Source organism: Alishewanella aestuarii B11 (assembly GCF_000280055.1).
GTDB lineage: Bacteria > Pseudomonadota > Gammaproteobacteria > Enterobacterales > Alteromonadaceae > Alishewanella > Alishewanella aestuarii.
The window spans coordinates 1-57671 of record NZ_ALAB01000021.1; the positions used below are offsets into that span (position 1 = coordinate 1).

The following is a 57671-nucleotide window of genomic DNA, read 5'->3' on the forward strand; positions in this document are numbered from 1 at the left end:
TAGAGCACCATATAGTTTAAAAACTAAGCAGCCATGGCCATGCTAATATGTAAATTGGTGATGGCTGCTGTGCGGTTGAGATCATATTCGTTTAATCTTAATCCAATGTATCTTGCCCTGTGTTTTTTCCGGTTACAAATAGATGCAAGTGCATGTTCTACTTTGGTTCTTTCCCTTGCTTGAGCACGACCTTCTGGTGTCTCAACGAACCTTCTTAGACCTTGTAACATCTCTTCATTGACATGTAATGTTAGTGTTTTGCCTGTTTTTGAATCTGTGCATTGTGGTTTCAACGCACATTTATCACAGCGCTCTTTACCAAATCGAATCTGAGTCGGCGTTGCACGACTAAATCCGGCACTATGCCCTGCGGGACAGACCGCACGGCGGTTAAGTAAATCTATTTCAAACTCCTTTTTACTGAACTTCCCTTTATTGGTCGACGTCCAGGGTTTAGCTATTACCTTATGACCAAGATGAAACAATTCCACTGTCCACGACGCGGCTAGATAACCACGGTCAATGCTGAGCTCCTTAACTTCTCCCACCTTTAGTACCTTAGGTTTGAGCCATTCTGCCGCTTTATGTTCCGGTTCATTAGCTGGCCGCACACAAGTGGCAAGTATCAGCTTCGTGTCTATATCAACGGCTATATGCTGTTTAAAACCATTGATTGTTCGGGAGCTGGACTTTTTACCATGTCGCATTGCTCCATCATGAAGCGATATAAGTCTGTCTTCTGCAACACCTTGCTTTATCCTGCTTCCACCATCAGGATCGGGCTCAATATTTTGAGATAGCACCGTGTCCAGCAAGGTCAAACAGGCTTGGAGCTCCTTATGCTCGGACACCAAGGGAGCCTGTGTACTAAGCCACTGCTGAAGCTGTAACACATCCTTGAGTAAGGTATTGATAGCGTTCTGTTTCTCCGCTGCAACTGACCAGTCAATGTCCAGCGCCGCTTTTATACTACTTTTCCCGACCAATTGTGTGCCGGCTTCAAGCTGGATTTGCTCTTCTGTCGTCATGCGGATCTTTGCTGCGCAACTGACCAAGAGTTCTAATGCGTGGCCCACCAGATTGAAGGTATCTTCAACACGCCCTGCGCCTTGTAATGGCGCGGAATCAAGGGCAATCCGAAGTTGTGTGTGACCAAAGCCCCCAAATTCTCTGGCGATATTCACCGTATGCTCTAATAGCACTTCATCCATATTGTGCCTGACCAGACGATGCCGGAAATCACACAATGTTCCTTGAGAAAAAGGGGCGATTTCATCATCAAGTGAGAGACAATTAAGAACCATGCGCCATCGCACATCAAACATGGCTTCAAGCGTGGCTGCCGCATCGGATTTTTGTTCATAACACTGCAGCAATGAGGCCATCGCAAGTAATGCCGCAGGCACAGGAGGTTTACCGATCGGATGGTCAGCATACAAGGTTAGCAATTGTTGCTCCATTTGAGCGTCAAAAATTCGATGGCGCTGCTCACGAAGAAACACAAATAATTTGCCGGAGTTCTTAAGTTTAGAGCAGATAAACTTCTCTTTTTTTGACAGTTCTACCGGGCAATCCCACTGACGTGATGAGGACATAATCAAATACTCTGAATGAAACAATTTGCGCATTTGATCATAGAGACGTTACAAAGTCGATCCCTGTATAATTTTTAAACTGATCGGTGTTCTAGTGTACTCGTTTGTTGGTTAAGTTCTACTTCTAATATTTCTAATTAGTCCGCTAAGTGCCTATTACAGTGACGACTTGCTAACAAAGAACCACTCTTATCTTGAACTTCGTTTCGTTCATGCTTAATTTTTATTTAGGATGATTTTTATTTGGAATATAGGCTTTAATCTATATAGGTTTTGAGCTATATTGGATGAGGCACTCTTATGTGGAACATAGAAACAACGGATCTGTTTGATAGCTGGTTTGAAAGTTTGGACGATACCGATCGTGGCAGCGTGCTTGCCGCAATGTTAGCGTTGAATGCGCGCGGTCCCATGTTGCCGAGGCCCTATGCAGATACGATTAAAGGTTCGAAGTATGCCAACATGAAAGAGCTTCGGGTACAGAGTAAAGGCGATCCTATTAGAGCATTTTTCGTCTTCGATCCCAGGCGACATGGCATAGTGCTGTGTGCCGGCCATAAAGCCGGCAACGAAAAACGTTTCTATCAGATTATGATACCGCTGGCTGATGAGGAATATCGTAAGCATTTACAGAAATTGCAGCAGGAGTAATGAGGATGGCAAAAACATTGGAACAAATTCTGGCACAGGAAAAACCTGAAGTGGTAGCTAGTGCTAAAGAACAGGCCGCCGAGATACTGTTGAATATTCACTTGGCTGAGCTACGTGAACGTATGAATCTGACCCAACAAGAGATTGCTACAGCACTTAATGTAAAACAGCCAACAGTGTCCGATATGGAAAAACCGGGTCGCGATCTGAAGCTATCATCGCTTAAACGCTATGTTGAAGCCTCTGGTGGTAAGTTACGGTTAGATATCGAATTACCGGATGGTACTCATTATGGTTTTACGGTATAGCATGGTTTAGCAGAACATAAATTGAACAAAGGTGACGTCTAACCGGGCTTGATTCGCCTTTGTCTGACACTCCTTGTATAATACGCGCCCTTGTAACACTCAGGTGCTTGTTTTATGTCCACTGCTACTGCTCCCTTATCACGTAAATCTGCTCCGGTAGCGCGGATGGCGCCTGAACGCGACCTGTTTTCCTATCCCAAATACTGGGCTGAATGCTTTGGTCCGGCACCTTTTTTACCGATGTCACGCGCCGAGATGGATAAGCTTGGTTGGGACAGCTGTGATGTGATCTTAGTGGTGGGCGATGCCTATGTTGATCACCCGAGCTTTGGTATGGCGGTAGTCGGCCGGATGCTGGAAGCCCAGGGCTACCGCGTAGGCCTGATTTGCCAGCCTGATTGGCACAGCAAAGATGATTTTATGCGCCTGGGTAAGCCGAACCTGTTTTTTGGTGTTTCGGCCGGCAATATGGACTCGATGATTAACCGTTATACCGCCGATAAAAAACTGCGGCACGACGATGCTTACACGCCGGGCGATATTGGCGGCAAGCGGCCGGATCGGGCGGTGACGGTGTATACCCAGCGTTGTAAAGAAGCCTACAAAGAAGTGCCGGTGATTATCGGCGGTATTGAGGCCAGTTTACGCCGCATTGCGCACTATGATTACTGGTCAGAAAAAGTACGGCGCTCGGTTATTTTTGATGCCAAGGCCGATATTTTAATCTACGGCAATGCCGAGCGGCCGCTGGTTGAAGTAGCACATCGTATTGCGTCGGGCATACCTGTTAGCGAAATTCAGGATGTACGTGGCACGGCGGTTATTCGCAAAGAGCCGTTGCCGGGCTGGCGCGGCGTCGATTCCACCGCCATTGATAAAGTCGGTAAAATTGACCCTATCCCGAATCCTTATGGCGCCGATGATGTTGGCTGTAGCAGCTATTCCGAATTTGCCAAAGCCGGTATTGATTTAACCAAGCCCGCTGAGGTCGAAGCGAAGCCAATTATGGTGCAGGCGCCGCGGCAAAAGCCGTGGGAGCAAACTTACGTTAAGTTACCCGCTTTTGAGCAGGTCAGTGTGAATAAGCCGCTGTATGCGCATGCGTCACGGATCTTACATCAGGAAACCAACCCCGGCTGTGCCCGTGCCATTATGCAGCGCCATGGCGATCGGCATATCTGGGTTAATCCGCCGGCCTTTCCACTCAGTACTGCGGAAATGGATCTGGTGTTTGGTTTGCCGTATCAGCGGGTGCCACATCCGGTGTATGGCAAGGCGAAAATTCCCGCCTATGAGATGATTAAAACCTCGGTCAATATTATGCGTGGCTGTTTTGGCGGTTGTTCGTTCTGTTCGATTACCGAGCACGAGGGACGAATTATCCAAAGTCGCTCGAAAGAGTCGATTATGCAGGAGATCAAGGATATTCGCGACAAAGTTCCCGGTTTTACCGGGGTGATCTCCGATCTGGGTGGCCCGACCGCCAATATGTACCGTTTAAACTGTAAAAACCCGAAAGCCGAGCAAACCTGTCGTCGCCCCAGCTGCGTCTATCCGACGATTTGCGAGCATATGGATACCGATCAGAGCCCAACGGTTGAACTGTATCGTGAGGCCCGTAATTTACCGGGCATTAAGAAAGTACTGGTCGCCTCGGGGGTTCGTTACGATTTGGCGGTAGAAGATCCGAATTATGTCAAAGAGTTAGTGCAGCACCATGTCGGGGGCTATTTAAAAATTGCCCCTGAGCATACTGAAGAGGGGCCTTTGTCGAAAATGATGAAGCCGGGCATGGGCGCCTACGATAAATTTAAAGAAATGTTCGACCGCTTTAGTAAAGAAGCCGGTAAAGAGCAGTATCTGATCCCGTATTTTATTGCCTCGCACCCGGGTACCACCGATCTGGATATGATTAATCTGGCGCTGTGGTTAAAGGCGCGCGATTTTAGGTTGGATCAGGTACAGAATTTCTACCCGAGCCCAATGGCCAATGCCACCACCATTTATCATACCGAAATGAATTCGCTGAAAAATATCAATAAAGCGAATACTGAAGTGGTGCCGGTGCCCAAGGGCGAGCGGCAGCGCCGGCTGCATAAAGCGATCCTGCGTTATCATGATCCCAAAGGTTGGCCGATCATTCGCGAAGCGCTGATCCGCTTGAAAATGCAGCACCTGATTGGCCGGGGTAAAGACTGTCTGGTGCCGCCAGAGACGAAAGATGAGCAGCAGCAAAGACCACAGCGCGGTGGTAAGCCGGCATTAACGCGGCACACTGGCTTAAATCCGGCTGCGCAGGCCACAGCAAGGTCAAAGCACAGCACCGCGAACGGCAAAGCAAACGGTAAAGCCAAAGCAGAGCAGGCTGCATCTAAGCCGGCCAGCCAGGCACCGGTAAAAGGTAAGCCTGCAGCCAAAGGTAAACCGGTAGTCAAAGGTAAACCGGCAGCAAAAACCGGCCGTGCCGGCAGCTGAGCAGTGGAAAGCCGGCGGCTGTTCTTTAGTTTGTGTTTTTCGGCGCAGCAGCAACAGCTATTAGCGCCTTATCAGCAGCTGGCGCTGCAAGCTTGTCCCGGCGCCAAAGCGGTAGCGGTGACAAACTTGCACCTGACGTTATTTTTTCTGGGGCAGGTGACGGCTGAGCAACAGCAGCTGTTATTGCAATCAGCAGCAAAGCTTCGTTCTGCTGCATTTGAGCTAGAGCTTGATTATCTGGCGGGTTTTAGGCAGCCAAAAATTCTGTATCTGGCGCCCTCATCGATACCACCAGCCTTGCTATTGCTGCAGCAACAGCTGGCGCAGTTTTGTCAGGTACAGGGCTTTACCGAGCCACATGCTGAGTATCGGCCGCATATTACGCTGGCGCGTCAGGCGCTGTTTGAGGGGCAACAGCGCGTCACGCCGCTCAGACTTAAGGTGCGGGAGTTTGCGCTCTATCAATCACGGCGAGAGGGCGAGGTTCTGGAGTACTTGCCATTGCAGCGCTTTAAATTAATCAGTTAAGCAAAGCCTGAGGCCGCTTTCGGTAAAGTGCCGGCAATAACCGGCAAAATGTCATGAAGCGGTCAACAAAAATCAGTACACTTAATGGTTTTCTGCCTGAGTTGCTAAGATCAGGCTAATTTCGATCCGGACCTGATACTTATGAAATTTTTTGTGTTTTTTATCAGCCTGTTGCTACTTGGCTGCCATCAGCCACCAGCCACACCTAATACTAGTGCTGCCAGCACAAATAGTCTGCTGATTATCTCAATTGACGGTCTGCGTCATGACTACCTGAGTTTGCATCAGGCGCCGATGTTAGCCGAACTGGCGGCAGGTGGTGTGCATGTCAAACAATTACAGCCGGTATTTCCAAGTAAAACCTTTCCCAATCATTATTCACTGGTCACCGGTTTACACCCGGAGCGGCACGGTATTGTTGATAACTCGATGTATGATCCTGAGCATCAACGGCATTTTGCGATGAGTATGGCGGATCAGGTAGCAGATGGTTTCTGGTGGCAGGGTGAGCCGATTTGGATCACGGCTGAATTGCAGGGCGTGAAGGCGGCCACTTATTTTTTCCCGGGCTCGGAAGCGGAAATTAAAGGTAAGCGGCCCAGCCACTGGTTTCCCTATGTGCATGAGACGCCAAACCGTGAGCGTACCGAGCAGGTGCTGGCCTGGCTGGCGCTGCCTGAAGCCGAGCGGCCAAGAGTGATCACCTTGTATTTTAGTGATGTGGATAGTGCTGGTCATAACTATGGCCCGCGCTCAAAGCAGGTGGCTCAGGCTCTGGCCGAGGTGGATGCCGAACTGGCTTATCTGGTGCACACGCTGCGTGAACGCGGTCAGGCGGAGCAGGTTAACCTGATCATCAGCTCCGACCATGGTATGGCAGAGGTCGATCAGCGCAAGTATATTATTGCTGATGAGTTGTTTGATGGCAGTTTAACGCAGAATGTTCGCTTTTCACGTGAAATTGTCAGCATTTTCCCGAAAGATGGCCAGGAAGAGTTACTGTATCAGCAAATTGCCGGGCGTTATAACCCAGAACAGATGCGCCTGTACCGCAAGCATGAGTTGCCAGAACGCTTTCAGCATCAACACCATGTCCGCATCGCGCCGATTATTTTGCTGGCGGAGCAGCCCTGGATCTTTGTCCGGCGCAGTTTACTACCCGGTTTAAAGGCTGACCCGTCTTTCCTCAGAGCACGTGGCAGCCATGGTTATGATAATACCGAGCCAGATATGCAGGGAATGCTGATTGCCTATGGACCGGCCTTTAAACAACAGGCGACGGTAGCGCAATTAAGCATGGTCGATTTTTACAATGTGATGGCCAGAGTAGTGGGCCTGACACCGGCGCCTAATCAGGGTGATCCGCGCGCGTTATCGCTGTTATTGCGGGACTAAGCCTGATGCATTGTGCGCACTTTGTTGCAGGCCGTTGTCAGTCCTGCCAATGGCTGGCGATGCCCTATGCCGAGCAGTTGGCATTAAAGCAGCAACAACTGTTGCAGTTAGTCTCTCCTTTGGCGCCGCTGGAGATCCTGGCGCCGGTGGCAAGTCAGCAACAGGCGTGTCGTTATAAAGCCAAGATGGTGGTGCAGGGCAGCTGTGAGGCGCCGCTACTGGGGATCATTAATCAACAGGGGCAGGCAGTTGATCTCGCCGATTGCCCCTTATATCCGCCAGCCTTTGCGGCCGTTTTTGCGGTGATTAAGCAATTGATTAGCCGCGCTCAGCTTACCCCGTACGATATTGCCGAGCGCCGCGGTGAGCTCAAGTATGTGCTGCTGCAGCAAAGTTATCACAGTGGTCACTTTATGCTGCGTCTGGTACTGCGTTCAAAGAACTGTCTGGCGGCGTTGCAAAAGCATTTACCCTGGTTATTGGCGAGCTTACCGGCGTTGTCGGTGGTCAGTGTTAATTTACAGCCCAAGCCGGCAGCGCTGCTGGAAGGGCCGGAAGAAATCCTGTTAACAGAGCAGGCTTTGCTGCGCGAGCAACTTAATCAGGTACCGCTGTATTTAAACCCGCAGAGTTTTTTTCAGATCAATCCTGAATTGGCTGCCCGGCTCTATGCCACTGCGGCAACCTGGACTGCGGAACTTACGCAACAAGGCGTGCCGATCCGGCACCTCTGGGATCTGTTCTGTGGCGTGGGCGGTTTTGGTTTACATTTGGCCAGCAATCAGATGACACTGACCGGGATTGAAATTGCGCCCTCCGCCATTGCCAGTGCCAAGCAGGCCGCGGCTGAGCTGGGGTTGACTCAGGTCGATTTTAGGGCGCTGGACTCCGCTGCTTTTGCCACGGCGGCGGTTAGCCCACCGGATCTCCTGGTCGTGAATCCACCCCGCCGCGGCTTAGGCGTCGAGCTGGTGACGGCGATTAAACAGCTGGCCCCCGCTTATATTATTTATTCCAGCTGCAATGCCAATAGTCTGGCAGCTGACTTGGCCCTGTTAGACAACTATCAGTTACTGCGGGTGCAACTTTTTGATTTATTTGCCCATAGTAGTCATTACGAAGTGCTTACCCTGTTACAGCAGCGGGCTAAAACCAGCTGATCCGCTTTTGTAAACCCGCTAACCACACACCTTTGCCCACAGCCGGCAGACTGTGGGTACTCTATGGGTGCTTGCATTTTTAACACCAGCAAATATACTGTATACATAAACAGTATATTGGTGGTCTATGCACAGCTTACTTGAACAACTGACGCAGCGGCAATGGCTCTGGCAAGGCTCAGCCTTACCCGCTGCCGGTCAGCAGCTAAGTTCCGGTTATGCCGAATTTGACCGGCAACTGGGTGGCTGGCCGGCGTCCGGTTTGCTGGTATTGCAAAGTCAGCCGGCAATTGGCGAGTTGCGTTTACTGTTACCCTTATTCAAACAACTGCAGCAGCAAGGCCTGCTGGGGCTGATCAATCCGCCGCAGTTACTCCAGGCTGAGCCGTTGGCGGCACAGGGGATTAACCCGTCACAGTTGCTCTTGCTTTCCGGTGTCAGTGAAACAGATGCACTCTGGGCTGCAGAGCAGTTATTACAAAGTGGTTTATGTAGCCTGGTCTTGCTCTGGCAGGGGACGCTGGCGCGCAAGGCGGCACGTCGTTTACAGCTGGCAGCTCAGGCGCAGCAGGCGTTAGTGCTGCAACTGACCACGCAACAGCCGGAATTAACACTGCCTTTAGCACTGGCGCTACAGCTACTGCCACAGCCTCAAGGTTTGCAGCTTAAAGTGTTAAAGCGCCGTGCCGGCTGGGCCGGGCAACAATTTTATCTTAACTGGCAACAGGAGTGGCCTGAGCTTTATCCGGTACTGACCCGCAGCCACGCGGCCTTGGCTGAGACCGCCTGAGGGCTTTGTCATGCGCTGGCTTTATCTGTATTTCCCCAGCCTGCAACTTGATCAACTGGCAGTACAATATCCGGCACAACCGATGGCGCTGGCATGTCCGAAACGACATCAATTGCTGGGGGTTAATGCACTGGCAGCGGCAGCCGGGGTCAAGGTCGGGCAAAGTGTGGCAACGGCCGTGTTACTGTGTCGTGAGTTACAGCTGTTTAGTCCTGAGCCGGCACGGGTAAAGCAGCAGCTGCAGCAGCTGGCGGAGCGGTTATATCAGGTGACAGCCGATCTGGCGCTGCAGCCGCCGGATGCCTTGTTGATTCGGGTGAGTAGCATGCTAAAACTCTACCCGGATCCTGCCCGTTACTGGCAGCACCTCCAACTGCAACTGGCAGACTGTCCCTATCAATATCTGGCCGCAGCGGGGCAAACTCCGCTGGCTGCAAAATTACTGGCCCGCTCCGGGCAGGCCGCGCTGTACTTAACGCCAGCGGCAGAGCAGGCCAAGCTGGCACTTTGTCCGTTAACTGCCAGCGATCTGCCGGCGGCTAGCATTGAGCAGTTAGCCCGGTTGGGGATCCGGCAGTTAGGTCCCTTACTGGCATTGCCGGCAGCAGAGCTGGCGCGGCGTTTTTCTCAGGACGTGCTGCAATATCTGGCGGCATTAACGGGCAGAGTACTGCAATTACCACAATTTTACCGACCCCGGCTGCAATTTAACCGTGAACTACAGCTGCATTATGAAATTACTGAAAGTCCACAGTTATTAAAGCCGTTACAGCCATTGTTACAGCAACTGCAGCAGTTTTTACGCCGGGCCAACTTACTGTGTCAGTGTTTGCAACTTACCCTGCAGTTTCGCCAGCACAGCCCCTTACCTCTGCAGATCCGCGCCCGGGCCGGTGAAGCCTGTGCCGCAAACTGGCAGCAATTACTGTCCCTGCACCTGGCGCAGCTGCAGCTGCCAGAGCCGGTGTATGCGCTGCAATTGGCGGCAACAGACTATGTACCCGATCAGCGCGCAAGTTGTAATTTACTGGCACAGCGCTCACAGCCGCTGAGCAAAGCACAACTGCTCAGTATGCTGGTGGCCCGCCTGGGGGAGAAGGCGGTGGTGACACCGGTGCTAAGCCTGAGTCACTGGCCGGAGGCAGAGTCATCGGTATCAGCTGTAGCGGCGCTGCCGGCATTGAATGCGGCGCTTTGTTATCAGCTCAGGCCTATTTTACAACTGCCCAAAGCCCTGCCTTTAACCGAGGCGGTGACGCTGTTAAGTGGTGCCGAGCGTTTGGAGCAACTGTGCTGGCAAAGTGGCACCTTACTGCAGCGGGATTATTATCTGGCCCGTACTGAGCAGGGGCAGCTGTGGTGGGTATACCGCACACCGCAGCAGCAATGGTATCTGCAAGGCTGGTTTAGCTAAGGGGGGCCGATGAGCGAAACGTCAGCGGCAGCGCCGCCATCCGAGGCCGTGGCCTACGCGGAGTTATTTTGCCGTTCGAACTTTAGTTTTTTACAAGGCGCTTCCTCGCCGGAGGAGTTAGTTAGCACGGCGGCAGCTTTGGGCTATCAGGCGCTGGCACTGACCGATGAATGTTCGGTCGCCGGGGTAGTGCGGGCACACCGGCAAATCAAGCGGCAGCAATTACCGTTAAAACTGATCATAGGCAGTTATTTTCAGCTGCCTGGCCTGTCCTTAGTGCTACTGTGTCCGGATCGGCAAGCCTATGCTGAGCTGTGCCGCATTATTACCAATGCCCGACGGCGCGCTGAAAAAGGCCATTACCAGCTGGAAGAATGGGATTTACGCAGCAGCAAGCATTGCCTGGCACTCTGGTTGCCGCAGGGGGAGGCGGAAGTGGACCAGTACTGGGGGCAATTGTTAAGCCGGCATTTTAGTGGTCGCCTGCACCTGGCGCTAGTGCGGCAATTGCGTTATCGCGAAGCGCGCTACCTGGCGTATTGCCAGACGCTGGCCCACGATTTTGCACTGCCACAGCTGGCGGTAGGTGCGGTATTAATGCATCAGCGTGAGCGACTGGCATTACAGCAAACCTTGACTGCCATTCGCCTGAAAACGCCGGTCCAGCAATTAGGCCGCCAGTTGCTTAGTAATGCTGAGGCCTGTTTAAGACCCCTGAGCAAACTGGCAAAGCTCTATCCCGCTGCTGCACTGGCGCAGAGCGTGACGCTGGCTGCGGCGTGCCAGTTCTCGCTGGATGAGCTGCGTTATGAATATCCATCTGAGCTGGTGCCGTCTGATCTTAGTGCCAGTCAGTATTTGCAGCAACTGGTGCAAGCCGGAGCCCGGCAGCGTTTTGGTACAGCAGGGCCGGCAGCGTCGATCCAGGCACTGATTAACAAGGAATTGGCGCTGATTGCCGAGCTGCGTTATGAGTACTTTTTTCTGACCATCTATGATTTGGTGCAGTTTGCAAAAGCGCGCGGCATTTTATATCAGGGCCGCGGCTCTGCCGCTAATTCGGTGGTCTGTTATTGCCTGGAAATTACCGCTGTCGATCCGCGGCAAATTAATGTGCTGTTTGAACGCTTTTTATCCCGCGAGCGGCAGGAGCCGCCGGATATAGACGTAGATTTTGAGCACGAAAGGCGCGAAGAAGTGATGCAGTATCTGTATCAGAAATATGGCCGCGAGCGGGCAGCGCTGGCGGCAACGGTGATCAGCTACCGCTTGAAAAGCGCGATCCGTGATGTTGGGAAGGCGCTGGGGATTAATGAAATGCAACTGGAGCATTTTATTAAAAACCTGAACCGCCGCCATGGTGTGGTCAGCTGGCAACAACAGCTTAGCCAGCTTGGACTGAATACCGAACAAGGTCTGGGGCAGCAGCTGGTGCAGCTGGTGGGGCAAATCCGCGGCTTTCCGCGGCACTTATCACAGCATGTCGGGGGCTTTGTGATCTCGGCCGGCCCTTTGTATGAGTTGGTACCGGTAGAAAATGCGGCCATGGCTGAGCGCACTGTGATCCAATGGGATAAAGATGATTTGGAAACACTTGGGCTGTTAAAGGTCGATGTGTTGGCTTTGGGCATGTTAACGGCAATCCGCCGCTGTTTTCAGTTGGTGCAGCAATACTATGGCTTGACGCTTAGTATTGCGGCAATTAATGGCTATGGTGATGACCCTCAGGTGTACCGGCAAATTCAACAGGCGGATACAGTGGGGGTGTTTCAGATTGAATCCCGCGCACAGATGAGCATGCTGCCAAGGCTCAGGCCAGCCTGCTATTACGACTTGGTGATTCAGATAGCGATAGTGCGGCCAGGACCGATCCAGGGGGATATGGTGCACCCATATTTGCTGCGCCGGCATGGCAAGGAGGCGGTAACCTATCCTTCCGACGCAGTCGCCGGCGTGTTATCCCGCACCCTGGGCGTACCGATTTTTCAGGAGCAGGTGATTCAGCTGGCAATGGTGGCCGCTGGTTTTAGCGGTGGCGAAGCGGATCAACTCAGACGCGCCATGGCCAGTTGGAAGAAAACCGGTGAGCTGTTGCAGTTTAAAGAAAAGCTGATCAATGGCATGCTCAGCCGCGGCTATCAACAAGACTTTGCCGAGCGGCTCTATCAGCAAATTTGTGGCTTTGGCGAGTACGGTTTTCCGGAGTCGCATTCCGCCAGCTTTGCAGTACTGGCCTATGTTTCTGCCTGGTTAAAACATTATTTTCCGGCGGCATTTTATACCGCCCTGTTAAACAGCTATCCCATGGGGTTTTATAGCCCGTCGCAACTTATTCAGGATGCCAGACGTCATCAGCTTAGGGTGCTGCCGGTCTGTATTAATGCCTCCGCTGCCGCTCACCAATTGGTCCTGCATCAGGGTGACTGGGCTATCCGGCTTGGTTTACAACAGGTTAAGGGCTTAAGCCCACAGACGCTGCAACAGCTATTACAGCAGCGGCCAGCGGCGGGCTTTTGTCATCCGGCACAGTTAAAGCAACTGGGATTAAATGCCCGCGAACTGGCGGCGCTGGCCAGTAGCAATGCCTTGCAGAGCTTAACTGGCGATCGCTATAACAGTCGCTGGCATTTGCTGGATCAGCAAACGCAGCTACCGTTATTTGCCGCTGTAGCTGAACCGGCGGCACCGCTGCTGCAGCCACCCGGCGAGCGCGAAGCGATGCTGGAAGATTATCAGGCGCTGGGGTTTAGTCTTGATTATCATCCACTGCACTATTTACGCCAGCGAGGGAAGCTGGCCGGTTGTACTTTGGCTAGCGACTTGGCGACAGTGCGGCAACAGGCGGTGGTTAAGGTCGCCGGCTTAGTGACTTGCCGGCAGTGCCCGGGGACTGCCGCCGGCGTCACTTTTTTAACGCTGGAGGATGAAAGCGGTAATATTAATGTTGTGGTATGGCAGGGGACGGCTCTGGCACAGCAGCAGCCCTATCTGACAGCGAAGATCCTGCAGGTAAATGGTATTTTAGAGCGCGAAGGCGAGGTCGTGCATGTGATTGCCGGACGCCTGACCGATCTGACGCCCTTACTGGAAGCTCTGCCGGCCGGGTCACGGGATTTTCACTAGCCAACAAGGCTGGCGGTTACGCGCTGAGGTTAGCGTTTAAAGCCAATCCGAAAGCCGCCCCAGTGCTTGCCATTAACATAGATAGGTACCGATAAGTCATGCACAATTTCGCCGGTATCTCTTTTATAGGTTTGCAGTAGCATCGGCTCAGTGTTGCTGCCACAGCGGCTACCGGTTCGGTCACTGAATATCCGTTTGGTACGATTTTGCAGCAAATCTTTATCGTAATTACCGGTCAGCGGCTGACTGAACTTTTTATTATGGGTCGGGAAGTAACCCTTGCGATCGACTGCGCCGGCATAGAGTACATTCTGATGCCGGCTTAAAATCGGCTCCTGGATCGGCGGGAACAGCTGATCCGTCAGTTTGTCATAAGCGGTACTGAACTTTTGTGGCTTGGTATTGGCAATTGGCTGATATTTTTCGGCAAAGAGTTCGCTTTGACTGACTTTACCTTCATTAATCAATTGTGTCAGCGCGGCGGCAATCGCTGTTGCCGCCTGTTTGGCCTCCGCCAGTATTGGCTGATAGAAGCTGTTCGTTGTCTGATCACTCAGTTCACGATAAATGGTTTCTGTCTCGGTTGACACCTCTACCGCCTGACCGGCGATGCGGGTGCCTTTTTGTTCAATATCAGACAGCGCCTGACTGATATTACCAATGGCGCCACTGATCTGGCTGCTGTTTTCCTGCAGGTTATCACTTAGCTGTTCAATCTCACGTAAGGCAGAAGAGGCTTGCTTAACCTCCTGACTAATATGGTTCACCCCGGCTGCAACCTGCTGTAATTCCTGCTGTACCGTTTGACTGGACAGCTCCAGCTGTTGCATCAACTCCGCTGTATGGCTGCTTTGACTACGGATCTCCTGCAACATCGCCGCAATATCCTGGGTGGCGCCGGCTGTTTTGCCTGCCAGTGCCCGTACCTCGTCGGCCACCACGGCAAAGCCACGGCCTTGTTCACCGGCGCGAGCGGCTTCAATGGCGGCATTTAACGCCAATAGATTAGTTTGCGCGGCGACGTTATTAATCACTTCGGTGATATGCTGAATTTTATCAGCGCTGCTGCGCAGGCTTTGTAATTCGGCTGCCGCATTGGCGACCGCTTGCGCCAATGCTTCAATCCGCACCACACCATTTTGCAGGTTTTTATCTGCCTGCTCTGAGGCGCTGGCGGTTTGATTTATCGTTTGATTAATGGTTTGCAGGTTATGATTTAAATCACTGCTGCCGGCTGCCACACTCTGGCTGGCATTGGCCAGTTGCTGGCTATCATCGCTGCTATGTTTAATATCTTTAATCAAGGCATCAATATAAAAGGACACTTCTGCCGCGCCTATTGCCATCTTCGACGTTGCTTCGGTGATATTGCGGACCATCCGATCTGAGGTTGGTTGAGTCTGAGCCTGAGCGGGATCTGACGCTGCCGTTTTCTGTGCTGGTAGCAAAAATAAAAAAGCAGCACTTAACAGCACTGTTATAAACACAGCCACCATTGGCTTGGTCAGCCACAACAGTAAGCTTAGCAGTGTCGTTAACATCACCAGAAATAAGATATTACGGATCAGCGGGGTAGACATAGACACTCCGGAAACACTAATACTTTTGGCAGGTTGGAGAATGCCGCAATCTTTGTAAATAGCTAACGGCGGCTTTTAGACTAAAGTCTATCGGAAAGCTTATTTTTTGCCAGTGACTTAGCCATGGTTTTACCTATGACAAACTTAAACAAAAGCCGACAGTTTTAGCTAAAATAGCCGTTAAAAATGCTAGACTTTGCCGCACCTGATTAGACAGAACTGTGTTGTGGCTTATTTTTCACTTTTTCTAACCGGCTTTATCGCCGCGACGCTATTCCCAGCCTCCTCCGAAGTGCTGCTACTGGCCTTACTGGCGCAGGGCTATCTGCCTGTTTGGTTGTGGTTGGCAGCGACCCTTGGTAATACCCTGGGATCCTGTGTTAACTGGTATCTTGGTCGGGAGTTGCTACGCTTTCAGCATAAAAGTTGGTTTCCCATTTCAGCCGCCGCACTGACGCGGGCGGCAACACAGCTTCAGCGTTATGGCCGCTGGAGTTTACTCTTTGCCTGGTTACCGGTGGTGGGTGATCCGCTGACCATGGTAGCCGGGGTACTCAGAGTACCCTTCCGGTTGTTTTTGTTGCTGGTGGCACTGGGTAAGGGGCTACGCTATGCGCTGTTGATTTGGCTGGGACATCAGCTCTGGTAACAGCGCGTTTTTCTGATAGCTTTTGCGCAGCGGATCCGTCATCATTAGCAGTATTTACTGGCAAAGAGAACACACTATGGATTATCAACTGACTGCTGAAGAACTGGCCCGGATCACCGCGCTGGATGCGGAACAGCGCTATGAGTATTTTATTAAGGCCGTCGCCGATCTGGAGCAGATCTGGATCCTGACCGATGACGAAGGCTTTGTGCTGGTCAGCGCCGAGGACGAGCGTTGCATTCCGGTATGGCCACATGCTGAGCTGGCAGAACAGTGGATCGAAGGCGAGTGGTCAAATTGTACCGCTCAGGCTGTTGCCATCGATACCTGGCTGGAAAAATGGACTGAAGGTTTAAACGGTGACGAATTAAGTATCGCTGTACTGCCGGATACGGACGGTCCTGGCGTGGTGGTAACGCCGGACGAATTAGCCGAAACCCTGGTAAACGAGCCGGAAGACGAAGCTTAAGCCAGCTGCAATACCAGAAGAAACGGCAGGGGAACCTGCCGTTTTTTTTATGAGGTAAATTCAACTATGAAGAGCATAAATCTTAGTTAACCAACTCATTACCATTACTTTGCCCCCCGGCAAAAGCCACCAGATTATCACTGGTGATCTGGCTGATTTGTTGCAGCGCTTCGCGGGTGAAAAACGCCTGATGGCCGGTGATCAGCACATTAGGGAAGGTGAGTAAGCGTTTAAAGACTTCATCTTCAATCATCTGCTCAGACAGATTCTCAAAAAAGATATCCGCTTCCTGTTCATAGACATCCAAACCCAGATAGCCGATTTTCCGGTTCTTCAGGCTATGGATCACGGCTTTAGTGTCAATCAGGCCGCCACGACTGGTATTAATCAGCATCACACCGTCTTTCATCTGTGCCAGACTATGTTGATTAATCAAATGCTTAGTTTGCGGGGTAAGCGGGCAATGTAAGCTGATAATATCGCTTTGCTGATACAGATTTTCCAACGTGGTGTAGTGCTCGGTTAGCTCAGCGTCTGGCTGAATATCGTAACAGAGCAACTTACAACCAAAGCCTTTCAAAATGCGGGCGGTCGCCAGACCGATGCGACCGGTACCAATCAAACCAACGGTTTTGCCGTGCATATTAAAGCCGAGCAAACCGTCCAGGGCAAAGTTATCATCCCGCACTCTGTTATAGGCCTTATGCAGTTTGCGATTTAAGGTCAGCATCATTGCGATAGTGTGTTCGGCTACCGCCTCTGGTGAATAGGCCGGCACCCGGGCTACTCTGATCCCTAACGCCTTGGCGGTATCCAGATCGACATTATTAAAGCCGGCGCAGCGCAGGGCGACCATTTCGATGCCCATTTCGGATAGCAGCTGCAGTACCGGAGCAGACAGATCATCGTTGACGAAAACACAGACGGCGTGACAGCCCGCGGCCATCTTCACCGTCTCAACATTCAGACGGCTGTCAAAGTATCGAAATTGCAAGCTGGCATCAGCCCACTGGCTAAAGCCGTCCTGATCGTATTTTTTCGCACTGAACACAGCGATTTTCATTGCTTCTCTCCCATCTTGATGACGGGAGAATACCGGATCCTGATTTTGCATATTTAGCGCCAGATCAAAGTTACAGTAATTCTTCGATGGCTTGCGCTATGCTGGCAGGTTTAGTGCGCGGGGCATAGCGTTTTACCACCACCCCCTCTTTGTTTACCAGAAATTTGGTAAAGTTCCACTTAATAGCACGGCTTTTTAGTAAACCGCGGGCATGATCTTTTAAATACTCAAATACCGGCGCGGCTTCCGGACCATTCACATTGACTTTTCCCATCAGCGGAAAGGTCACACCGTAATTCAGTTCACAAAACTGCATAATCTCAGCGTTAGAGCCTGGTTCCTGGCTGCCAAACTGGTTACAGGGAAAGGCCAGAATCACCAGACCACGCTGGTGATACTCTTTATGCAAGGCTTCAAGATCTTTATATTGCGGCGTAAAACCGCACTTACTGGCGGTATTGACAATTAAAACCACTTTACCGCGAAACTGGCTTAGCTCAAGCGGCTTACCGGCATTGTCCTGGACGGTAAAATCATAAAGTGTCGTCATGGTCATTCCTTTAGACTTTCAATTAGGCTGATAACTTTGTAAGCTCACACTCCACTATGTCACAGCTTTAAGTCATTTTTATGTCAAATATTAGCAATAAAAGCGTCGCCTTTATTGGTCTTGGGGTAATGGGCTATCCGATGGCCGGTTATCTGCAGCAAAAAGGCTATCAGGTTTGTGTGTATAACCGTACTACGGCCAAGGCTGAGGCCTGGGTCAGTCAGTATGGCGGCAAGTGCGCGCTAACGCCAGCAGCGGCGGCAGCGGGCGCCAGTCTGGTATTTATGTGTGTCGGTAATGATGATGATGTGCGCTCTGTAGTTTACGGCGAGCAGGGAGTACTGGCCACCATGGCCGCCGGCGCAGTGCTGGTCGATCATACTACGGCATCTGCCGAATTGGCGCGTGAACTGGCCGCAGCTTGCGCTAAACAGCAGTTGGGCTTTTTAGATGCGCCGGTATCCGGTGGCCAAGCAGGTGCTGAGAAGGGCATTTTAACGGTGATGGTCGGTGGCAGTGCAGCCGACTACAGTCTGGCTGAGGCGGCGATGCAGAGCTATGCCCGTTGCGTTAAGTTACTCGGGCCGGCCGGTTCTGGCCAGTTGGCGAAGATGGTGAATCAAATCTGTATTGCTGGTGTGGTGCAGGGGCTGGCTGAGGCCCTAAACTTTGCTAAAAATGCCGGATTAGACGGTGCCGCTGTGGTCGAGGTGATTTCGCAAGGTGCCGCATCCTCGTGGCAGATGCAGAACCGCTCACTGACGATGCTGGATGATAAATTTGATTTCGGTTTTGCGGTGGATTGGATGCGTAAGGATTTATCAATTGCGTTAAATGAAGCTCGCAAAAATGGCAGTGCTTTACCGCTGACGGCGCTGGTGGATCAGTTTTATGCTGAGGTGCAGCAGATGGGCGGCGGACGATGGGATACGTCGAGTTTAATTAAGCGGTTGAGCCGGTAAAAGATCATTTACTATCTAAGATTCGTGCATCCGGCGGCTAAACACGCCGTACAACTTTCCTGGGACTCGCCGCGAATACCTCACTGGGGGTTATAAACTTCATCCTGAAGTTTACCCAGCTAAGGTCGCAGCAATGGGCTCGACGCTTCAGAATCGTGATATAAGCATCCGGTGGCAAGCACACCGTACAACTTTGACGGGACACGCTGTGAATACATCCCTTACGGTTACAAACTTCATCCTTGAAGTTTGCCCTTCGGGCCAGCGTGCCGCTGTTCAAATTTGTTCCTGACAAATTTGTGCATTTTTCATCCATGAAAAATACATTCCCTTACAAAGTGTACGGAATGCTTACCACCTCGTTTTATATCTGCTGTGTTCTAAGATGTTTTTCGTGACGTCTAAGAGATTCTATTTAAGCCCTTGGCTGCGGTAGAATTTTCGTAACAGCAGCAGGGATGCTGCGGAGGCTGAAAGGGCACAGGGACGTGATCCTTGAAGCCGGTGGAGAAAATTACTACCCAGCTAAGGGCGTTGCGCTGGTCTGGACGCTGCAGAGTAGGGATATGAGCATCCGGCGGCTAAACACGCCGTACAACTTTCCTGGGGCACGCCGTAAACCCATCCCTGGGGGCTCCCCTTTCGCATCCATGCGAAAGACGTCCCCAGAAAAGTGTACTCTGCGTTTACCGCCTCGTTCACTCTTTTGTGAGTCGTCATGACTCACCGATATTCGTTAAGCCCTTAGCTGCGGTAGAATTTTCGTAACAGCAGCATGGATGCTGCGGAGGCTGAAAGGGCACAGGGACGTGATCCTTGAAGCCGGTGGAGAAAATTACTACCCGGCTAAGGGCGTTGCAATGGTCTTGACGCTTTAGAATCGTGCAAAGAGTGACAAGGCCGGCTAGCAGCTGAAGCCGCTAGCCGGTTCTATTTATGGATTACTCAGCGGTTAAAACCCACTCGGTTAACAAGCGCACACCATAGCCGGTGGCACCTTCAGTTTGTAAGCCACGATTACTGCTACTTAGGGCATTACCCGCGATGTCCAGATGTGCAAAAGGCGTGTCTTTAACAAACTGCTGCAGGAATAAGGCGGCAGTTGAAGCGCCGGTGCTGCTGCCGGTGTTGCGTAAATCGGCGATGCGGCTCTTTAACTCCGGTAACATCTCATCTGTCATCGGTAAACGCCATAATTTTTCCTGCGTTTTCTCCCCTGCCTGAGTTAATTGCGCAACCAGGTTATCATCCTTACTGAAAATACCGGCGTAGTAAGACCCCAGGGCGCCCACTTTAGAACCGGTTAGGGTCGCAATATCAACAATGGCGCGCGGTTTAAAGTTGGTCTCGGCGTAGAACAGCGCATCGGCCATCACCAGACGACCTTCGGCATCGGTATTGATAATTTCGATAGTTTTACCGTTACCGGCGGTAATCACATCACCTGGCAGGTAAGCGCGATCAGAAATCATATTCTCGGCCAGAGCCATCAATCCAACCACATTAACCGGCGCTTTCTGCTTCGCCAGCGTATGCATGGTACCCAGTACAGCGGCAGCACCCGCCATGTCACTGGTCATGCGCAGAATTGAATCGGCCTGGGTTTTCAGGTTGTAACCACCAGTATCAAAGGTGATACCTTTACCAATTAACGCCACAGGCGCTTGCTTGCTACCTTCCCAGTGCACAATCACCAGGCGCGGCGGGCGGGCACTGCCGCGGCCAACAGCAAGAATTGCGCCTAAACCGGCCTTTTCCAGCGCTTTTTCATCCATTACTGTCACTTTAGCGCCAAGTTTACGCAGCTCCAGTGCCTGTTTAGCGAAGGTCTCAGGATAAATTCCATTGGCTGGTTCATTGGTCAGATCTCGAGCCAGTGCTACGCCTTCACTTAGTGCTGTTAATTGGGCCAGACGTTGTTCAGTAGCCGCTTGCTCCGCACTCAGCAAATGCAGTTGGCGAACTTTTGAAGGTTGCTTATTGGTGTGGTAACGAGTGAAGGTGTAGCTTGCTAAATCAATACCATGACTGATTTGGGCTAATAATTCTGCCTGGCCAATCGGCGCCTTAATTAATGAGGCATCAAGCTGGATAGTATTGGCAGCGCTGCCTTTCAGGCTACGGGCGGCGGTGGCACCGAGCAGGCTGGCCTGATAAGGAGTCAACTTAGCACTGTCGCCGGTACCCAGTAGCAATACGCGCTGATACTGAGAATAGGGCGAAGCCGGTGCCAGCCAGTTCAGCGTTTTGCCATGCGCGGCGCTAAAATTCTCTTGTTTGCTGATCGCTTCCAGTTGCGGATTAGCATTGAGTTGGTCCGGGCTAACCAGCAACACCAGGGTATCAGCAGTGGCAGCAATACTGCTGCTGGCTTTTACCTGAAATTGGTCAGCAATAGCCGCAAAACTGCAGCTGGCGGCAAGGATGGCGGCGATAGCGCTTAAACGAAACATAGACAAGACTCCTGTTAATTCAGTTTGTCGCTATAGTGACGAAAAGGCTGCATTTATACAATAAAACGGCGGGTAATCTGTCGTGAATTTCTGCGGATACAACAAAAAGGCGCCATTGCGGCGCCTTGTCTGATAAGCATTACTGCTTAGTTAAACTGCATTTCCGGAATATCGCCGTTAATCACCAGCTTACCGGCGGTTTTCTGCTGAATTTCCTCAACCGAAATGCCCGGTGCGCGTTCCAGCAGGTGGAAGGCGCCGTCTTTGACTTCCAGCACCGCCAGATCGGTCACGATCTTCTTAACACAACCAACGCCGGTCAGTGGCAGGGTACAGTTTGGCAACAGTTTGCTGCTGCCGTATTTGTCGGCGTGGGTCATAGTCACAATAATATTCTGAGCGCCGGCCACTAAGTCCATCGCGCCGCCCATGCCCTTAACCAGTTTACCCGGGATCATCCAGCTGGCGATATTGCCGTTCTGGTCAACTTCAAAAGCCCCCAGTACTGTCAGATCAACATGACCGCCGCGGATCATGGCAAAGCTTTCCGCTGAGCTGAAAATCGCCGCGCCTTTAATCGCAGTGACGGTTTCTTTACCGGCGTTAATCATATCGGCATCAATTTCGGCTTCGGTTGGGTAGGGTCCCATACCCAGTAAACCGTTTTCCGATTGCAGCATCACTTCAATACCGGCGGGTACATAGTTTGCAACCAGGGTCGGGATGCCAATGCCGAGGTTAACGTAGTAACCGTCTTTTAATTCCTGCGCCACTCGCATGGCGACTTGTTCACGTGATAAAGCCATTGTTGTCTCCTTAACCCTGACGAACCATACGGCGCTCGATGCGTTTCTCAAAGTTGCCTTTGATCACGCGCTGCACATAGATACCCGGCGTATGAATTTGTGAGGGCTCTAATTCACCCGGCTCAACAATTTCTTCGACTTCGGCCACGGTAATTTTACCGGCGGTCGCCGCCATCGGGTTAAAGTTCATCGAGGTATGACGGAATACCAGGTTGCCGTAACGATCGGCTTTCCAGGCGCGTACTATGGCAAAATCACCGGTAATGGATTCTTCCAGTACATAGTGCCGGCCATTGATTTCGCGGGTTTCTTTGCCTTCAGCCACTGGCGTGCCGTAGCCGGTGGCAGTAAAGAATGCCGGTATACCGGCGCCGCCAGCGCGCATCTTTTCTGCCAGCGTGCCTTGTGGGGTTAATTCCACTTCCAACTCGCCGCTAAGCAGTTGTTTTTCAAACAGGGCGTTTTCGCCAACGTAGGAGGCAATCATTTTTTTAATTTGCCGATCTTCCAGCAGAATGCCTAAGCCAAAGCCGTCGACGCCGCAGTTGTTTGAAACCACTGTCAGATCTTTGGTGCCCATTTTTTTAATCTGGGCAATCAGGCCTTCCGGAATACCACATAAACCAAAGCCACCGGCAATAACGGTCATGCCGTCTGTCAGGCCGGCCATGGCGTCTTCGTAGCTATGTACGACTTTATTAAACCCTGCCATTTGTTGTCCTCTGTTTTTAACGTATATGTCAGATTCAGGTTCTGAGCATCCGATGACAAGCACACCGTACAACTTTGCCGGGACACGCTGTGAATACATCCCTTACGGTTACAAACTTCATCCTGAAGTTTGCCCTTCGGGCCAGCGTGCCGCTGTTCAAATTTGTTCCTGACAAATTTGTGCATTTTTCATCCCTGAAAAATACATTCCCTTGCAAAGTGCACGGAATGCTTATCATCTCGTTCGCAACCGCTATGTAAGTTAAGCCCTTAGCTGCGGTAGAATTTTCGTAACAGCAGCATGGATGCTGCGGAGGCTGAAAGGGCACAGGGATGTGATCCTTGAAGCCGGTGGAGAAAATTACTACCCAGCTAAGGGCGTTGCACCGATCTATAATCTGCTCAGCTAAGGGCATTACACCGATCTTTAAGCTGCCATCAGGCAATGCACTAAATTACTGACCAGTTTGGCTGCACTTGGCCTGTAACGCCAATCCTACTTTAGAACTAGGCTGCTTCCCCAGCTCGCGGGTGATAAACCAGCCGGCCTGCGCCAGCAGGGTTAAATCTACGCCATGTGCAATGCCAAGACCATTGAGTAAATACACCACATCTTCGGTAGCGACATTGCCCGAAGCGCCGTCAGCATAAGGACAGCCGCCTAAACCGGCGACTGCGCTGTCAATGACGGCGATACCGCGACTGAGCGCCACATAAATATTAGTCAGTGCCTGGCCATAGGTATCGTGAAAATGCACCGCCAGTTGTTCCTTCGGTACTACTGCCAGCACCGCATCCAGCATAGCATTGACTTTAGCTGGGGTGCCGACACCTATGGTATCACCCAGTGAAATTTCGTAGCAGCCCATGTCCAGTAGGGCTTTGGCGACGAAAGCTACGTCAGCTGGTGCAACCTCACCCTGATAAGGGCAGCCGACCACGCAAGAGACATAACCGCGCACTTTGATACCATCAGTTTTCGCCGCTTCGAGTACCGGCGCAAAGCGCTGCAGGCTTTCAGCCACCGAGCAGTTGATATTTTTCTGACTAAAGGCTTCCGAAGCAGCACCAAAGATCGCCACCTCTGTGGCGCCGGCGGCTTTGGCCGCTGCATAGCCTTGCAGATTTGGCGTGAGCGCGGCGTAAGTCACGCCGTGATGCCGCTTTATCCCGGCAAAAACTTGCGCTGAATCGGCCATTTGCGGCACCCACTTGGGTGAGACAAAGGCACCGGCTTCGATATACTGATGACCGGCTGCACTGAGCAGATTAATCAGCTGAATTTTTGCGCCGCTGCTCACGCTGCTTTCGTTTTGCAGGCCGTCGCGCGGCCCGACTTCGACCAGCCGGACCTGTTTGGGAAAACTCATGCTTCCTCCGGGCTAAAGTCCACCAGTTGGGCGCCATCTTTTACCAGATCGCCGGCAGCATAGAATACGGCATTGACGGTACCGGCTTTAGGGGCCTTAATCGCATATTCCATCTTCATCGCTTCCATAATCACCAGTGTTTCACCGGCTTGCACCTGTTGTTCTGGCTGACACAGCACGGCAACGATAGTGCCGTTCATCGGCGCGGTCAGGCTGCCGGCGTTATCGGCGGCATCGATAACCGTAGCGACTTCGGTCTGATAGACAATGTCGTAGCGCTGATGTTTGATAAAGACACTGATGGTGTCCTGATACTGGCTAACCCGCACTTTCATCCGGTGCCCGGCGAGGATAGCGCTCAGCTCATCGCCATTTAAACTGGCCTGACAATCCAGCGTCTGGCCGTTTAACGTCAGGCTATAGTGTTGTTGCTGCGCCGCTACGTTAATCAGCTGCTTGTCATCACCCAGCTTTAACTCCAGGTTTAAGCTTGGGGTTTCGTTTAGCCGCCAGCCATGGCTGAACTGCCAGGGGCTGCTGGCCGTTTGACAGCTGGGTGCCTGCTGCTTACTGACAATATAAAGTGCGGCCAGCAATAACGCCTGGCTTTGCTGGTTATGCGCCGGCGCAAACAGACTGGCCTGATGCTTATTGATAAAGTTGGTATCCAGCTCCGCTGCTTTAAAGGCCGGATGTTCCACCAAACTGGTTAAAAAGCCAAGGTTGGTAGTAACACCGGCAATGCGGTAATCATCCAGTGCCCGCAGCATGCGGCTGATGGCGCGATCGCGGCTTTCATCCCAGACAATCAGCTTGGCGATCATCGGATCGTAGTAGGGCGTGACTTCGTCGTGCTCGACCACACCGGTGTCCACCCGTACATGCCGGCTTTGCTCTGGCTGGCGCAGGTAGGTCAGCTTACCGGTAGCAGGCAGGAAGTCGTTATCCGGATCTTCGGCATAGACCCGCACTTCAATAGCATGGCCATCCAGCTGAATTTGCTGTTGCGATAGCGGCAGTTTTTCCCCGGCTGCGACCAGTAATTGCCATTGCACTAAATCCTGACCGGTGATCATCTCGGTGACCGGGTGTTCAACCTGTAACCGGGTATTCATTTCCATAAAATAGAAGGAGCCGTCTTCGTCAAACAGGAATTCGACGGTACCGGCACCACGATAATCAATCGCCTGAGCCGCCTTTACTGCCGCTTCACCCATCGCCTGACGCTGTGCCGGGGTAAAATTCGGCGCCGGTGCTTCTTCAATCACTTTTTGATGCCGACGCTGAATCGAGCAGTCACGCTCGGCCAGATAAACCGCATTGCCGTGGTTGTCGGCAAACACCTGAATTTCGACATGGCGTGGTTTGGTCAGGTAGCGCTCCAGCAACATTTTGTCGTTGCCAAAACTGGCCTTGGCTTCGCGGCGGGCGCTGGCCAGTGCCGGGGCAAATTCATCGGCGTTCCAGACCACGCGCATACCTTTACCGCCGCCACCATAGGCGGCTTTTAACAATTGCGGATAGCCAATTTTGGCAGACTCAGCAGCCAGGGTGGCATCACTTTGATCATCGCCATGATAGCCCGGTACTAACGGCACGCCGGCGTGCTGCATAATTTTCTTGGCCGCGCTTTTTGAACCCATGGCTGCAATAGCTGGCACCGGTGGGCCAATAAAGACCACACCGGCTTCAGCACAGGCGCGGGCAAAGTCTTCGTTCTCAGATAAAAAGCCGTAGCCAGGGTGAATCGCCTCGGCGCCGCTTTGTTTGGCAATAGCGAGGATTTTGTCCGCCCGCAGGTAAGAATCTTTACTGGCGGCAGGGCCAAGTAAAAAGGCTTCGTCGGCCAGACGCACATGGCGGGCGTTGGCATCGGCTTCTGAGTAAACTGCCACACAGCGAATACCCAGCTTGTGTGCGGTGTCGATCACCCGGCAAGCGATTTCGCCGCGGTTTGCTATCAGTATTTTACGGAACATACTTCCTTATCCTGCTGAGTTGGCCGGTATCATCTCCGGCTGGCGTTATTCGTGATAATGCTGTGCTTTACGTTTTTGCTGTTAATTCGTCAACCAGCCTGGCTTGCGCTTTTCTAAAAAGGCCGTTAAGCCTTCCTGGCCTTCTGCCGAAACCCGAATTGAGGCAATAGCTGCGGTGGTATCACCAATCAGTTCGGCATTAATCGGGCGCTGGTAGATATGCTGGATCAGCTGTTTGGCACTAGTCACTGCTGCAGGACTATTTTGCAGCAGGCTGTTGATCAGCGTTTCAGATTGAGATTCCAGTTCACCGGCAGCGACAACCTGATGCAATAAGCCCAGAGTTAAGGCGCTGTCTGAACTAAAGCGCTCGGCAGTTAAAAAGTAACGCCGGCACTGGCGCTCACCCAGCGCCCGCATGACATAGGGGCTGATTACCGCCGGGATCAGGCCGATTTTTACTTCGCTCAGGCAAAAACTGGCGCCTTGTTCGGCCAATGCCATATCACAGCATGCGACTAAACCCACAGCGCCACCAAAGGCGGCGCCCTGTACCAGCGCGATGGTAGGTTTAGGAAATTTATCCAGCTTATGCATCAGTGCGGCCAGTTCGTTGGCATCGTCCAGATTTTGCTGGTAGTTTTTTTGCGCCATTGAGCGCATCCAGTTGAGATCAGCACCGGCCGAGAAGTTTTTACCGCGGGCGCTTAGCGTTAATACTTTGACCTTATCGTCGGCAGCCAACTGGTCCAGTACCCTGATCAATTCTGCGATCATCTGGTCGTCGAAGGCGTTGTGGACTTCCGGGCGATTTAGGATCAGGTTAGCGACACCGCGGGAGTCAATGCTGATTTCGGTATAATGTTGGCTCATAATGATGTCGCTCCGTTATTCTTGCTGTGTTCTGAACTGGAATCTGCGGCCCCCGGTTCAGTGCATCCGATGACGAGCACACCGTACAACTTTGCCGGGACACGCTGTGAATACGTCCCTGTACGCTTGCATTTTTCATCCCTGAAAAATACAGTCCCTTGCAAAGTGCACGGAATGCTCATCATCTCGTTCGCAATCGCTTGTTAGTTAAGCCCTTGGCTGCGGTAGAATTTTCGTAACAGCAGCATGGATGCTGCGGAGGCTGAAAGGGCACAGGGATGTGATCCTTGAAGCCGGTGGAGAAAATTACTACCCAGTTAAGGGCGTTGCACCGATCTAAAATCTGTAAGTCAAAATCCGGTGCATCCGGCGGCTAAACACGCCGTACAACTTTGTCGGGGCACGCTGTAAATACCTCCCTGTACGCTCTTGTTTGGCATCCATGCCAAACAGGTCCCCGAGCAAAGTGTACTCTGCGTTTACCGCCTCGTTTACTTTTTGCGAGTCGTCATGACTCACTGATATTCGTTAAGCCCTTGGCTGCGGTAGAATTTTCGTAACAGCAGCATGGATGCTGCGGAGGCTGAAAGGGCACAGGGACGTGATCCTTGAAGCCGGTGGAGAAAATTACTACCCAGTTAAGGGCGTTGCACCGATCTAAAATCTGTAAATCAAAATCCGGTTCATCCGGCGGCTAAACACGCCGTACAACTTTGTCGGGGCTCGCTGTGGATACGTCCCTGTACGCTCTTGTTTGGCATCCATGCCAAACAGGTCCCCGAGCAAAGTGTACTCTGCGTTTACCGCCTCGTTTACTTTCTGCGAGTCGTCATGACTCACTGATATTCGTTAAGCCCTTGGCTGCGGTAGAATTTTCGTAACAGCAGCATGGATGCTGCGGAGGCTGAAAGGGCACAGGGACGTGATCCTTGAAGCCGGTGGAGAAAATTACTACCCAGTTAAGGGCGTTGCACCGATCTAAACTCTGCTATTTTCAAACACTCACAAGGTGTTTTATTTACATCCTGAACACGCCAAAGCGGCTCTCTTCAATCGGTGCATTTAACGCTGCAGCAAGCGCCAGTCCTACCGTCATGCGGGTTTGCGCCGGATCGATAATGCCATCATCCCACAGCCGCGCACTGGCATAATAAGGATGCCCCTGCTGCTCATACTGCTCAATAATCGGCTTTTTCAGCGCAGCTTCGGCTTCCGTTGATAAGGTTTCACCCTTACGTGCCAAACCGTCTTTCGTTACCTGCGCCATGACACCGGCAGCTTGCTCGCCGCCCATTACTGAAATGCGCGCGTTGGGCCACATCCACATCATGGTTGGATCATAAGCGCGGCCGCACATGCCGTAGTTACCGGCGCCGTAGCTGCCGCCAATCAGTACGGTAAATTTCGGTACTTTGGCACAGCTTACTGCCATCACCATCTTGGCGCCGTGCTTGGCAATACCCTCGGCTTCATACTTTTTGCCGACCATAAAGCCGGTGATATTTTGCAGGAACAACAGCGGGATCTTGCGCTGGGCACAGAGCTCGATAAAGTGCGCGCCTTTTTGCGCTGATTCTGAGAATAAAATCCCATTATTGGCGACAATGCCTACCGGATAGCCGAAGATGCGCGCAAAGCCACAGACCAGGGTCGCGCCATAGTATTGCTTAAACTCATCAAATTCTGAGCCATCGACAATCCGCGCTATCACTTCTTTCACATCAAACGGCTTACGCAAGTCGGTACCGACAATGCCGTACAGCTCTTTGGCATCGTACAGCGGTTCTGCTACCGGTTTCACGTCCAGCTGCGCTGGCGCAGGGCGGTTTAAGCGTGATACCGCATTGCGTGCCAGTTGCAGCGCGTGTTCGTCGTTTAGTGCGTAATGATCGGCGACGCCGGAAATTTTACAGTGCACATCGGCACCGCCCAGCTCTTCGGCGGAGACCTCTTCGCCCGTCGCTGCTTTAACCAGCGGTGGACCGGCCAGAAAGATGGTGCCTTGTTCTTTAACGATAATGCTTTCATCAGCCATTGCCGGCACGTAGGCGCCGCCGGCGGTACAAAGGCCCATTACCACTGCAATTTGCGGGATGCCTTTGGCAGACATATTCGCCTGATTAAAGAAGATGCGGCCAAAGTGCAGCTTGTCCGGGAAGACTTCATCCTGCCGTGGCAGGTTGGCACCACCGGAGTCAACCAGATAAATACAGGGCAGGTGACAACGCTCCGCAATTTCCTGGGCCCGCAGATGTTTTTTTACCGTCAGCGGATAATAGGTACCGCCTTTGACGGTGGCGTCATTGGCGACAATCATGCACTCGACGCCGCTGACGCGGCCGATGCCCGCGACGACACCGGCGGCAGGGACATAGTCGTCGTAGCATTCCCAGCCGGCAAACTGGCCGATTTCCAGAAAAGGTGAGCCTGGGTCCAGCAGCTTTTGCACGCGGTCGCGGGCAAAGAGTTTGCCGCGCGCCACATGGCGGGCGATCAGGCTTTCGCCACCGCCCAGTTTAATCTGCTGCACCTTGGTTTGCAGATCATCGACCACCGCCTGCATCGCTGCGGCGTTTTTCTGAAACTCGTCGCTACGCGGATTAATTTTACTGGTGATTTTTGCCATCTTAGTTCGACTCAGTAAACAGCTCACGACCGATCAGCATACGGCGGATTTCTGAGGTGCCGGCACCGATCTCGTATAACTTGGCATCACGCAGTAAGCGGCCTGTCGGGTATTCATTAATATAGCCATTACCGCCTAATAACTGGATGGCATCCAGTGCCATTTGCGTCGCCAATTCAGCCGCATACAGAATCACGCCAGCGGCATCTTTACGGGTGGTTTCGCCACGGTCACAGGCTTTAGCAACCATATAAACATAAGAGCGGGCGGCGTTCATTTTGGTGTACATATCGGCAACCTTGCCTTGTACCAGCTGGAATTCACCAATCGCCTGGCCAAACTGCTTCCGATCATGGATATAAGGCACGACCACATCCATACAGGCTTGCATTATGCCCAGTGGGCCTGCTGACAGTACCACGCGCTCGTAGTCCAGACCGCTCATCAGTACCTGCACGCCGCGGCCAACCTGACCCAGTACGTTTTCTTCCGGTACTTCGCAATCTTCAAATACCAGTTCACAGGTGTTGGAGCCACGCATCCCCAGTTTGTCGAGCTTTTGCGCCTGCGAGAAACCTTTAAAGCCGCGCTCAACGATAAAGGCGGTAATGCCTTTACTACCGGCGTTAACATCGGTTTTGGCGTAAATCACATAGGTATGGGCATCCGGACCATTGGTGATCCACATCTTGTTGCCATTCAGAATATATTTATCGCCTTTTTTGTCAGCGCGCAGTTTCATGCTGACGACATCAGAGCCGGCATTCGGCTCACTCATTGCCAGAGCGCCAATGTGCTCACCAGAGCAGAGTTTCGGTAGATATTTTTGTTTTTGTGCTTCGGTGCCGTTACGGAAGATTTGGTTTACGCACAGGTTGGAGTGCGCGCCGTAGGACAGCGCTACAGAGGCTGAGGCGCGGCTGATTTCTTCCATCGCAATCACGTGCTCTAAATAGCCCAGGCCTGAACCGCCGTATTGTTCGTCAACCGTGATGCCTAACAGGCCTAAATCGCCGAATTTACGCCATAAGTCATTGGGGAACGCATTATCATGGTCAATTTGTGCTGCACGCGGGGCAATTTCTTCGCGGGCAAAGCTATTTACCTGCTCGCGGATCATATCTACGGTTTCGCCCAGGTCGAAATTCAGGCCTTTATATGTACTAATCATCTTATTCCCCGTTTGCGTTCTTTTGCTGTTTGGCTTCGGCCAGCGTGTCGCGGCAACGTTTTTCTACCGTTACCAGCTCCATCAACACGACCTTAATGTCATCCATCTGCTGCTGCAGCTCGGATTTTTTATGTTCAATTAACTTCAGCATGGTATTGAGCTGGGTTACGCTGCTTTTATCGGCATCGTACAGCTCAAACAACTGGCCGGTTTCGGACAGACTAAAGCCCAGACGTTTACCGCGCAGGATCAGTTTCAGCCGCACCCGATCGCGTTTGCTATAAATGCGGGTTTGGCCGGCGCGGGTTGGTGATAACAGCCCCTGATCCTCATAAAAGCGGATACTGCGGGTGGTGATATCAAACTCTTTTGCCAGTTCACTGATACTGTAGGTTTTTTCGTCTTTTTCTTTCATTGCAGGCCTTCCCGAAAAGTGCAGGCAACTATAAGTGAAGTTTACGTAAAGGTAAAGCTGTGGGCGCGCGAATTAAGGCCTGTAGGCGGACGAAACGGCAAAAATGTAAAGATATGATGCCAAATAGCCGGCACTTTTCGGGACGAAAATCGCCGCTGCGTTTTCCGGCTACAACCATAGTGTTATGATGTTGACGTTGGCGTAAACGTAAATTTGGTGTAGGCTCTGTGCCAGAAAAAATGCCGTAACGGGAGAGAACCGCATGACTCAGCAGAATAGTATTGTGATTGTTGCCGCTAAGCGCACCGCCATGGGTGGCTTTATGGGCGGTCTGGCCGAGGTGGATGCGACCGTATTAGGGGCCACGGCAATTAAAGCGGCGCTAGCCGATGCCGGCATTGCAGCTGAGCAAGTTAGCGAAGTCATTATGGGTAACGTGCTGCCAGCCGGTTTAGGTCAGGCGCCAGCCCGTCAGGCAACCTTAAAAGCCGGGCTGCCACTGAGTGCCGGCGCGACTACTATTAATAAGGTATGCGGTTCCGGCTTAAAAGCGGTGATGTTGGCTGCTGACTTACTCAATGCCGGCAGTGCTGATGTTGTGGTAGCCGGTGGTATGGAGTCAATGAGCAACGCCCCGTATTTACTGGATAAAGCACGCAGCGGCTACCGCATGGGCCACGGTCAGATTAAAGATCATATGATGCTGGATGGGCTGGAAAATGCCTATGACGGCAAAGCCATGGGCTGTTTTGCCCAGGACACGGCGAACGAGAAAGGCATTAGCCGGGAGCAGATGGATGCCTATGCGGTGGAATCATTACGCCGTGCCCAGCACGCGATTAGCAGCGGTGCTTTTGCCGCTGAAATTACCCCGGTGGTGTTCCAAACCCGCAAAGGTGAGGTCAGCTTTAGTGTCGACGAGCAGCCGGGTAATGCCAAACCAGAGAAGATCCCTTCGTTAAAACCGGCTTTTGCTAAAGACGGTACCATCACTGCCGCCAACTCCAGCTCGATTTCAGACGGTGCTGCGGCGCTGGTATTAATGCGTGAAGCCGATGCCAAAGCTCAGGGTTTAACGCCACTGGCGCGGGTCGTGGCTCATGCTACGCACTCGATGGAGCCGGCGCTGTTTACGGTAGCACCGGTCGGTGCCATGCAAAAAGTATTGGCCAAAGCCGGCTGGCAAAAACAGCAGGTTGATCTGTGGGAAATTAATGAAGCCTTTGCCATGGTGACCATGCTGGCGATTAACGAGCTGGGCTTAGAGCACAGCAAGGTTAACGTCAATGGCGGTGCTTGTGCCCTGGGCCATCCGATCGGTGCCTCTGGTGCCCGGGTATTAGTGACTTTAATCCATGCCCTAAAACAGCGCGGTTTAAAAACCGGTATCGCGTCACTGTGTATTGGCGGTGGTGAGGCCGTTGCGCTGGCTGTGGAAGCGCTGTAATACAAATTGTCGGAAACACGAAATCAGTCTCACTATAACAGCAACACCATAACAAAAAGCGGTTGGGGAGAAGCGCCGCAAATTGCCTGAAAAATAATAGATCAAAAGATCAGCCAGGCACGCTTAACAGGGTAGGAACCGGCCAACAACACAAACACTAAAGCGCCGGCCGCCCGTTTACTAATAGCAGTTAAAAATCAAAGAGATACTAAAATGACACAACAGGTTAAGTTATTTATTGATGGTGAATTTGTGCACTCGAACAGTGACAAATTGATCCCGGTAACCAATCCGGCCACCCAGGAAGTGATTGCACAGGTACCTTGTGCCACTGCCGCCGAGATGCAGCAGGCGATCGACTCTGCCAAAGCCGCCTTTAAAACCTGGAAAGAAGTGCCAGTGTCTGAGCGCGCCCGTTTAATGATGCGCTACGCCCAGTTGTTAAAAGATCACCAGGGCGAAATCGCAGCCATTATCTGTGAAGAGCTGGGTAAAACCGTGGAAGATGCCAAGGGCGATGTCTGGCGCGGTATTGAAGTGGTGGAGCAGGCAGCGAATATTCCGTCGCTGATGATGGGTGAAACGGTGGAGAACGTCGCGCGCAGCATCGATACCTACAGCTATATTCAGCCATTAGGTGTCTGTGCCGGTATTACGCCGTTTAACTTCCCGGCGATGATCCCGCTGTGGATGTTCCCGATGGCGATTGCCTGCGGTAATACCTTTATTTTAAAACCGTCTGAACAGGATCCGATGACAGTAAACAAGCTGGCGGAACTGTTTGTCAAAGCCGGTGCCCCTAAGGGTGTATTGCAGGTCGTACACGGTGCCAAAGAGCAGGTCGATACCATTTTGCATCACCCGGATATTAAAGCGATTTCATTTGTCGGTTCGGTCAATGTCGGCCAGTATATTTACAAAACCGGCACGGACAATTTAAAGCGCGTACAAGCCTTTGCCGGTGCGAAAAACCATATGGTGATTATGCCGGATGCGAATAAGCAGCAGGTGATTAATGCGCTGGTTGGTGCCTCTGTTGGCGCGGCCGGTCAGCGTTGTATGGCGATCTCTGTGGCGGTGTTTGTTGGTAGCGCAGCCGAGTGGATCCCGGAAGTGGCGGCGGCCATTGGTAAGGTTGGTCCAGGTCATTACAGCAATGACAAAGCAGCCTATGGCCCGCAAATCAGCCCGCAAGCAAAAGCCCGTATTCTGTCGTTAATTGCCCAGGGTAAAAAAGAAGGCGCAACCTGTCTGCTGGATGGTTCTGATTGTCAGGTTGACGGTTATCCAAATGGTAACTGGGTTGGCCCAACGGTGTTTAGTAATGTGACCACCGAAATGGAAATCTACAAGCAAGAGATCTTCGGCCCGGTATTAACCACGATGACAGTGGCTAATCTGGATCAGGCACTTGAGCTGGTGAATAGCAGCCCGTACGGGAACGGCACCTCGATCTTTACCGCCAGCGGTGCCGCCGCCCGTAGGTATCAGCATAATGTTGAAGTGGGTCAGGTCGGTATCAACGTACCGATCCCGGTGCCAATGCCGTTCTTCTCGTTCACTGGCTGGAAAGGCTCTTTCTACGGTGATCAGCATGCCTACGGCAAGCAAGCCGTGCGGTTCTATACCGAAACCAAAACCATTACAGCGCGTTGGTTCGATGACGATATTCAGGTCAGTGGCCCGAATATGTCAATTAACCTGCGTTAACCGGTGACAGGAGCAGGCGTGGCGGCGTCTAAAGTAAAGACAAACTAAAAAAATTTGCAGCTTTAGCGTCGCCCGTTTTGCCTTTTACTGAGCACTTTTACTGTAATTAATCAGGTAGTACAGGACAGTAACGATGAATTTCAATCTGACTGAAGATCAACAGGCCTTTGTTGAGGTTGCCCGCCAGTTTGCTGAGCAAGAGTTAGCGCCGCATGCTGCGACCTGGGATCGCGAACACCATTTCCCGAAGGACGTGCTGCAAAAAGCCGGTGAGCTCGGCTTTTGCTCACTGTATACGCCGGAAGAGTCTGGCGGCATGGGCTTATCCCGGCTGGATTCCTCGATTATTTTTGAACAGCTGGCAATGGGCTGTACTGCGACCACAGCAATGCTGACGATTCATAATATGGCAACCTGGATGATTGCCAGCTTTGGTACCGAAGCAGTGAAAGCGTACTGGTTGCCGAAGCTGGTGACCGGTGAGCAATTGGCGTCCTATTGTTTAACCGAACCAAGTTCAGGCTCAGATGCCGCCAGTTTACGCACTAGTGCCCGCAAAGACGGTGAGCACTATGTATTAAACGGCTCAAAAATGTTTATCTCTGGCGCCGGCTCAACTGAAGTCTTAGTCGTGATGGCACGCACCGGCGAAGCCGGCCCGAAAGGGATTTCTGCCTTTGTGGTACCTGCTGATGCGAAGGGCGTGATCTACGGCAAAGCCGAAGAAAAAATGGGCTGGAATGCGCAGCCGACCCGACTGGTAACCTTTGAAGACGTGCGTATTCATCAGTCTGCGCTGTTGGGTAGTGAAGGGCAAGGCTTTAGTTTTGCGATGAAAGGCTTAGATGGTGGCCGGATTAATATTGCTACCTGTTCTATTGGTACTGCGCAGCAAGCCCTGAATACGGCCCGTAATTATATGCTGGAGCGGCAGCAATTTGGTAAGCCGCTGGCGGCGTTCCAGGCACTGCAGTTTAAACTGGCTGATATGGCGACCGAGCTGGTCGCCGCCCGTCAGTTAGTACGCTTAGCCGCCTTTAAACTGGATACTCAGGATCCGGAAGCAACTGCCTATTGTGCGATGGCCAAGCGTTTTGCTACTGACGTCGGTTTTAGTGTCTGTGATCAGGCACTGCAGCTGCATGGTGGTTATGGTTATATTAAAGAATATCCGCTGGAGCGGCACTTCCGTGATGTACGGGTACACCAGATCCTGGAAGGCACCAACGAAATCATGCGGCTGATTATTGGTCGTCGCCTGCTGGATGAAGCTGCCGGCGCTATCCTGTAATACAGCTAGGTTAAACTCGGGTAGGTTTGTTGCAAAGCCTAGCCGTGGCCGTCACCGCTTAGCCAGACGCTATGCGGTGACGGCAAGCGCTGCGCCTTACACCTGCAGCCAAACAGAAGGACTCATCATGCTTGAACACTCTGTTGCTCCGGTGCTCTATCAGGAGCTGACCGCAGTTAATGGCAAAAAAATTGCCGTCGCTACCCTTAATTCTGAAAAATCCTTAAACGCGCTTAGCCTGCCAATGGTGGAGTCATTGCTGCCACAAATGCTGCAGTGGAAGGCCGATCCGCAAGTGGCGCTGGTGGTATTACAAGGCGCTGGCGATAAAGCCTTTTGTGCCGGCGGCGATATCCGCGATCTGTACCAGGCGATGAAAGATCAGCCCGGCATTTATCAGCCCTATGTCGAAGATTTCTTTACCAAAGAATACCGGCTGGATTATTTAATTCATACCTTTGATAAACCGGTACTGGTTTGGGGCAACGGTATTGTGATGGGCGGTGGTCTGGGCTTAATGGCCGGTGCCTCGCATCGCGTAGTCACGGCGAGCAGCCGGATTGCAATGCCGGAGATGGCCATTGGCCTGTATCCGGATGTTGGTGCCAGCTGGTTTTTAAACCGTATGCCGGCGGGCTGCGGCCTGTTTTTAGGTTTGACCGGCGCTTCTATTAATGCTGCCGATGCGCGTTTTATAGGTTTGGCTGATGTCTTTATCTGCCACGAGCAAAAAGCCGAACTGCTGGACAAACTGTTGACGGTTAATTGGGGTAATACGGTGGCGCTTAATCATCAGAAGCTCTCTGATGTACTGCGCGCGCAGGAAGAAGGTTGTCGCACCCAGATGCCACTTAGTCAAATCCGGCTGCATCAGGATGCGATCAGCCGCTTACCCGGGCAAGCGGATCTGGCTGGCGTAATGGCGGCAATAGACGCCATGCAGGGTGAGGATAAATGGCTGCTAAAAGCCAAGGACTCACTGCGCTACGGTAGTCCAATCACGGCACATATTGTGTATCGCTTATTGCAACTGGGGCAAAGTTTAATTCTGGCCGACAGTTTCCGCTTGGAGCTTGGCTTAAGTGTGCAATGCGCCAAACTGGGCGAGTTTCAGGAAGGGGTGCGGGCACTGTTGATTGATAAAGATTTACAACCCAAGTGGCAGTATCCGAATGTGAGCGCTGTGCCGCAGGCGGTGATCGATGAGTTATTCCGTTCACCGTGGAGCGCCGGGCAACATCCGCTGCAGGATTTAGGCAAGCTAGAAAACTAATTTATTGCGCTGGCCGCAAGGCGGTCAAACCTGATAACAAGGATAAGACAATGGCAAAAGTAGCTTTTATTGGTTTAGGTAATATGGGCGGCCCGATGGCGGTCAATCTGGTTAAAGCCGGTCATCAGGTTACGGCTTTTGACTTATCGGTCAATGCATTGGCCCAGGTAAAAGCCGAAGGGGCAGCCGTGGCCAGCTCGGCAGCTGATGCCGTTGCCGGCGCTGACTTTGTGATTTCGATGCTGCCTGCGGCGAAACATGTACTGAGCTTGTATCTGGGGGAGCAGGGCATTGCTACCCACATCGATAAAAAAGCGCTGGTAATTGATTGCTCGACTATCGATGCGGACAGTGCCCGTAAACTTGGCGCAGCTTTGGCTGAGCAAGGTCTGGCCTTTATTGATGCGCCGGTTTCCGGTGGTGTCGGCGGTGCTAAAGCCGGTACCTTAACTTTTATCGTCGGCGGCAGTGACGCAGATTTTGAGCGGGCGAAAACCGTACTTGGCAATATGGGGAAAAACCTGTTTCATGCCGGCGCGGTTGGCGCCGGGCAGGTCGCAAAAATTTGCAACAATATGCTGCTCAGTATCCTGATGGTTGGTACCTCAGAAGCGCTACAAATGGGGATTGATAACGGTCTGGATCCGAAGGTCTTGTCGGAGATTATGCTAAAAAGCTCGGGCCGTAACTGGACCCTGGAATTATATAACCCTTGCCCGGATGTGCTGCCAAATGTGCCGTCATCTAATGGCTATCAGGGCGGCTTTATGGTCGATTTGATGGTAAAGGATCTGGGTCTGGCGCTGGAAGCGTCGCTGCAAAGTGGCAGCAGTACGCCGCTGGGGGCCCTGGCGCGTAGCTTGTATGTGGCGCATCAGCGGGCCGGCAATGGTAAGCTGGATTTTTCCAGTATCTTCACCGCCTTCGAAAAAGTTAAGAATTAACACTGAGAAAACTTTCTCCGAACCGCGGGATGACTGCGTACATTTTTTCTGAGACACGCCGTGAACCGTCCCTGGGGCTCGATTGTGAATATCATCCATGATATTCACCGGAGGCCAGCAGGGCTGTCCAAATTCGTTCCCGACGAATTTGTCCGGCCATCCATGGCCTCCAACGGTCTCAGAAAAAAGTACATCCGCCATCCCGCTTACTACGGATGTATCCTTAGATTTTCATCTGAGACAGATGCGGATGTACTTTTTTGACGGAACGTCTTTCGCATAGATGCGAAAGAGACAAATTCGTCGGGAACGAATTTGAACAGCGGCACGCTGACCCTAAGGGCAAACTTCAGGATGAAGTTTGTAACCCTACATGGATGTATTCACGGCGTGTCCGGCAAAAAATGTACGCAGTATCTGTCGTAGCCTGATAGAAGTGGTGAATTTATTATGAACTTAAAAGATAAAACAATAGTAATTACCGGTGGCGCCCAGGGCTTAGGCCTGGAAATGGCGCGGATGTGTGCTGCAGAGGGTGCCAAACTGGCGCTACTGGATATGAACCCGGAGCAGCTGGCAGCGGCGAAGGCGGAGCTGTCAGCGCAAACCCAGGTGGCAGTCTACGTTGCTAACGTGGCGGATGAGGCGCAGGTCGAAGCCACTTTTGCGCAAATCGATGCAGACTTTAACGGTATCGATGGCTTGATTAACAACGCCGGTATTTTACGTGATGGCCTGCTGCTGAAAGTTAAAGACGGTGAACTGGTTGCCAAGATGCCATTACAACAGTTCCAATCGGTGATTGATGTTAACCTGACCGGGGTATTCCTGTGTGGTCGGGAAGCCGCTGCGCTAATGGTTAAACACGGTCGTAAGGGGGTTATTATCAATATGTCGAGCGTGGCCCGTGCCGGTAATATGGGGCAAACGAACTATGCTGCCTCTAAAGCCGGGGTCGTGGCGATGACGGTCACCTGGGCACGTGAATTGGGTCGTTATGGCATCCGCGTGGGCGCTATTGCCCCTGGCGTGATCCGCACCGCGATGACCGATGCCATGAAGCCGGAAGCGCGCGAGCGCCTGGAAAAAATGAAACCGGTTGGCCGTTTAGGTGAAGCTGCAGAGATTGCCCATACCGCTAAGTATATCTTTGAAAACGATTTCTTCACTGGTCGGGTGGTAGAAATTGACGGTGGTATCAGCTTCTAAGCTGTTGTTTTCTCTTTGCTCAAGAAAAGGCGCTGCGGCGCCTTTTTTAATTGTATTATTGAGTTGCAGTATTTATATTGAGATTTAACATTTTGTGGTGCAATAACGCATCACTTTTGCACCAGAGGCGCGCAATGACGAGACAGAGTGTAACACTTAGCCAAGCGAACGAGCAGTGGCTACAAGAAAAAGTGCAGAATGCTCATGAATACAACAGTAAAAGTGAGCTGATCAACGAGTTAATCCGCAAAGCGAGGCGAGCTGATGCCATCAATCAAAAACTCGCGGCAGCAGAAGCGGCCGGCTTTACTGATAAAAGTGCGGAGCAAATACTTGCAGAGTTTAAAAAAAAGCTGCTGATTAGGGCGTGTTGACGTTTGCTGCTTGTTTTTGCAGCCGTTTGGCTGGTGTTTATACAAGGCAGAGCTTGTGATGTGTAGTTATTCTACATGAGCAAGCGATAACGCAGTAGAAACGCCAGCCAAACGCTGCCCGAAGGGTTCACGCTGGCGGCGCTTTGCTCTTTGTGGCCTGCATGGATGCAGGTCAGGGGCGAGAGCAGGACGCGGTAGCTTCACTCGTCACTTATTTAGAATAACTAAACTGCGCTCCTCGTTTCGCGATCAAAGCGCCGCAGTGTGAACAAAATCTAAGCAGCAAACGTCAACACGCCCTAATGACTGAGTCTTATCAATATCGCTTATCAGAATTAGCAGTCGCTGATTTAGAACGGATCTATGCTTTCGGGATTTGCAACTATGATATTTCGCAAGCGGATCTTTATTATTATGAATTTTTTTCAGATGTTTCAGAAAATAGCAGAAAATCCTTTTTTATTTCAAACGATTGATCACATAAGACCAGGATATAGACGCTGTCTTTGTGGTCGTGACCATATTTATTTTCGCATTAATGGGCAATTAATTGAAATTATGGCAATAATAGGTTCTCAATCATTAGAGTTATGGCTACCTTAACCGGCGTACGGAGTTTATATGCGAGCTATCTTTATAACCTTGTTATTATTAATGTCCTCTACTGCTTATGCTGATGATAGGGCCGAGCTGACTGCTTTACTGGCCGAGTTTTTGGATGGCGCGACCCGTAATGACCCTGCGGTACACAATAAGTATTGGGCGGAAGAACTCATTTATACCAGTTCGGCCGGGCGACGTTTTGGCAAAGCCGAGTTAATGCAAGGGGTTAATAGTCGTGGTGAGCTACCAGCGGCTGAGATTAACATGCGTTATAGCAGCGAAGATCTGCAGATCCTGCAATATGGCGATACCGCAGTGGTCGCTTTTACCCTGGTTGGCACCTCAGCACAGGAAACCCTACGTTTTTTAAATAGCGGCACTTTCGTCAAACGTAATGGTAAATGGCAGGCAGTAAACTGGCAGGCCACCCGTAAGCTGGATTAAATAAAGTTTTGCCAGGCGGCGATCTGAGGAAAAACTCTGAGCGTAAGCTAAGCTAGACTAACAAGCTGTCTAGCCAAGCAGGAGCTAATTATGCCTTATCATCGCGCAGAGCATCTTAATCATCAGGATGTACGGATTGACGAGCTGGTGGTGCATTCCTACGAAATGGGGGTCTATCTGGTCGAGGCCGACTACGATGGTCGTCGTGGTTTTTTGGTTAATGATGACAATCATCCACAGCGGTTTCAGAGTGTGGAGCAGGTTAAGCAATCGCTGAGTGATTGTACCGTGCGCCAGGCCTGGTTGGTGCATCAGTCGGCCTACGACGAGATGTGTGGTGGCCCGGAAAAGACTGACAACACTTTAAAAGTGCCGCTTTGGGTCTGAGTGGCTCCAGCTGAACCAATACTGGTTAGCTGAACCTGTTTATATGAGCACAGGCCTTGCGCTGATTGCGCCATGCCTGTGCTGAGTGTTTAATTGCTTAGATGACTTGCGCCAGACGCTGCCACATTTTCTGGTTACGCTGTTTTAGCGTAGCCGCCCGCTCTGCCACCACTGCAGCTAAGGCATCTTTTTCGTGCAGTAGCTGCGCTAAGGCATCTAATAAGCTTTGCTCTGACAGTTCAGCAACACAAAAATCACCCATGCCAAAATCACTCATCATCGCATGATATTTATGGCTCCAGCTGGTAGCGATACAGGGGACACCCTGGCTGAGTGCATTTACTGCACCGTGAAAACGTGAACTGACCGCCAGCTCAGCCTTACCAATAAAATATTTTACCGCCAGCGGATCTTCGATTTGTACCAGGCCGCAGGGCGAACGGGCGGCAATTTCGGCGCATAGCTCAGCATCTTCCTTACCTTCGTGGTTGACCAGCACCGGCTGAATGCCCAATGCCGTCAGATAATCGGCCGCAGCAGCGAAAGCCGCAACATAGTCGCTGCGCATCGCTTCGGCATTGGCATGATTAAACTTGGAGACGACCTTGGAATTTGGGATCAGCGCTGCGAAAGGCACATTCAGCTGTGGCACCTCGGCATTGGCTTCCGCGCTTAAACCGACGGTAAAGTCCGGGGTTAACACCACATGCTCTGGCAGGACATCGACACAGCTTTGTAAATGTTGCAGCGATACCGGATCACGGACAAAAATCAGCCGTGCGTGCTGAATAATATCGCGCATTGCCGCTTTACTCTCCTTAGAGCTAAAGGGGCCAAAGGCTTGCGGCATAAAGACAAAGGGTTTACCGGCTTTGCTAAAACGCACCACTTCTTTGGCGGTATTCTGCAAGAAAGTCAGCGGCCACTGGTCACCATAAGCAAAGCCACTGGCCTCCAGAATCAGATCGACATCGCGCTCGGTAACCATACCGTAACGTTTAAATAAACGTAGTAAAGGCCCAGGTAGTTTGCCCAGAACACCGGTGAGATCCAGGCCTTTGCGCCGGAATGAGAGTTTTTGCCAGGCGCCATGGCGGGCACGCTCCGGGTAAGGCAGATTGGGGCCGGGAGACAGCACCAGCTCAAAGGATTTATTCAGTTTTTTCAGGCCTTGCAAACAGGCCAATAGCATCAGATAGGCGCCTTTGTTACGGAATTGCACGCCTTTAATTTCGACAAAATAGGGTTTAGTCATAAGGTTTCCTTGATCAGGCTTTTACCCGCAGCAGTTGCCAGAACTGTTCGCGGGTGCGCTTGGCGAAAAATAAAAAGAAGAAAGAGGCATAGGCATAAGAAATCAGCGTCGCCCAGGCGGCACCGACAATGCCGTACTGAGGGATTAGCCATAAATTCAGCCCGACATTTAAAAGCGCACCCATACCATGGCTAAATAGCGATAGTGGTTCTTGTTCGGTGATCACCAGGTGCTGGCCAATCAGATAACGGACAAAGATAAAACAGCCGGACCAGATATGAATTTGTAATACGGTTACTGCGGCGCTAAAGGCTTCACCAAATAATAGCACCACTATCCAATCTGCTGTCAGGCTCATCACCACCGCGATCGCCAGGGCAGCACTAAAAAACAGCAGCGCAAAACGGCGTAGCTTGATTAAATAACCGTCCCAGCTTTTTTCATAGGCTTTTAGCATATCCGGGTAATAGCGCACGGCCAGCGTGGCCGGAAACACATACCACAGCTCCGACAAACGGCTGGCCGCGGCATAGATACCGGCTTGCTCAGTACCGGCCATTGCACCCAGCATCACAATATCAATTTTCAGATAGATAACAGAGACAATGCCGGATAACCACAGCCAGGATGAGCGTTGTAACAACTGCTTGCCATAGGCCAGGCTAAAGTATTTTGGGTGATAGCCCGGCCAGCGCTGTTGCTCTTCTTTAAAAGGCCGGTGTTTCTGGCGATAGATCCAATACTGGGCCTGCGCGACAATCAAAAACTCGCCGGCGTAAATCAGCAATAAACTGGCAATACCGAAGCCCTGATAGAGCAAAACCAGTTTTAAGCCAAAACTTACCAGTGAAATTATCGATTTAACATAGGCCGGGGTGCGGAAAGTTCCCTGATAATTCAGATAAAATTCAAACAGCAGAAAGCCAAAAAACGCCTGCAACATAAACAGCAGCGGTATGGTATAGCTTAAATGGCCGCTAAAGAGTTCGCCATTAAGCAGGTAGAATAGCGCCAGCATCAGGGCGCCGCCGAGTAGCCCCAGCCCCAGCCGGATACTGACGGCGGTGTAGAGCATCGTCATGGCTTGCTGACCGCTATCTAGCTTAACCATTTGCCGCACGACCAGATTATTTAGTCCCATGCTGGTTAGCGGCACTAAAAAGGCACTCCACGCCATCACGATAGAGTATATACCCAGCTCACTGGCACCCAGCATGCGGGCGACAAAGATCGTCAGTACTGCACCGGCACTGAGTTTAACCAGCTTATCACCCAGCATCGCCGTAGCGCGGGCCAGTAAGATTTTTTTAAGCAGTTTCAACCTTTGGCTCCCTGTAAACGGCGGCGTAGCGCCGATAGAATGCGCCAGACATTCTGCAATAGCTGGATATAACCGGCGAATAGCAGCAAAAACAGCAACAACATAATGCCCTCCGGGATCAGCAAATACTCACCGATAATGCCGATACAGGCAAAGATACAAGCCAGAGCGGTAATCAGCGTTAACGATTCGCGGGAGTTCAGGCCCAGACGCAGCGAGATATGGTGTAAGTGTTCGCGATCGGCCTGAAAGGGGGACTGGCCTTTGCGGATCCGTCGCACCATAATAGCGACCATATCCATCAGCGGTATGGCAATTAACCACAGTGCAGTAACGGGCCGGAAACTGGCACTTTCACTCTGGGTGCCGACGATCAGCAGCCAGATCACAGAAAAACCAATTAACATGCTGCCGGCATCGCCCATAAAGATCTTTTTACCCGGCACCAGCTGTAAATTAAACGCCAGATACGGCAGCATAGCGCAGATCAGTACCATCGGTAGCAGCGCCTGTTCAACCTGACCCCACAACAACATAAAGCCGGCAATGGCAACAAAACTAACCAGACTGAGCATGCCGGCTAAGCCATCAATACCATCCGTCATATTAAAGGCGTTAATGGCGGCAATTACTGCAATCAGCGTGACAGGAACACCGAGGAAACCAAGCCGGACATCACCAAAACCAAATAAATTGCCCAGATTGGCCAGATGTAAGTCTAATGCGAACACCATACCAGCACTGATTGCCAGTTGTACCGCCAGTCGCAGCTTTACACTCAGATCGAGAAAATCATCGAAAGCACCCAGAATGACCAGCGCACCGGCCAATGTTAGGTAGTAAGGTAATTGCAAACCATCAACCGAAAACAAGATAAAACCAATCAGGATACCGCTGTATATCGACAAGCCGCCGATTAACGGAATGGCGCCCTGATGCTGTTTACGGCCACGCGGGATGTCAACCAGCCCGATCCGTTGTGACAGTGGGTAATAACCTAAAATTGCGAGCAGACAACCACAAAAAGCGGTTATCATAAGTAAGAGCTGCGCTGTCATAGTAGTTTCATTTTTATCATTTTTTGTTCAGCCGGCCGTCAGCTGATACTTGTTGTAATAATACTGCTAAGTCTACCAAGAAACGATGGTAGTACCATGATTAGCAAAAATAAAAATTTGTCGGGCCAGCCAAGGCCCGGTATTTAAATGGAGTAGCTAAGCCAGTGTCAGAGGCCGACGTCAAATTATTGGTTATTACCAACATGGGGCCTAAACCCTCATCGCCATTCCAGGGGCAGTTTGTGCAGGCCCAGGTAACTGAGCTTCAGGCTCAGCACCAGCCCACTGACTATCATTATATGCGCTGGCACCGTGACTCCTGGCTGAACAGGCTTTTGAAATATCCGGTGTTTTTGCTGGATTTCTGCTGGCGGTTTTTATTCAGCACTAAGCGTTACGATATTCTGCATGTGCATTTTTTTTACCCCACCATATGGCTGGCACTGCTTTACCGTTTGGTACGTTATCGCCGGGTAAAAATCGTGGTAACTTGTCACGGCTCGGATATCTATCATTATCAGCCACCGGGCCGGCTGTATCGGTGGTGTGCAAAACAGGTGGATAGCTGGGTTTTTAGTAGTCAGGCGCTGGCGCAGAAATTTTTTATGCGGCCACAAAAGGCACAGGTATTAGCAGCAGGTATCCATCGTCGTTATGCCGGGGCTAACTGTGTAAGTCGTGCAGATAAAGACATAGATTTGCTCTATGTCGGCACACTGGATAAAAATAAAGGCATGGATCGTTTAATCGCGTTACTGCCGGCCTTACAGCAATATAAAGTAGTGATTGCCGGTGCCGGTTCCTGGCGTCCAGCGCTTGAGCAAGCGATCGAGGCATACCCGAACGTCAGGTTACTCGGCTCGCAAAGTGGCGGGGAGTTAATGTGCTTATACCAACGCGCGCGCTGTTTTATCAGCTTGTCCCGTAATGAGTCCTTCGGCTTGGTGATGGCCGAAGCAATGGCCTGTTACACCCCGGTGGTGGCAACCGAAACCGATGGCGCGAAAGCGCAAATCCGGGCTGGTATCACCGGTTATTGTGTGCCGCAGCAGGATGAAGCCGCGTGTCTTCTTGGCTTACAGCAAGCGGTTGCGCAACTGATGGCCCTGGATGCGCCTGCTTATCAGCAATTACAGCAGCACTGTCGGAACCAGGCTGAACAGATTCTTCTACCGGTAGTGGTGCAAAGACTACGGAAACATTATCAGGAACTTATGTTATGACAACAGCTTCTGAAGCGGTAATTGCAGAAGTAAAAATTGGCCCGGTACAGGTATCCGCTTTTACCGATATGGCGCAATTACTATCTTATATTATTCGCGACGATGCCAGTGTTTATGCGGGCTCGGCGATTGCGATAAATCCGGAAAAAATTCTGACTGCTATGGAAAACCGGCAGGTATTAGCGGTCATTGAGCAGGCCGATCTGCGTTATGCCGATGGCATCGGTGTAGTTAAAGTGATGCAGCAGCGACTGGGACGTAAAGTTGAGCGTATCCCCGGCTGTGAGCTTTGGCAGGCCTTGATGGCGCGGGCGGCAGAGTATCAGGTACCGGTGTATCTGGTGGGAGCTAAGCCTGAAGTGTTGGCACAAAGCCGTGATAAGTTATTGCAAATGGGTGTTAAGGTGGTCGGCGCGACCGATGGTTATTTTAAAGATGAAGCACAATTGCTGCAGGCGATCAAAGCCAGTGGCGCCCGCTTTGTCAGCGTGGCGATGGGATCGCCCAAGCAAGAGTTGCTGATCCAGCGCATCCGGGCAGTACATCCGGATTGTTTTTATATGGGCGTCGGTGGCACCTACGACGTCTTTACCGGCAATGTAAAACGCGCTCCGGCACTCTGGTGTAAGCTTAATCTGGAATGGGCTTACCGTTTATTGGCGCAACCAAGCCGCATTGGTCGCCAATTACGCTTATTCAGGTACCTGTGGTGGGTGCTGATTGGAAAAATTTAAGGAGCAAAGGGTGAGTGCATTACCGTTAATCAGTGTCTATATGCCTACCTATAACCGGGCTGAGATGGCGTGCCGGGCTATCGACTCGGTACTGGCGCAGGATTATCCGAACTTTGAGCTGATCGTGGTGGATGATGCGTCAAAAGATCAGACCTATGAGCAGCTGAGCTCGCGTTATGCTAACGAACCGCGGGTACGGATCCTGCGGCAAGAACAGGGGCAGGGCGCCTGCGCCGCCCGCAACAGAGCCATTAATGAGGCCCGTGGCGACTTTGTCACCGGCCTGGATGATGATGATGAGTTCTTACCACAGCGCCTCAGCAGCCTTTATGCGGCCTATGATGATCAGTTCAGCATGGTCTGTAGCGCCTATATCTGGGATTACGGTACCTTTAGCAAAACCTTGTTTGCTGATGAAGCTACGGTAAGTCTGAGTGAATTACTGGATTTACACACGCTGTCAAATCAGGCGCTGGTGCGCCGAGAGCGGATGTTAGCGCTGGGTGGTTTTGATACCGGTCTGGCGGCGTTTCAGGATTATGATATGTGGGTGCGGGTGGTCGCGGCCTATGGCCCGGCGAAGCGGATTGCCAATGCCAGCTATAAGGTGAATGTCGGGCATGAGCTCGGCCGGATCACCGATTCGCCAAAACGACTGGATGCACATCAGCAATTTGTTGCTAAACACCGGCCACTGATGAGCGAGCGTAATCTGCAGAATCAGATGTTTTACCGCTTAACGATGCAAAAGAAACCTCTGACACTGACGGAGTTTTTCCGCCAGTGCCGCTATGGTTTGCTGAACTTGAAATGGCGGTACTTTTTAAAGCATAAGTTATCGTGGTTTAGTGCGCTCCGCTTACGGTTGATGAACAAAGGTATTCGGGGCTTGCTTAAAAAATGAACTGGCAAAACCGGCTGCTTTTCGTGTCGCCGCAACTGTTGGATCGGCTGATCCTGGTGATGGCGGCACTTTTTGTGCTGGTCGACTGGCTAAATGGCCTGTTGCGTCACAGTCTGGGCAGCCTGCTGCCGCTGTCAGCAGCATTTAAAGCCCTGTTATTGGCGCTACTGTTGTGGCGCGGCTGGCAGCTGTGTCGCAGTGAGTTGCGCTTACCTTTACTTCTGCTGGTACTGATGCTACCCGGCCCTCTGTATATCAAATGGTTGACCGGTCATCCTTATTTGTTGAGCGACCTGCAACTGATAGCCAAAGCCGGCGCCATGCTATTGGCACTGGCCTACTTTGCTGCCCGCGCGAAAACGCTGCAACAAGACTACCTGCGCTATGTTGATGCTGTGGTGCTGGCAGCCTTTATGCTGTTACTGCTCAATACTGTGCTTGGTGTTGTCGGCTACGGCGGTACTGCCTATCAACCGATGGAGCAGGTCAGTCAGAAATTTCTCGGTATCAAGGGCTACTTTGTTTCTACTAACGAGCTCTCTGCCTTGTTATTAGTGTTAAGCGGCTGGTTACTTTGCCGTAGCTGGCAACGACGGCGCTGGGCCTACCCACTGATTGCACTGGCAGCTTTCTTTATCGCGGCACTTATGCTGACCAAAACCGGTTTATTTGGCATCCTGCTGTTGGTATTGCTGACGCCCCTGCTATTAATGGATAAAAGACAGTGGCAACAGGCTAAGCCTTATCTGCTGGCCGCTGGCCTGGTAGTAGTCGTACTCACCGCTTTGCTGCTCTATCATCTGACCGCCTTGCTGCAGTGGGTTGGGCTGTACGACAAGCTACAGTTTGCCTATCAACAGCGTGGACTGAGCGGCATTTTGTTATCATCGCGCGATTTTTATCTGCAACGTAACTTTGCGTTAGTTGCTGAGCACTATCCGCACTGGTTACAGGTATTAGGCGTCGGTCAGGGCGGCGTGCGTCTGCTATTGAAAAAGTACTTTATTGAATTGGATTTTTTCGATCTGCTGCTGTTTTATGGGGTGGCAGGTGCCTTATTGTTCTGCTTAAGTTTTCTGCGTCTGTTTAGTTTGCTGTGGAGTCGCATGGCAAAGAGTGAGCTGGTGTTGCCGTTAGCTTTGCTCAATCTGCTGTTATTGGCAGTGGCCTTGCTAGCCGGGCATGTCCTGACCTCGGGTATGCTATGGTTGCCCTGGGCACTGATTAACGCCGCGGTACTGGTAAATCGTGCGCCATCAGTGTTAACTACAGCCATGCCGCAGACGGTTGGCGGGGCGTCGACGCCAGCCGTTCAGCCAGATAGTGAGGCAAGATGAAGGATCTGTTAGAACCCTTTTTATATCCGCAAAACCTGTTGCTTTATGGCCTGTTGCTCGCATGTCTGCTGTATCGCAAAAAGGGCCTCTGGCTGCTGTGGGGCTTTTACTATCTGGTTGGCAATACCTATATCGCCAATCACGCCCGGCTCTGGTACCAACAGGGCATTTCCAGCGTCACAGCCCCGGCCAGCCTGTATGTGGTGCTGGGTTGTGGTGGTTCAGCGACGCAGCTACCCGCCTGTGCCAGAGCCCGGATCCAGCAACTTAACGCTGAAGTTGCACAGCCGGGGCCAGTGGCGGTATTAATCACCACCCGTTATTGCCAGCCTTATCTGGATTATCTGCAGCAGCAACTCCCTGCCGTGGTTGCTGACTGCTTTGATGCCGGTGACAATACCTATCAGGAGTTTGCCAGTCTGGCGCCACGACTGGCACAGCAGCGGCAAATTCGTTTTATCACCAGTGATTTTCATAGCTGGCGCGTTAGCCGGCTGATCGCGGAATATCAGTTGGACGCCAGCATTGGTGCGGCCAGCAGCCAGACACTGAGGCCGGTAAACTGCAGTTTAAACTGCTTTTTTACCGTCAATCTGTCAAACCTGGATTTTTACAGTAAACTGACCGCAGAGTTTAGCAGTTACGCGGTGTACAAGTTAGGCGGACGCAAGCTCACTGGTGTTTGATCTGACGCCAGCTAAGCAGGGCTAGTAATATGCCACTGATAGCGCCGTAGAGGTGGGCGTCAATCGCCACCTCAGCCGCAATTTGCGCGCTTAGCTCAGGATCTGGACCATACCACTGTTCGCTACCAACCTTGACTGCAACTCCAAGTAAAATAAGGCCACCTGAGTTGAAGCCTTGTCGGATATCGGCAGTGGCGCCATAGCAAAGTAAGCCATGTAAAATGCCGGATAAGCCGACATAAATTTCAACATCCGGAGCCAGCCAGTATAAAGCGAGGCTAGTGCTTAGCGACAGCAGTATCAGCTGCCAGCCGACCGCCATGCGACCTTCGAGTTTGCCATGCAGTAACATTAACACCATTAAACCCAGCAGATTTAGCAGTAAATGCAGCAGATTGCTGTGCAGCAGGTGGCCACTAAATAGTCGCCAGAATTCACCACTACGGATGGCTACGGCCTGATATTCCAGCAGTTGCTGATAAGACGCCGGTAAAAAATACAGCACTGTACTTAACATAAACAGGAGCAGATAGACTTTATAAGACTTTAGCGTAGTTGATAACATTGGGCGGTTGAATTTGCTGTCAGAACTGGTTAGGGTGTCAGGGCGCCATTGATTAGTAAAGTGCTTATTATGAATAAATTCACGCTTTGTTACAGCTTATTATTTTCGGCCATACTGCCATTACAAAGTGTGGCGGTAACGCCACAGGAAACCCGTGAGCCGGAAGCGGCTACGGGGCTGGTGCAACAGCAATTGACCCGTCATGCCAATGCGATGGTCGCGGCTGCGCATCCGCTGGCGGCGGAGGCGGGCAAGCGGATCCTGCAAGCCGGTGGTAGCGCTATTGACGCGGCCATTGCCACCCAGTTAATGCTTGGCCTGGTTGAACCGCAGAGCTCCGGGATTGGCGGTGGCGCCTTTATCCTGCATTTTCAGGCTGACAGTGGTCAGTTAACCAGCTTTGATGGCCGTGAAACGGCGCCTGCTGCCGCCGGCCCCTGGTTATTTGCCGAGGACGGTAAAGTATTAGGCTGGCGAGAAGCCTATGTTGGCGGTAAGTCTGTTGGCGTGCCGGGAGTGTTACGGGCGCTCGCTGATGCCCATCAACAGTTTGGTAAGTTGCCCTGGGCTGCGCTCTTTACCGATACCATCGCCGCTGCAGAGCAGGGCTTTATTGTGAATGAGCGGATGGCGAAACAACTGGCGCTGGGATGGAATCAGGGATTAAGGCAGTTGTCACCGGCAAAAGAGTTTTATTACCCGGATAATCAGCCACTGGCTGCCGGTACCCTATTAAAAAATCCCGAGTACGCGGCCTTATTGCGAAAAATTGCCAGCGAAGGTGTCAGCGCCTTTTATCAGGGCGCGAATGCAGAAGCGCTGGTGCGCACTGTCAATCAGGCTGCGGTCAATCCTGGTACTTTGACGTTACAGGATCTTGCCAATTATCAGGCCCAGCAAAAGGATGCCCTCTGCATTCCGTACCGGGTGTATCAGATCTGCTCGATGACCGCACCCAGCTCTGGTGGGGTGGCGGTACTACAAATTATGGGTATGCTGGCGCAGTTTGATTTGGCAGCGCTTAAACCTAACAGTCTGGAAGCTGTGCATCTGATCAGTCAGGCATCGCGCGCCGCCTTTGCCGATCGAGATCGTTATCTGGCTGATCCGGATTTTGCACCGGTCCCGGTGGCGGGTTTGCTGGCTGCGGAATATCTGAAGCAACGCGCGGCGTTACTAACAGGTCGTGATCAGACATTTAGCGCCGGTCAACCTGAAGGCGCCCAGCCACTGGCCAGCAGCCAGGCAGTGGAATTTCCCAATACCAGCCACTTGTCAATTGTCGATGCTACCGGCAATGCGGTCAGTATGACCACCAGTATTGAAAACGTCTTTGGCTCGGGCTTAATGGTGAATGGTTATTTGCTAAATAATCAGCTAACCGATTTTAGTTTAGAGCCTGTCGTTGACGGCGTTTTGGTAGCAAACCGGGTTGAGGGCGGTAAGAGGCCGCGCAGTTCAATGGCACCGGTGATGGTGTTTGATGCCGACAATCAACTGAAACTGGTGATAGGATCGCCAGGCGGCAGCCGGATAATTAATTATGTGGCGCAAAGTCTGGTTGCGGTTTTGGATTGGCAACTTGATGTACAACAAGCCCTGAATTTAGCCCGCTTTACCCATCGCAATGATTATCTGGCGCTGGAAGCCGGTACTGAGCTGGTAGAACTAGCGCCGGCACTGCAGGAGCTGGGTTATCAGGTACAACTGCAGGATCTGAATAGTGGTTTACACGCCATTGAGGTCAAGCCAACCCAGCTTGAAGGTGCTGCCGATCCCAGACGTGAAGGGCGGGTAGCCGGATTTTAACAAGGAATACCTTATGATACAGCAACAACAAGTGGATGCCGTACTGATCCTGAGTATGCAACGCTTTGAAAAGAAAAATGCGCTGAACTTACAGATGTACCGCGAGTTATCTGCGGCTTTGCAAAGTGCTGCGGCAAACCCGGCGATCAAGGTCGTACTGCTGCAAGGCAACGAACACTGTTTTAGCAGCGGTAATGATCTGAAAGATTTTTTATCGGCCGGCGAATTAAATCGCCAGCATCCGGTGGTGGAGTTTCTGTATACCGTCGCCGCCTTTCCCAAGCCGCTGGTGGCTGCGGTAGCAGGGTTAGCGATTGGTATCGGCACCACGGTGTTACTGCATTGTGATCTGGTTTATGCGGCGCCGGACTGCCGTTTTCAATTGCCCTTTACCCAGCTGGGGCTTTGTCCTGAGGCCGCTTCCAGTTTGTTGTTACCACAAATCGCCGGTTACCAGCGTGCGGCACAATATTTACTGTTAGGCGAGGCTTTTAGCAGTGAGCAGGCGGCAGCCTTTGGTCTGGTAAATGAGATTGTGCCTGCTGCGCAACTACTGGCGCATGCTGCCAGCAAAGCGCAAGCATTAGCGGCGTTACCAGCGCAGGCGGTACTGGTTAGCAAAGCGCTGTTAAAAGCCAATAATAAACAAACAGAACACGCGATAGCGACAGAGTTGGCCGAGTTTCAGCAGCTATTACAGAGCGACAGTTGTCAGCAACGATTACAGGCTTTCTTCAGCAGAAAATAGACAGTGGTAATCAGAACGCTGGCAGGTATTGCCAGCGTCTTGTGCTTAACGGATGCTGGTACTGAATTTATCTGCCTGCACTTCGCTGACCAACCAGCTACCACGCTGGCGGATTAATTGTACGGTACGCACTTCCTGCACCCTTTTACCATCAAACTCACCATCCAGAATTAGCTGGATATTGGCATCGTTCTGATATTGCTCGCGCAGGTTACGGCCACTGCGGTTGACATTAATTTGCACGCTATCAAAATTCATATTGTATAAGATGCGACCTGCTTGCCGGGCGGTGCCGTACGATGCCAGTAATTTTGCGTAATCTGCAGTCGCCATGCTTTTGGCTTTGTCCAAATCTTTGGCGTTATAAATAGCGTCGAAAAAGGCTTCAGCAACGCTTTCCGGGTTGCCCTGTTGTGGGCTCAGTTGAGTGTTGCCGTCGCAACCTGATAGCAGCAAAGCAGCCAATAACAGCAGGCAATATTTTTTTAGCATTATGTGTTCACCTGTAGGGGCAAGCCTGAGCCTGCAGTTTTTCGCTAGCAAAATTGTGCGACTATTTAAGCTGGGTGTAAAGTAAAAAGGCCGCTAAGGCGGCCTTTTTGGTTATACCGGCGTTAAGCCAGCATGATTAGTAACGACGACTAAGCACTAAGCTCTTGTTCACTAAACACATTTGCAAATAATGGGCTGGTCAGGTAACGCTCAGCCGCGCTGGCCAGCACTACGACAATATTCTTACCAGCATACTCTGGTAATTCCGCCAGGCGAGCGGCGGCCACAACGGCAGCACCCGAGGAAATCCCAGCCAGAATGCCTTCTTCTTTCATCAAACGGTGCGCCATGGCAATGGCGTCATCGCTGCTGACTTGCTCGACGCGGTCAATCAAATCCAATTCTAATACTGATGGGATAAAGCCGGCGCCAATACCCTGGATTTTATGCGGACCGGGCTTTAATTCTTCACCGGCTTTGGCCTGGGTAATCACCGGCGATTCCACCGGCTCCACCGCGACACTGACCAGCGGGTGATTTTTTTCCTGTTTAAAGAAACGGCTGACTCCGGTAATGGTGCCACCGGTACCGACGCCGGCGACAAAGACGTCAACCTGACCATCCAGATCATGCCAGATCTCCGGGCCTGTGGTTTCAAAGTGGATTTGTGGGTTGGCCGGGTTATCGAACTGGCCGAGGATTAAATACTTATCCGGATTAGAGGCCTGAATTTCTTTGGCTTTTTCAATAGCGCCCTTCATCCCTTTCGGGCCTTCGGTTAGCACCAGATTGGCTCCCAGTGCCTTTAACAGCTTACGGCGTTCTAAACTCATGGTCGCCGGCATGGTCAGAGTCAGTTTATAACCGCGGCTGGCGGCAACAAAGGCCAGCGCAATACCGGTATTACCCGAGGTAGGCTCTACCAGCTCTTTGTCAGCGGTTAAGATGCCACGTTTTTCGGCATCCCAAATCAGCGCCGCGCCCAAGCGGCACTTGACGCTGAAGCTGGGGTTGCGTGCTTCAATCTTGGCATAGACATTCGCGCCTTTAACCACGCGGTTTAATTTGACCAGCGGGGTGCGGCCGATCGACAATGAGTTATCTGCGTATACATTTGCCATAAAAAACTCCAGAATCAGAAGATATTGGTTATAAGAATACGCGTCTTAATAAAAAACTGAAGAAGCATTTGGCTATAAGTTATAGCGGATTGCACTTTAAGTTATGGAAGTTATAAGCTGAGGAAGTTATGTCATTTCAAAGTACTGAAAATTATATTGTCTCCGATGAATTGGCGCTGGCAGTAAATGCGGCTATGACGCTGCAAAAGCCGTTACTGTTAAAGGGCGAGCCGGGTACGGGGAAAACCCGGCTGGCGGAAGAGCTGGCCCAGAGCCTGGGTGCAGAACTGATCCAGTGGCATATCAAGTCCACAACCAAAGCCCAGCACGGCCTCTACGAGTACGACGCCGTATCGCGGTTACGTGATAGCCAGCTCGGCAGTGACAAGGTGCATGACATTGCCAACTACATTAAGCCGGGCAAGCTGTGGCAGGCCTTTACGGCACAGCAGCGGCCGGTGTTGTTAATTGATGAGATTGATAAAGCCGACATTGAATTTCCAAACGATTTATTGCACGAGTTGGATCGGATGAGCTTCTATGTGCATGAGACCGGGCAGCAGGTCAGTGCCGCGCAGCGGCCTATTGTACTGATCACCTCAAACAACGAAAAAGAGCTGCCCGATGCCTTTTTGCGCCGCTGTTTTTTTCACTATATCCGCTTTCCGGATGCCGACATTCTGCGCCAGATTGTGGCAGTGCATTTCCCGCAGATCCGCCAGCAGCTGCTTAGTACTGCGCTGGACGTCTTTTTTGAACTACGCGAGCTACCGGGGCTAAAGAAAAAGCCCTCGACGTCCGAATTACTGGATTGGTTAAAACTGTTACTGGCAGAGCAGATCCCGGCTGAAGTGTTACAGCAAAAGCAACAGCAGGGCGGCCTGATGCCGATGTTTGGTGCCCTGTTAAAAAACGAGCAGGATGTACAGCTGGTTGAAAAGCTGGCCTTTTTGGCCAAGCGGCAAGGGCGCTAAATGCTGGTTGAGTTCTTTTTTACGCTGCGCAAATATGGCCTGAAAAGCAGTATCACTGAGCTGCTGGATTTACTGCAGGCGTTGCAGCAGCAGGTGATTTTTGCTGATACCGAAGCTTTCTATCAGCTGGCCCGACTGACACTGGTCAAAGATGAAAGCCAGTACGATAAGTTTGACCGGGCTTTTGCCGAGTATTTCGAGGGCGTCGCAGCGATAGATCTGGCCAGCCTGATCCCGGATGATTGGTTAATCCCGGATATTATTCGCCAGCTCTCGGCTGAGGATAAAGCTGCCTTGCAGGGCCTTGGTAGTTTAGAAGAGTTGTTGAAGCAACTACGCGAGCGTTTGGCTGAGCAGCAGAAGCGCCATGCCGGCGGCAATAAATGGATCGGTACCGGTGGTACCTCGCCTTTTGGGGCTTACGGCTTTAATCCGGAAGGGGTGCGGATTGGTCAGCAAGGCAGTGGCGCGCGGCGCGCGGTAAAGGTGTGGGATAAACGCGAATTCAAAGATTTAGATAGCCAAAGCGAGTTGAATAACCGCAGTATTAAACTGGCACTGCGTCAGCTAAGACGCTTTGCCCGCAGCGGTGCAGCGACCGAGCTGGATCTGAACGGCACCATTCAGGCCACCTCTGAGCAGGGTGGTTTTCTGGAGCTGCGTTTTGTACCAGAGCGGCATAATGCGGTTAAGGTGCTGATGCTGTTTGATGTCGGTGGCTCGATGGATGATTATATTGAGCTGTGTCAGCAAGTCTTTGCTGCCGTGCGCACCGAGTTTAAACATCTGGAGTTTTTTTATTTTCATAACTGTGTCTACGAAGGTGTCTGGCGCAACAATCAACGCCGGCATAGTGAGCAAGTCAGTGTGCTGGATCTGATCCATACCTATGGTAGTGACTACAAACTGATTTTTGTCGGCGATGCGACTATGGGCCCCTATGAAATTGATTACCCGGGCGGCAGCGTCGAACACTGGAATCAGGAGCCGGGCCGGCTTTGGTTAGAGCGGCTGCTGGCACAGTATCCAAAAGCGGTCTGGCTGAACCCACAACCTGAGCAGTGGTGGCGGCATTATCAGTCAATCAGTATTATTAAAGACATTATGCAGCAGCGGATGCAGCCGTTAACGCTGGAAGGGTTAACCCAGGCCATCAAACTTCTCAGTTAAGCGCAATGCAAAGATGCTGTAAGGATAAAACGAAGCGAGACAGATGTTGACAGTTGAATTGGCAGTAATTTTGTTAAATGCGGTGTTGTTGCTGCTGGCCTACTTCTGGTAGTATCCCAGAGTAGCTGGCGCTGATCTGCGTAAAGTGGCGGTATTTGATACCCTGATAACGCTGCTGGCGTTGTTGATTGTCGGTTCCCGCTTCTGGGGCACGGAGCAAGCTTTTGAACTCTTTGGTTTTAATAGCAATTGGTTCTGGTTTACTCTGGTGACTTATCTGATCCTGGAAATGCCGCTGGCCATCTGGTATTTCCGCCGCTATGGCCCACCGCGCTAGCGGCCTATTCCGGTTCGGCTTGTTGTCTGGCGCGACGTAGCGCCGCTTCGTCACTGGCCGCCTGAATTTCACTGAGGATAGCCTCAAGATCGACAGCACCTTGCTGCTCGTTGTAGCAGCCGGTTAAGGCTTGCCTGGGGTCGAGATTGCCGGCTTCAAATAAGGCCCAGATTTCATCGGCATAGCGGGTTGCCGCCAACTCCGGCGCAAAGCGGGCATAGTAGGCGGTAATATTGTCGACATCGCGTTTCAGCATCCAGCGCGCATTATTATTGGCCGCGGCATCCGCCGCCTGGGGTAAGTCGATAATTACCGGCCCCTCGCTGCCTTGCAGCACATTAAACTCAGACAGATCGCCATGCACCAGGCCTACTGCCAACATCTGCAGTATGGCTTGCATCATCTGATGATGGTCTTGCCGTGCCTGTTCTGCCGTTAAGCTGATGTCATTTAAGCGTGGGGCGACATCGCCTTCGGCATCGACTACCAGTTCCATCAGCAGCACGCCATCATAGCAACCGTAAGGTGTCGGCACCCGGACACCGGCAGCGGCCAATTTAAACAGAGCATCGACTTCAGCCGATTGCCAGCTTTCTTCAGCCTGCTCACGGCCAAACCCTGAGCCTTTTTCCATCGCTCTGGCGCGACGCGAGTTTCTGACTTTACGGCCTTCCTGATATTGGGCTGCTTTTTTAAAGCTGCGCTGGCGCGCGTCTTTGTAGACTTTAGCACAGCAGATCCGCCCGGCGCTTTGCACGACATAGACGGACGCCTCTTTGCCACTCATTAAGGCATAATGCACTTCATCAATTAAGCCTTCCTCCAGCAGAGGGTGTAAGCGGACTGGCGTTCTCATAATGTGGCCTTAACAGAGTGGAGGGTAGTCAGACCGGCAGCGAAGTGCGGTCTGAGCACCATTTGAGTTTTGCGCTTAGAGTTCAAGCTTATAGTTCAAGATAGTGCGGCCAGCCCAGTAGTGGGCTTTGCAGGCCTTGTTTGTGTTCAAACGCATCCAGCTTTTCCGGGCTGGCATCGGTTTGTTGCAATTTTTGATAGTCGCGGCAAAAGTGTAGGGTACGCAGGAGCGCCGGAATAAAATGCTGGCCCAGATCAGCGCGGATCGCCTCGGCGTTAGCCTT

Annotated in this window: 52 protein-coding genes and 1 pseudogene (1 of these 53 running past the window's edge); 32 read left to right on the top strand and 21 right to left on the bottom strand. The window is 51.7% G+C overall.

What is annotated here, in order from left to right:
- Positions 1–23 precede the first annotated feature (23 nt).
- Positions 24–1595 carry a transposase gene (locus AEST_RS07190; protein ID WP_039925223.1) on the bottom strand — a complete coding sequence of 524 codons (1572 nt, stop codon included), beginning with the start codon at positions 1593–1595 and terminating at the stop codon, positions 24–26.
- A 300-nt stretch (positions 1596–1895) separates the two neighbouring features.
- On the opposite strand from AEST_RS07190, the gene AEST_RS07195 reads away from it, so the two are divergent.
- The 9 genes from AEST_RS07195 (at position 1896) to AEST_RS07235 (ending at position 13439) form a co-directional block, all read left to right on the top strand.
- On the top strand, positions 1896–2246 hold the full coding sequence (locus tag AEST_RS07195) for a type II toxin-antitoxin system RelE/ParE family toxin (protein WP_039925258.1): 351 nt from the start codon (positions 1896–1898) through the stop codon (positions 2244–2246).
- Positions 2247–2251: 5 nt separating this feature from the next.
- Positions 2252–2554 carry a helix-turn-helix domain-containing protein gene (locus tag AEST_RS07200; protein WP_008608092.1) on the top strand — a complete coding sequence of 101 codons (303 nt, stop codon included), beginning with the start codon at positions 2252–2254 and terminating at the stop codon, positions 2552–2554.
- A gap of 165 nt (positions 2555–2719) precedes the next feature.
- The gene (locus AEST_RS07205; RefSeq protein ID WP_039925259.1) at positions 2720–5029 is read left to right on the top strand and encodes a YgiQ family radical SAM protein; all 2310 of its coding nucleotides are present in this window, start codon (positions 2720–2722) and stop codon (positions 5027–5029) included.
- Between the two features lie 3 nt (positions 5030–5032).
- A complete protein-coding gene (thpR, locus tag AEST_RS07210; protein WP_008608094.1) occupies positions 5033–5557 on the top strand; it encodes an RNA 2',3'-cyclic phosphodiesterase in 525 nt (174 codons plus the stop codon).
- Between the two features lie 141 nt (positions 5558–5698).
- Positions 5699–6952, top strand: coding sequence for an alkaline phosphatase family protein (locus AEST_RS07215; RefSeq protein WP_008608095.1), 1254 nt, complete (start codon positions 5699–5701; stop codon positions 6950–6952).
- 5 nt (positions 6953–6957) lie between these two features.
- Positions 6958–8112, top strand: coding sequence for a 23S rRNA (uracil(747)-C(5))-methyltransferase RlmC (gene rlmC, locus AEST_RS07220; RefSeq protein WP_008608101.1), 1155 nt, complete (start codon positions 6958–6960; stop codon positions 8110–8112).
- Positions 8113–8239: 127 nt separating this feature from the next.
- Positions 8240–8902, top strand: a complete 663-nt coding sequence (imuA, locus tag AEST_RS07225; RefSeq protein ID WP_008608103.1) for a translesion DNA synthesis-associated protein ImuA — start codon at positions 8240–8242, stop codon at positions 8900–8902.
- Positions 8903–8912: 10 nt separating this feature from the next.
- Entirely contained in the window at positions 8913–10316 is a 1404-nt protein-coding gene (locus AEST_RS07230; RefSeq protein WP_008608105.1) for a Y-family DNA polymerase, read from the top strand.
- Between the two features lie 9 nt (positions 10317–10325).
- Entirely contained in the window at positions 10326–13439 is a 3114-nt protein-coding gene (locus tag AEST_RS07235; RefSeq protein ID WP_008608107.1) for an error-prone DNA polymerase, read from the top strand.
- 29 nt (positions 13440–13468) lie between these two features.
- Here the strand turns inward: AEST_RS07235 and AEST_RS07240 are convergent, their stop codons facing one another.
- Positions 13469–15019 carry a methyl-accepting chemotaxis protein gene (locus AEST_RS07240; RefSeq protein ID WP_008608109.1) on the bottom strand — a complete coding sequence of 517 codons (1551 nt, stop codon included), beginning with the start codon at positions 15017–15019 and terminating at the stop codon, positions 13469–13471.
- A 226-nt stretch (positions 15020–15245) separates the two neighbouring features.
- Between AEST_RS07240 and AEST_RS07245 the strand changes: the two genes are divergently transcribed.
- Positions 15246–15668, top strand: coding sequence for a YqaA family protein (locus AEST_RS07245; RefSeq protein WP_008608110.1), 423 nt, complete (start codon positions 15246–15248; stop codon positions 15666–15668).
- Positions 15669–15744: 76 nt separating this feature from the next.
- Positions 15745–16137, top strand: a complete 393-nt coding sequence (locus AEST_RS07250) for a DUF2750 domain-containing protein (RefSeq protein WP_008608111.1) — start codon at positions 15745–15747, stop codon at positions 16135–16137.
- Positions 16138–16219: 82 nt separating this feature from the next.
- Here AEST_RS07250 and AEST_RS07255 read toward each other — a convergent pair whose 3' ends face one another.
- Both AEST_RS07255 and AEST_RS07260 read right to left on the bottom strand, forming a co-directional pair.
- Complete coding sequence (locus AEST_RS07255; RefSeq protein ID WP_008608112.1) at positions 16220–17200, bottom strand: 2-hydroxyacid dehydrogenase; 981 nt, start codon at positions 17198–17200, stop codon at positions 16220–16222.
- 70 nt (positions 17201–17270) lie between these two features.
- Positions 17271–17750: a glutathione peroxidase gene (locus tag AEST_RS07260; RefSeq protein ID WP_008608113.1), complete on the bottom strand. Its 480-nt coding sequence runs from the start codon at positions 17748–17750 to the stop codon at positions 17271–17273.
- Positions 17751–17830: 80 nt separating this feature from the next.
- Here AEST_RS07260 and AEST_RS07265 point away from each other — a divergent pair, with 80 nt between their 5' ends.
- On the top strand, positions 17831–18712 hold the full coding sequence (locus AEST_RS07265) for an NAD(P)-dependent oxidoreductase (protein WP_008608114.1): 882 nt from the start codon (positions 17831–17833) through the stop codon (positions 18710–18712).
- A gap of 941 nt (positions 18713–19653) precedes the next feature.
- On the opposite strand, the gene AEST_RS07270 is transcribed toward AEST_RS07265, so the two are convergent.
- From AEST_RS07270 to AEST_RS07320, 9 genes are all read right to left on the bottom strand, one after another.
- A complete protein-coding gene (locus tag AEST_RS07270) occupies positions 19654–21165 on the bottom strand; it encodes a leucyl aminopeptidase (RefSeq protein WP_008608115.1) in 1512 nt (503 codons plus the stop codon).
- Between the two features lie 146 nt (positions 21166–21311).
- Positions 21312–21971: a CoA transferase subunit B gene (locus AEST_RS07275; protein ID WP_008608116.1), complete on the bottom strand. Its 660-nt coding sequence runs from the start codon at positions 21969–21971 to the stop codon at positions 21312–21314.
- Between the two features lie 10 nt (positions 21972–21981).
- Complete coding sequence (locus tag AEST_RS07280) at positions 21982–22683, bottom strand: CoA transferase subunit A (protein WP_008608117.1); 702 nt, start codon at positions 22681–22683, stop codon at positions 21982–21984.
- A 454-nt stretch (positions 22684–23137) separates the two neighbouring features.
- A complete protein-coding gene (locus tag AEST_RS07285; protein ID WP_008608119.1) occupies positions 23138–24052 on the bottom strand; it encodes a hydroxymethylglutaryl-CoA lyase in 915 nt (304 codons plus the stop codon).
- Positions 24049–26031, bottom strand: coding sequence for an acetyl/propionyl/methylcrotonyl-CoA carboxylase subunit alpha (locus AEST_RS07290; protein WP_008608121.1), 1983 nt, complete (start codon positions 26029–26031; stop codon positions 24049–24051). The genes AEST_RS07285 and AEST_RS07290 overlap by 4 nt, the downstream gene beginning before the upstream one ends.
- A gap of 81 nt (positions 26032–26112) precedes the next feature.
- Positions 26113–26904, bottom strand: a complete 792-nt coding sequence (locus AEST_RS07295) for an enoyl-CoA hydratase/isomerase family protein (RefSeq protein WP_008608124.1) — start codon at positions 26902–26904, stop codon at positions 26113–26115.
- 1018 nt (positions 26905–27922) lie between these two features.
- Positions 27923–29530 carry a carboxyl transferase domain-containing protein gene (locus AEST_RS07310; RefSeq protein ID WP_008608125.1) on the bottom strand — a complete coding sequence of 536 codons (1608 nt, stop codon included), beginning with the start codon at positions 29528–29530 and terminating at the stop codon, positions 27923–27925.
- A 1-nt stretch (position 29531) separates the two neighbouring features.
- Complete coding sequence (locus tag AEST_RS07315; protein WP_008608134.1) at positions 29532–30701, bottom strand: isovaleryl-CoA dehydrogenase; 1170 nt, start codon at positions 30699–30701, stop codon at positions 29532–29534.
- A 1-nt stretch (position 30702) separates the two neighbouring features.
- The gene (locus AEST_RS07320; RefSeq protein WP_008608135.1) at positions 30703–31116 is read right to left on the bottom strand and encodes a MerR family transcriptional regulator; all 414 of its coding nucleotides are present in this window, start codon (positions 31114–31116) and stop codon (positions 30703–30705) included.
- 262 nt (positions 31117–31378) lie between these two features.
- Here AEST_RS07320 and AEST_RS07325 point away from each other — a divergent pair, with 262 nt between their 5' ends.
- The 9 genes from AEST_RS07325 to AEST_RS07370 all read left to right on the top strand — a co-directional run bounded on the left by AEST_RS07325 (position 31379) and on the right by AEST_RS07370 (position 40798).
- Complete coding sequence (locus AEST_RS07325; RefSeq protein ID WP_008608138.1) at positions 31379–32563, top strand: thiolase family protein; 1185 nt, start codon at positions 31379–31381, stop codon at positions 32561–32563.
- Between the two features lie 213 nt (positions 32564–32776).
- The gene (locus AEST_RS07330; RefSeq protein ID WP_008608139.1) at positions 32777–34273 is read left to right on the top strand and encodes a CoA-acylating methylmalonate-semialdehyde dehydrogenase; all 1497 of its coding nucleotides are present in this window, start codon (positions 32777–32779) and stop codon (positions 34271–34273) included.
- A 133-nt stretch (positions 34274–34406) separates the two neighbouring features.
- Positions 34407–35564, top strand: a complete 1158-nt coding sequence (locus tag AEST_RS07335) for an acyl-CoA dehydrogenase family protein (protein ID WP_008608140.1) — start codon at positions 34407–34409, stop codon at positions 35562–35564.
- 127 nt (positions 35565–35691) lie between these two features.
- The gene (locus tag AEST_RS07340) at positions 35692–36837 is read left to right on the top strand and encodes an enoyl-CoA hydratase/isomerase family protein (protein ID WP_008608143.1); all 1146 of its coding nucleotides are present in this window, start codon (positions 35692–35694) and stop codon (positions 36835–36837) included.
- A 50-nt stretch (positions 36838–36887) separates the two neighbouring features.
- The gene (gene mmsB, locus AEST_RS07345; RefSeq protein WP_008608145.1) at positions 36888–37781 is read left to right on the top strand and encodes a 3-hydroxyisobutyrate dehydrogenase; all 894 of its coding nucleotides are present in this window, start codon (positions 36888–36890) and stop codon (positions 37779–37781) included.
- Positions 37782–38231: 450 nt separating this feature from the next.
- Positions 38232–38990, top strand: a complete 759-nt coding sequence (locus tag AEST_RS07350) for an SDR family oxidoreductase (RefSeq protein WP_008608149.1) — start codon at positions 38232–38234, stop codon at positions 38988–38990.
- Positions 38991–39124: 134 nt separating this feature from the next.
- Positions 39125–39364 (top strand): ribbon-helix-helix domain-containing protein, encoded by a 240-nt coding sequence (locus AEST_RS07355; protein WP_008608151.1) that lies wholly within the window; start codon positions 39125–39127, stop codon positions 39362–39364.
- 621 nt (positions 39365–39985) lie between these two features.
- Entirely contained in the window at positions 39986–40411 is a 426-nt protein-coding gene (locus tag AEST_RS07365) for a nuclear transport factor 2 family protein (RefSeq protein WP_008608153.1), read from the top strand.
- Between the two features lie 90 nt (positions 40412–40501).
- Complete coding sequence (locus AEST_RS07370) at positions 40502–40798, top strand: DUF6482 family protein (protein ID WP_008608154.1); 297 nt, start codon at positions 40502–40504, stop codon at positions 40796–40798.
- A 97-nt stretch (positions 40799–40895) separates the two neighbouring features.
- Here AEST_RS07370 and AEST_RS07375 read toward each other — a convergent pair whose 3' ends face one another.
- The 3 genes from AEST_RS07375 to wecA are packed head-to-tail and all read right to left on the bottom strand — an operon-like array spanning position 40896 to position 44432.
- The gene (locus AEST_RS07375) at positions 40896–42053 is read right to left on the bottom strand and encodes a polysaccharide pyruvyl transferase family protein (RefSeq protein ID WP_008608155.1); all 1158 of its coding nucleotides are present in this window, start codon (positions 42051–42053) and stop codon (positions 40896–40898) included.
- Positions 42054–42066: 13 nt separating this feature from the next.
- A complete protein-coding gene (locus tag AEST_RS07380) occupies positions 42067–43374 on the bottom strand; it encodes a flippase (RefSeq protein WP_008608156.1) in 1308 nt (435 codons plus the stop codon).
- On the bottom strand, positions 43371–44432 hold the full coding sequence (gene wecA, locus AEST_RS07385; protein WP_238534571.1) for a UDP-N-acetylglucosamine--undecaprenyl-phosphate N-acetylglucosaminephosphotransferase: 1062 nt from the start codon (positions 44430–44432) through the stop codon (positions 43371–43373). The genes AEST_RS07380 and wecA overlap by 4 nt, the downstream gene beginning before the upstream one ends.
- 149 nt (positions 44433–44581) lie before the next feature.
- Between wecA and AEST_RS17575 the strand changes: the two are divergent.
- From AEST_RS17575 to AEST_RS07410, 6 genes and pseudogenes are all read left to right on the top strand, one after another.
- Positions 44582–45019: pseudogene (locus AEST_RS17575) on the top strand (glycosyltransferase); the annotation flags it as partial.
- An 18-nt stretch (positions 45020–45037) separates the two neighbouring features.
- Positions 45038–45655, top strand: a complete 618-nt coding sequence (locus AEST_RS17580) for a glycosyltransferase family 4 protein (protein WP_420794941.1) — start codon at positions 45038–45040, stop codon at positions 45653–45655.
- Positions 45652–46389, top strand: coding sequence for a WecB/TagA/CpsF family glycosyltransferase (locus AEST_RS07395; protein ID WP_008608160.1), 738 nt, complete (start codon positions 45652–45654; stop codon positions 46387–46389). The genes AEST_RS17580 and AEST_RS07395 overlap by 4 nt, the downstream gene beginning before the upstream one ends.
- A 10-nt stretch (positions 46390–46399) precedes the next feature.
- Positions 46400–47293: a glycosyltransferase gene (locus AEST_RS07400; protein ID WP_008608170.1), complete on the top strand. Its 894-nt coding sequence runs from the start codon at positions 46400–46402 to the stop codon at positions 47291–47293.
- A 23-nt stretch (positions 47294–47316) separates the two neighbouring features.
- A complete protein-coding gene (locus AEST_RS07405) occupies positions 47317–48630 on the top strand; it encodes an O-antigen ligase family protein (protein WP_238534573.1) in 1314 nt (437 codons plus the stop codon).
- Positions 48627–49316, top strand: a complete 690-nt coding sequence (locus AEST_RS07410; RefSeq protein WP_008608172.1) for a YdcF family protein — start codon at positions 48627–48629, stop codon at positions 49314–49316. The genes AEST_RS07405 and AEST_RS07410 overlap by 4 nt, the downstream gene beginning before the upstream one ends.
- On the opposite strand, the gene rrtA is transcribed toward AEST_RS07410, so the two are convergent.
- Complete coding sequence (gene rrtA / locus AEST_RS07415; RefSeq protein ID WP_237709389.1) at positions 49303–49833, bottom strand: rhombosortase; 531 nt, start codon at positions 49831–49833, stop codon at positions 49303–49305. The genes AEST_RS07410 and rrtA overlap by 14 nt on opposite strands.
- Before the next feature lie 117 nt (positions 49834–49950).
- Between rrtA and ggt the strand changes: the two genes are divergently transcribed.
- Positions 49951–51690: a gamma-glutamyltransferase gene (gene ggt / locus AEST_RS07420; protein WP_008608177.1), complete on the top strand. Its 1740-nt coding sequence runs from the start codon at positions 49951–49953 to the stop codon at positions 51688–51690.
- Positions 51691–51703: 13 nt separating this feature from the next.
- Positions 51704–52438 (top strand): enoyl-CoA hydratase-related protein, encoded by a 735-nt coding sequence (locus AEST_RS07425; RefSeq protein ID WP_008608178.1) that lies wholly within the window; start codon positions 51704–51706, stop codon positions 52436–52438.
- A 45-nt stretch (positions 52439–52483) separates the two neighbouring features.
- Here the strand turns inward: AEST_RS07425 and AEST_RS07430 are convergent, their stop codons facing one another.
- Together AEST_RS07430 and cysK are read right to left on the bottom strand one after the other, a co-directional pair.
- Positions 52484–52930 carry a hypothetical protein gene (locus tag AEST_RS07430; RefSeq protein WP_008608184.1) on the bottom strand — a complete coding sequence of 149 codons (447 nt, stop codon included), beginning with the start codon at positions 52928–52930 and terminating at the stop codon, positions 52484–52486.
- Positions 52931–53079: 149 nt separating this feature from the next.
- Positions 53080–54051, bottom strand: coding sequence for a cysteine synthase A (gene cysK / locus AEST_RS07435; RefSeq protein ID WP_008608185.1), 972 nt, complete (start codon positions 54049–54051; stop codon positions 53080–53082).
- Between the two features lie 128 nt (positions 54052–54179).
- Between cysK and AEST_RS07440 the strand changes: the two genes are divergently transcribed.
- The 3 genes from AEST_RS07440 to AEST_RS07450 all read left to right on the top strand — a co-directional run bounded on the left by AEST_RS07440 (position 54180) and on the right by AEST_RS07450 (position 56532).
- Complete coding sequence (locus AEST_RS07440; protein ID WP_008608188.1) at positions 54180–55025, top strand: AAA family ATPase; 846 nt, start codon at positions 54180–54182, stop codon at positions 55023–55025.
- Positions 55026–56195, top strand: a complete 1170-nt coding sequence (locus tag AEST_RS07445; protein ID WP_008608189.1) for a vWA domain-containing protein — start codon at positions 55026–55028, stop codon at positions 56193–56195.
- 145 nt (positions 56196–56340) lie between these two features.
- Complete coding sequence (locus tag AEST_RS07450; RefSeq protein WP_008608190.1) at positions 56341–56532, top strand: hypothetical protein; 192 nt, start codon at positions 56341–56343, stop codon at positions 56530–56532.
- A 4-nt stretch (positions 56533–56536) separates the two neighbouring features.
- Here the strand turns inward: AEST_RS07450 and AEST_RS07455 are convergent, their stop codons facing one another.
- Both AEST_RS07455 and atcC read right to left on the bottom strand, forming a co-directional pair.
- Positions 56537–57388, bottom strand: a complete 852-nt coding sequence (locus AEST_RS07455) for a PA4780 family RIO1-like protein kinase (protein WP_008608192.1) — start codon at positions 57386–57388, stop codon at positions 56537–56539.
- A gap of 88 nt (positions 57389–57476) precedes the next feature.
- A protein-coding gene (atcC, locus tag AEST_RS07460) for a cold adaptation protein AtcC (protein WP_008608193.1) crosses the window boundary here: on the bottom strand, positions 57477–57671 show its end. Its footprint extends 702 nt past the window's final position; only the last 195 of its 897 coding nucleotides appear in the window; its start codon lies beyond the right edge, outside the window — the gene reads right to left on this strand; the stop codon is at positions 57477–57479.

Excerpts from the sequence above, each read along its gene's own strand:
- wecA (WP_238534571.1), bottom strand. The coding sequence starts at position 44,432 with ATGACAGCGCAGCTCTTACTTATGATAACCGCTTTTTGTGGTTGTCTG.
- AEST_RS07260 (WP_008608113.1), bottom strand. The coding sequence starts at position 17,750 with ATGACGACACTTTATGATTTTACCGTCCAGGACAATGCCGGTAAGCCG.
- AEST_RS07215 (WP_008608095.1), top strand. The coding sequence starts at position 5,699 with ATGAAATTTTTTGTGTTTTTTATCAGCCTGTTGCTACTTGGCTGCCAT.
- AEST_RS07280 (WP_008608117.1), bottom strand. The coding sequence starts at position 22,683 with ATGGCAGGGTTTAATAAAGTCGTACATAGCTACGAAGACGCCATGGCC.
- rlmC (WP_008608101.1), top strand. The coding sequence starts at position 6,958 with ATGCATTGTGCGCACTTTGTTGCAGGCCGTTGTCAGTCCTGCCAATGG.
- AEST_RS07250 (WP_008608111.1), top strand. The coding sequence starts at position 15,745 with ATGGATTATCAACTGACTGCTGAAGAACTGGCCCGGATCACCGCGCTG.
- AEST_RS07335 (WP_008608140.1), top strand. The coding sequence starts at position 34,407 with ATGAATTTCAATCTGACTGAAGATCAACAGGCCTTTGTTGAGGTTGCC.
- AEST_RS07425 (WP_008608178.1), top strand. The coding sequence starts at position 51,704 with ATGATACAGCAACAACAAGTGGATGCCGTACTGATCCTGAGTATGCAA.
- AEST_RS07230 (WP_008608105.1), top strand. The coding sequence starts at position 8,913 with ATGCGCTGGCTTTATCTGTATTTCCCCAGCCTGCAACTTGATCAACTG.
- AEST_RS07295 (WP_008608124.1), bottom strand. The coding sequence starts at position 26,904 with ATGAGCCAACATTATACCGAAATCAGCATTGACTCCCGCGGTGTCGCT.
- AEST_RS07200 (WP_008608092.1), top strand. The coding sequence starts at position 2,252 with ATGGCAAAAACATTGGAACAAATTCTGGCACAGGAAAAACCTGAAGTG.
- imuA (WP_008608103.1), top strand. The coding sequence starts at position 8,240 with ATGCACAGCTTACTTGAACAACTGACGCAGCGGCAATGGCTCTGGCAA.
- AEST_RS07315 (WP_008608134.1), bottom strand. The coding sequence starts at position 30,701 with ATGATTAGTACATATAAAGGCCTGAATTTCGACCTGGGCGAAACCGTA.
- AEST_RS07195 (WP_039925258.1), top strand. The coding sequence starts at position 1,896 with ATGTGGAACATAGAAACAACGGATCTGTTTGATAGCTGGTTTGAAAGT.
- AEST_RS07350 (WP_008608149.1), top strand. The coding sequence starts at position 38,232 with ATGAACTTAAAAGATAAAACAATAGTAATTACCGGTGGCGCCCAGGGC.
- AEST_RS07395 (WP_008608160.1), top strand. The coding sequence starts at position 45,652 with ATGACAACAGCTTCTGAAGCGGTAATTGCAGAAGTAAAAATTGGCCCG.
- ggt (WP_008608177.1), top strand. The coding sequence starts at position 49,951 with ATGAATAAATTCACGCTTTGTTACAGCTTATTATTTTCGGCCATACTG.
- AEST_RS07240 (WP_008608109.1), bottom strand. The coding sequence starts at position 15,019 with ATGTCTACCCCGCTGATCCGTAATATCTTATTTCTGGTGATGTTAACG.
- AEST_RS07310 (WP_008608125.1), bottom strand. The coding sequence starts at position 29,530 with ATGGCAAAAATCACCAGTAAAATTAATCCGCGTAGCGACGAGTTTCAG.
- rrtA (WP_237709389.1), bottom strand. The coding sequence starts at position 49,833 with ATGTTAAGTACAGTGCTGTATTTTTTACCGGCGTCTTATCAGCAACTG.
- AEST_RS07445 (WP_008608189.1), top strand. The coding sequence starts at position 55,026 with ATGCTGGTTGAGTTCTTTTTTACGCTGCGCAAATATGGCCTGAAAAGC.
- AEST_RS07290 (WP_008608121.1), bottom strand. The coding sequence starts at position 26,031 with ATGTTCCGTAAAATACTGATAGCAAACCGCGGCGAAATCGCTTGCCGG.
- mmsB (WP_008608145.1), top strand. The coding sequence starts at position 36,888 with ATGGCAAAAGTAGCTTTTATTGGTTTAGGTAATATGGGCGGCCCGATG.
- AEST_RS07365 (WP_008608153.1), top strand. The coding sequence starts at position 39,986 with ATGCGAGCTATCTTTATAACCTTGTTATTATTAATGTCCTCTACTGCT.
- AEST_RS07320 (WP_008608135.1), bottom strand. The coding sequence starts at position 31,116 with ATGAAAGAAAAAGACGAAAAAACCTACAGTATCAGTGAACTGGCAAAA.
- AEST_RS07265 (WP_008608114.1), top strand. The coding sequence starts at position 17,831 with ATGTCAAATATTAGCAATAAAAGCGTCGCCTTTATTGGTCTTGGGGTA.
- AEST_RS07325 (WP_008608138.1), top strand. The coding sequence starts at position 31,379 with ATGACTCAGCAGAATAGTATTGTGATTGTTGCCGCTAAGCGCACCGCC.
- AEST_RS07270 (WP_008608115.1), bottom strand. The coding sequence starts at position 21,165 with ATGTTTCGTTTAAGCGCTATCGCCGCCATCCTTGCCGCCAGCTGCAGT.
- AEST_RS07275 (WP_008608116.1), bottom strand. The coding sequence starts at position 21,971 with ATGGCTTTATCACGTGAACAAGTCGCCATGCGAGTGGCGCAGGAATTA.
- AEST_RS07235 (WP_008608107.1), top strand. The coding sequence starts at position 10,326 with ATGAGCGAAACGTCAGCGGCAGCGCCGCCATCCGAGGCCGTGGCCTAC.
- AEST_RS07375 (WP_008608155.1), bottom strand. The coding sequence starts at position 42,053 with ATGACTAAACCCTATTTTGTCGAAATTAAAGGCGTGCAATTCCGTAAC.
- cysK (WP_008608185.1), bottom strand. The coding sequence starts at position 54,051 with ATGGCAAATGTATACGCAGATAACTCATTGTCGATCGGCCGCACCCCG.
- AEST_RS07330 (WP_008608139.1), top strand. The coding sequence starts at position 32,777 with ATGACACAACAGGTTAAGTTATTTATTGATGGTGAATTTGTGCACTCG.
- AEST_RS07340 (WP_008608143.1), top strand. The coding sequence starts at position 35,692 with ATGCTTGAACACTCTGTTGCTCCGGTGCTCTATCAGGAGCTGACCGCA.
- AEST_RS07255 (WP_008608112.1), bottom strand. The coding sequence starts at position 17,200 with ATGAAAATCGCTGTGTTCAGTGCGAAAAAATACGATCAGGACGGCTTT.
- AEST_RS07430 (WP_008608184.1), bottom strand. The coding sequence starts at position 52,930 with ATGCTAAAAAAATATTGCCTGCTGTTATTGGCTGCTTTGCTGCTATCA.
- AEST_RS07455 (WP_008608192.1), bottom strand. The coding sequence starts at position 57,388 with ATGAGAACGCCAGTCCGCTTACACCCTCTGCTGGAGGAAGGCTTAATT.
- AEST_RS07285 (WP_008608119.1), bottom strand. The coding sequence starts at position 24,052 with ATGAGTTTTCCCAAACAGGTCCGGCTGGTCGAAGTCGGGCCGCGCGAC.
- AEST_RS07370 (WP_008608154.1), top strand. The coding sequence starts at position 40,502 with ATGCCTTATCATCGCGCAGAGCATCTTAATCATCAGGATGTACGGATT.
- AEST_RS07410 (WP_008608172.1), top strand. The coding sequence starts at position 48,627 with ATGAAGGATCTGTTAGAACCCTTTTTATATCCGCAAAACCTGTTGCTT.
- AEST_RS07190 (WP_039925223.1), bottom strand. The coding sequence starts at position 1,595 with ATGTCCTCATCACGTCAGTGGGATTGCCCGGTAGAACTGTCAAAAAAA.
- AEST_RS07355 (WP_008608151.1), top strand. The coding sequence starts at position 39,125 with ATGACGAGACAGAGTGTAACACTTAGCCAAGCGAACGAGCAGTGGCTA.
- AEST_RS07440 (WP_008608188.1), top strand. The coding sequence starts at position 54,180 with ATGTCATTTCAAAGTACTGAAAATTATATTGTCTCCGATGAATTGGCG.
- AEST_RS07205 (WP_039925259.1), top strand. The coding sequence starts at position 2,720 with ATGGCGCCTGAACGCGACCTGTTTTCCTATCCCAAATACTGGGCTGAA.
- AEST_RS17580 (WP_420794941.1), top strand. The coding sequence starts at position 45,038 with ATGCGGCCACAAAAGGCACAGGTATTAGCAGCAGGTATCCATCGTCGT.